This is a genomic window from Campylobacter sp. RM16188 (assembly GCF_012978795.1).
Lineage (GTDB): Bacteria > Campylobacterota > Campylobacteria > Campylobacterales > Campylobacteraceae > Campylobacter_A > Campylobacter_A canis.
In genome coordinates this window covers 114,041-171,711 of record NZ_LIWQ01000002.1, presented here as the reverse complement: position 1 = coordinate 171,711, position 57,671 = coordinate 114,041, and the positions used below count along the sequence as shown (strand labels likewise).

Genomic DNA, 57,671 nt, shown 5'->3' with positions numbered 1-57,671 from the left:
AATACTGCTACATCAGCACCTTCACCGCCTTTTATAAGATCGTTACCGTTACCACCTACTACGGCATCATTGCCTTCGCCGCCTGAGAAATTAACAGCTGAAGCAGCTTTCGTGCTTAGATAAACGTCATTTCCTGCTTTACCGTCAAAAGTTTCTGCATTTGCAGCTTCATTGATAAATAAGTTAGCGTTAGCATCAGTATCTCCTACTGCAGCTAGCTTACTTGCACCATCTAATGTAGCAGAAGCTGTTTTTAGAGTATCGCCTTCCCACTCTAATTGAAGCCCTTTACCGCCTTCACCGACTGCTATCCACTGTTTTACAGCCGCATTAGCCAAAACATCATCACCTGCAGCATGTATAAATACCATACCGGCATCACCTGTCTTTGTTACAGTCGTAGAAGACGTTCCTGCGTCGGTTCCAGAAGCTGCACCTGTGTAGTTGATTGCACCCTCAAAGAAATCGGCACTTGATAAATTAATGTTATCTACATAGATATCATTTCCTTTACCCAAAACGATAGTATCATTTCCTGCTAGTGCATTTACTAAATCATTGCCGTCACCAGTAATAACCTTGTTGTTTCCTTGGTCAGCGAAAATAAGATTTAGTCCGTTACCAACTTTAATATTATCGTCTTTATTGTTACCGGTAATTCTGTTATTACCATTGCCGGCTTCATAATTTACACCTGTACCGTTTGAAGTATAACCACTAAAGATGTTTCCTGTCCAAGCACCTGTTTTATCACTAGTTGCATCGCCAAGATTTACAGTAGCGCCATTGCCTAAGGCTTTAACGTGAGCTATAAAGTTGCCACCGACTTTAGTAGCATCAACCTTAGTAACGTTATCTCTAGTGCCTGCGCCTGAAACCACATTAAGATCAATGTTAGCTTGAGCTTCAACAGTTAATGTGCTCATAGTATCGGCAAAGATATTGTGGATAGTTGTTTTTGTATTTGAATAGTCTTTTACACCCTTACCGTTTTTAACTTCGCCTGGATGAGTTGCAATATCATCGCCTTTTAGTTTATAGTATTCGTCTTTTACAACTATGCTAATCTCTTTAGAACCATGAGCTGTGATTTGACCTATATCATAAGTCTCTGCACCTCTAAATACCTTATCAAGGCTTGAGTTGATGTTGATATCAAGTTTTTCAGCCTTGTTATTTGTAAGAGTAACGCCATTAAATACTTGAGCCTTATCTTCATCATCATAGAAGAACCCAGCATTAGTAGTTGCTCCATTTTTATCATCTTTATCTAAATCACCGAAGAAGTTAAGAGCATTTAGCTTACTTCCGTCAATAGTAATGATGTCTGTTACAGTTACACTGCCTGGAGCAATACCAAATGGCTCAGGAGTAATAGGCGAGTTGTCATTAGCAGCAGGTTGATTTTGATCAACAGCTTTATCTGACATAATAACAAGTTTTTCTACTTCAGCTTTAGCCATATTTAGCTTAACATTTTCTGTAGCAACGATATGAAGCTCTTCAATACCTGAAATGTCTAAAGTGCTATCTTTACTAAATGCCGCTCTAACCACGTCGTGTCCGCCTGCATCAGAAATTTTATCACCACTATCAAAGTCGTTAAGGTTATTAAATGTAAGGATATCATCACCTTTACCTAGCTTAATATCTTGAGCTATTATCTTGTCTGTATGAGTCTTATATGAGCCCTCACCAACTTGAAGTCTTAGATTGCTTGCTTGCGCACTACCGTCTATAACTTTAGATAGCAATTGGTTTTTGACAGTATACTCTTGACCCGCTTTTCCGCCTTTTAGAGTGATTGTCTCTTTGTGATCAGCAAATCTATCAAGCCCCACTATATTTGTTTCGGTATCTTGATCGTCAATAGTTATACTTTCTACTCCAGCTGCTATTACGTCATAGTTAAACACTTTTTGAGTATTGTTTGCATTTCTAACAGTTAAGCTAAGAGTATCTTGATCTCCTTTTGCATCTTTTAAGATAGCAGTAAGCTTTAGATCAACTTGATCTACAACACCTGTACTTTTATTTACAGTGTCGTTTTCGTTAATCATTGCGTCAACAGAGTGCTCTATAACTATATTACCGCTTTCTGCAAGAGCTTTTTTGATGTTTTTAAGTTCAAATTCAGCAGCAGCGTTAGCAGCCATATTTTCATTTCTTACTAAAACACCTGCTAATGCATCATCTTTAAACGCATCTAAATCAGCTTTTGCTGCAGTAGTTGTTTGAGTTCTAAGCTCTAAATTCTCTATATTTGTTATAGAAGGAAGGTCTTTTGTGTCTATATTGGTGCTAACTAAAACAAGTTTGTCATTTCCACCATTTCCGTTAATCTTAGTCTTTTCTGTAGGGGCTGCTTTAGAGTAGAATACATCATCAGCTCCTCCGCCTATAATTTCTATAGGAATCACTGTGCCTGAAGCAAATGGATTTGTAGACGGGTCAATTACAGTTGTAAGATCAAGAGTAAGTTTGCCGTTAAAGCCGCTTGCATCTATTTTGTCAAGACCTGTAGTAGCAACAGCGTTCAAACCACCATCTTCAAGTTTAAGGAATTGATCAAGACCAGTAGCTGCTGTGGCAGGATTCGTAAGCTTAGCTATAGTTAGATTACCACTACCTTTTATAGTAAGCTCTTTTAGTTGGTTTAGAGTAAGTTCGTTTAATTTAACTCCCGCTTTAGAAATTAAAGCAAGCTTCTCATAACCCTCTTTATCGCCTGTTCCTTCATTGCTTGTTTGTACAACTTTATCCGCAAGAACATTATGTAGTTCTAGTAGTCCCGAATCTTCAGCTCCAGCTAAAACACCTTGCTTAAAATCTAGAGTAACATTACTTGTTGCTTTAGATGCATTTGCTACTCTCATGCCGTCAAGTTTTTGACCTATGTTTGTTACTTTTACTTGATCGTCTGTAAGTTTTGTTATCTTATCAATATTTACTTTATTTACAGAGTCAGCATATCTTAGATCCATTTCCTTAGAGTTACCGGTAAATTGGATATTTACGTTTTGTATATTATGAATTTGTGGTGTTCTTACTCCGCCATCGCCCTCATCAGCATTAATCTGACCCATCTCTACATTGAGAGTATTGTCTGTTCTGCCTGCTGTACCGGTTAGAATATCTTCGTCTTGTAGAGATTTAATTCTATCTGTTCCTGCAGGATTGTATGTCATAGGGGCATTAAACACGTTTGCAGTAGCCTTGTCTGTGCCAGCTGTAAGAGTGAAAGTTTCACCCGGATTAACAGGAGTAGAGATCCAATCACTGCTTGTATCCATAGCAGCATCAGGAATAGTATCCACGAAAGCTTTAGCCGCAGGAACGGTAGAAGCATCGTGAGTAACCATATTTAATGCATCAACAAATGGCTTAAGATCAGCTGCTGAAGCCGATGCTACATTTTGTACTTTGCCAGCTGTATAATCAGAGATAGCTACCTTATTATTAAATAGGTCTTGCGCTTGACCGGCATTTTTAGGATCTACAGCAGCCTTAAGAAGCTCAGAAGCTATAAATCCGCGTGAATTTCCAGCATTTAATGCATCAACCCAGAATTTAATACCTGCTGCATCCTCTACAACAGTTTTATTTAGGGTATTTTTATAGATATGCTCTATAAATTTTTGGTTGTCATCCATAGATGTACCAAAATATGTCTTAGCAGCAGCAGTATCTAGCATCATTTGCGCTGCAACCGCCATGTCTGACTGTGCTTGCCAGTATTTGTTTCCCGAACCTTCAGATGCTCTACCAAATAGAGTAACATAAAGTTGAGAAACTTGTGTTTGTGTTAAAGCCATAAGGACTCCTTATAAAATAAAATTTGGTAGTTGTAAAGACCATGTCTAGTAGAACCAACCGAGACAGGGTAATCGCAGATGAGCCTACTAGATTTGCTCTCTGTGCTACCTACTATCGATAGTACTTTTACAAATACTTAAAGCTATTATAACACAAAAACTTATAAAATAGTTTAATTTTGAATTAAAAGTAACGTAAATTCAATATAAAGTATCAAAAATTTAATATATTTTTTAATTACTTTGGCACTTTTTAATTTTATATTCAGAATAAAGTATTAAAATTGCGTCTTTAGATAAATTTTAAATTTTTACAAGAAAGACAAAGGAAATTATGGGAAGAAAACCGAGAGAGATATCATCGGGGGTTGTTCTGATAAAACAGAGCGGTGATTTTTGCCAAAATGATGATGAAGTAAAGATATATAAAACAAAACTTTTAGATATAGCAGATCGTTGCGATACTAAAATTTATGGATACTATATAGGAAAAAACAATGTAATACTATATATAGAAAGTAAAGATATAGTTAAATTTATGCAAATTTTAAATAGCTCTTTTGTAAGAGAGAGAAATAAAAATAGAGAGAATAAAGACGAAAACGGAAAGATAGATAGATACAGTGTAACATTGGTTGGAGATAACGAAAAAGACGATATAGCTAAATTTATAGAGCAAAACGGCGGAACGATTTTTGTAAAAAGTAGCAAAAGTATAAGCATAGATAAAAAACACAATATAAAAAATATCAAAAAAAGGAAGAACGTGAATATAGTAGCTTTAAACTCAGAAGAGCACAAAGACTTAAGATATGTAGGAGGAGATATACCAAATACTCCGGTAGCTAAAATAACAGCAACAGAGATGAAAAAATGCGCTGAAAATTTCTGTATAGTATTTACAAACGAAGTAGTACCTACTATGGTAGTTCTTTTAGGGCAAACCAATAATGTCATGATAGATGAAAATTTCAAAGGATATGTCCCAGCTAGCCTTAAAAACTATCCTTTTTTATTGGGTAATGCTGACGGCAAAAAGGTTCTTTGCGTAGATATGGACTCAAACCAATTAACAAAGAGCGACGAGGGTGAAATTTTATTTGACCAAGAAGAAAATAGAAGCGAATTTTTAAAAAGAGTTATAGCCGCACTTAAAAACTATGATGCGGATTTTGCAAGAACACAAAGCATGATGCAAGAGCTTAAAAAATCGGGTATATTGGTAGAAAAAGAGCTAAATTTAAAAGTAGCAGATGAAGAGTATGTGCTTATAAAAGGATTTTGCATAGTAAGCAAGGCTAAATTAAACGAACTGGATGATAAAACTCTTGCGATGTTTGTAAGAAACGGATATATGGATCTTATCAATATCCATTTAAGCAGCCTTTCAAATTTTCAAACTCTTGCTACAAGGATACTTGAAAAATGAAAGGTAAAAAAGAAAATGAACTAAAAAGCATACTTTTAAAATCAAAAAGGTGCCTTATATATGCGGGCATCTTTAGTATGTTTGTAAATATCTTGATGCTTACGCCGCCTTTGTATATGCTTCAGCTTTACGGGCGCGTAGTTACGTCAAGAAGCCTTGATACGCTTACTATGATTACGCTTATAGTGGTGTTTTTGTTTGTTACGATGGGTGCGTTTGAGATATTAAGATCAAGAGTGCTGATAGTCTTTGCAAATCAGATAGATAGAAATTTGTCGGGCAGAATTTATGACGCTATATTTAAGCTAGCCGCAAAAAATCCGTCAAAGACTACATCGCAGGCAATGAGGGATCTAAACACTATCAAGCAATATCTAAGCGCAAACGGAGTATTTGCATTCCTTGATGCGCCTTGGATGCCTATATATATCGGCATACTTTTTTTGTTCCATCCTATGTATGGCTGGTTTAGTATATTTGCGGCAATTTGTCTTTTTATACTAGCGCTTCTTAACGAAAAGGCTACAAAAGACGGTCTTAAAAACTCAAATGATAGCTACTCTAAAGAGATGAGATTTGTTGATCTAAACCTAAGAAATTCAGAGACCATACAAGCTATGGGTATGAATAAAAATTTAAGAAAAATTTGGGAAGCCAAACACGACGAGTTTTTAAATTCTCACTCGGAAGCCAGTGCAATGGCCGGAATTTATGCAAACATCAGTAAAACAGCACGCGTAACATTCCAGTCCTTGATGCTGGGTCTTGGTGCCTATCTGGTTGTAAAAAATGAACTAACTCCGGGCATGATGATAGCAGGTTCTATCATCATGGGTAGAGCCCTTGCTCCGCTTGATATACTAATAGCCAGCTGGAAAAACTACAAAGGCGCAAAAGAAAGCTATGAAAGGCTAGATAAATTCTTAACCGAATTTCCGGCTGAAAGCAACAAAACAAGACTTCCTGATCCGAGCGGATATATAGAATGTCAAGGTATCTCGGTGCTTCCTCCTAACTCAAAAAATCTCTCTTTGATAGATGTAAGCTTTGGCTTAAATGCAGGAGATATGTGTGCCATCATAGGACCAAGTGCTGCAGGAAAAAGCTCATTAGCGCGCGCCGTGCTTGGTGTATGGCCTTTGTTTAAAGGCACTGTAAGGATAGACGGAGCCGATATAAACCACTACGACAGTGATCATCTTGGAGAATTCGTAGGATACTTGCCTCAAGATATAGAGCTGTTTGAAGGAACAGTTGCTGAAAATATAGCAAGATTCGGCGAGCTTGACTCAGAAGAGATAATCAAAGCAGCAAAAATGGCAAACGTCCATGAGATGATACTAAATTTACCGGACGGATATGATACCAGACTAATAGGCGGAGGCTCGGGATTAAGTGGTGGACAAAGACAGAGAATCGCGCTTGCAAGAGCTTTTTATAAATCACCAAAGATAATAATACTGGATGAACCAAACGCTAGCTTGGATGAAGCTGGAGAAAGAGCGCTTCAGCAATCGCTTCTAAATATGAAAGGAAAGGCTACGATAATACTCATAACTCACAAGCTAAATATACTTGGCATAGTTGACAAGATAGCAGTACTTGCCGGCGGCAAGCTAGCTTATTTTGGCGCAAGAGATGCAGTCTTAAGAGAGCTTACCAAAAATCAAGCCCAAGTTAGACAAGAGGCAAAACCTGAATCCATAGAGGAGAGCAAATGATACTATCTGACGAAAGAGGAACGATTAGAGCTGGTTTAGTCGTTATATTTTTGCTTGTCGTGGTTTTTGGTGGCTGGGCCGCACTTGCTCCGCTTAAAAATGCTGCCGTTGCAGTAGGCAAGGTAAGCGTGGTCAACGATAAAAAGGTAGTACAGCACTTAGAAGGTGGCGTGATAGATAAAATTCACGTTAAAGACGGAGACAAGGTAAAAGCAGGAGATGTGCTAATAGAGATAAAAAACGCAAGACTTCAAGCCGAACTTGAGATAGCCCAGAGTGAATTTTTACAAAATAGCGTGGTAGAAGCTAGGCTAATAGCTCAAAGAGATGATGAAAAGGAGATAAAATTTAGCGATGAAGTAAGAGGCATGAAGGGATTTGAAGAGGCTGCAAAAGGTCAAATAAGCATATTTAAAGAGCAAAAAAAGTTGCTTGAAGACGAAAAAGAAATTTTAAATCAGCGAATAACTCAACTTCGTAAGCAGATCGACAGCTTAAATGCTATTATCGCCTCAAAAAAGCTAAGATCAAATTCTCTTGAAGAGGAGATAAAAGAGTGGGAGAGGCTTTATAAAGAGCAATTAAGCGACAAGATAAGACTAAGGGATTCTAAACGCGAAAAAGTTGCGGTTGATGGCGAAATCGCTTCAAGTGTAGCAGATATCGCAAGGCTAAATGTGCAGATAACCGAGACAAAATCTCAAATCATTTTAAGAGAGAGGACATTCAAGGAAGACGTATTAAAAAAGCTTGAAGACGTTAAAAAAGTTATAACCGATCTTAGATCAAGATATATCGCACTTAACGATCAGCTAGACAGAACTATGATAAAAGCGCCAATCGGCGGTACCGTAGTAGGGATGACAGCTCATACTATAGGCGGAGTTGTCAGATCAGGAGAGGTTATAATGAATATAGTGCCTGATAGCAGCGAATATCTAGTGGATGCAAAGATGAATTTGACGGATATAGATAAGGTTACGATAGGATTAATTGCAGATGTAAGATTTAGCGCATTTGAACTCCAACAAGCTCATGTAATAGAGGGCGAAGTGATATATATCTCTGCTGATAGCTTGCAAGATAACCAAGGGCATCAGTTTTACGAGATAAAGATAAAGCTTACAGAAGATGGCATAAAAGAGCTTGAAAGAAATAAATTCTTTTTAATTCCCGGTATGCCGGCAGAAGTAATGGTAAGAACGGGTGATAGAACCGTCTTAAGCTATATCTTAAACCCATTTATAGATATGTTTCAAAGGGCTTTCAATGAAGATTAAAATTTTAGCCTTTTTAGGTTTGCCTACACTAATTTTAGCAGAGAGCATAAGTCTCTCGCAGGCATACCATATGGCGCTTGAAAACGATCAGGAGTATAGATATTATATATATACGAATTTAGCTACGGCAGAGAGGTATAAACAAAGCGTTTCGCAGCTATTTCCTACCGTATCCGCAGATGCAAGCTACAGAGGAGACAAGTATGATAGATACAAAAAAGAGGTTGATGAAAGCTATAGAAGCTATGGAGTTACACTTAGACAGCAAATTTTTCAACCCTCTTTATACTATCAAAAAGATCAAGAAGTTTTAAGAAAAGAAGAAAGCAGGCTAAATTTAGAATTAAACAGGCAAGAGCTTGCCAAACGTGTTGCAAAAGCTTATTTTGATCTTGTTTATACAAGCGAGAATTTAAAACTAGCTCAAAGCTACAACGAGGCGAATAAAGCAAGACTTGAGCAGATGGAAAAATCTTTATCCTTGGGTCTTACGAACAAAATGGATATGCTTGAATCAAAAGTAAGATATGACGAGTCTATACTTGGGGTAAGCAAGGCTCAAAGAGACATAGATATAGCAAGAATCGCCCTTAATAAACTAATAGGAAAAGATGTAGAAGTAAAAAATCATCTTGCAAATTTGGATATAAATTTCTTTAAAAATATCGCTGTAGCTAAATTTAACGACACAAACAAAAACATACAATATCAGCAAAGCCTAATAGGAACCCAGATAGCTGAAAAAGAGTACTCAAAGAGAAAGAGCGAACATCTTCCGACGGTTGATTTTTCTATAGGATACTCAAAAAACGACTATATAGATAATAAAAATTTTGGAGACAAAGAAAACCGTGTGGAAACAATGATAAGGCTTAGTATCCCTATCTTTTCAAGCGGTCTTACGACATATAGGGCTCAAGAAGCCGAATTGCTACGACAAGCAAGCATCGCAAGGCAAAACGATATCCAAAAGAGCGTTGATATCTCGCAGAGACAAAAGATAAGCGACTTTCAAAACTACATACAAGAGTATGATATAGTCTTGCAATCTCTTGAAAATGCTAAAATTTACGAACATTCCATCGAAAGAGGATATCAAGAAGGCTTGAGAAATATAGTTGATTTGCTTGATGCTAAAGCAAGAGTGCATAAGATCAGAAATGACGCTCTTACAACCGCTTACAATGTAGTATCTTTATATCTTGAGCTTGAAAGTTTAGTAAACAATATCACTTCTGAAAGCATGAATAACCTTGAAAATGCTTTCAAATAGAGTTTTTTAGACTCAAAAATAGATCAGAGTGTGCTTTAGCCGATTTTGCCCAAGTAAAATTCTTGCAAAATTCCAGTCCACACTCTGCAAGTTTTATTTGCTTATCTTTATCAGTAAGTAAATTTAGCATTTTTTCTTTTAGATCTACTTCATTCAATGTATCGAAAAAAACAGCATTAGAACTATAGATTTCTCTAAAAACTTCTATATCAGAAAGCATCACCGGACATCCGCAAGCCATCGCTTCAAGCGGAGGGATACCAAATCCTTCATAAACGGAAGGATAGACAAAAACGGTTGCGGCACTATAAAGAGTGGCTAAACTCTCATCATCTATATAACCTAGAAATTTGATATTTGAATTTTGCTTGATCAGGTTATGAATTTCAGAATTCTCCCATCCTTTTGCGCCTACTATAACCAGATCAAATTTATTCTGCAAATCTTCATCTAAAAGATTGTAAGACTTAATAAGCGTTTTTAAATTCTTTCTTGGCTCGATTGAACCGACAAACAAAATAAACTCTTTTTTTAAATCAAGCTCATCTTTTAAGCTTGTTTGAGCAATTTTATCTCTTTTATAAAATACGTTTTCATCATAGCCGTTATATATAACCTCTACATCCTTGCTATCTATTTCAAGAGTAGCAACTATCTCTTTTTTAATAAAATTTGAAACAGTTATGATTTTATCGGCTTTTGAAATATTTTTCACAAAAAATTTATCAAAAAATTCAATTCTATCTTTTGGATGAAACTCTTTATGCTTGATAAAAGCAAGATCATGTATGGCAACTACTATAAATTTTGCATTTACGTCAAGCGGTATAAAATTTGGCTGAAAATATATATCAAATTCGCACTCTTTTAGTCTATATTCGTTTAATTTTTTTAGCACGACTCTCGCGGCGGTCTTAAACCATGTCGGAAAAAAAATAAAAATAGCTTTTAAGGCTCTTGTAATTTTTTTTCTATATAAATCTTTTACAGACAAAGCATCTTGCTTCTTAGGCAAAATGATCTCTTGCGATATAAAACCGTAATTAAAATAAGCATCAAATTTATCCTTATCAAGACCTCTTAAAACCTCATAAGCATATCTTCCTACACCAGACAAAGAAGAAAGTAGCGACTTTGTATCAACTAAAATTTTAGCTTTCATACATCCACTTTAAAATCTCTTTTATATCGCTTTTACAAATATTTATACCAAGCTCTTTTAGTCTTGAAATATCGGCTAGTAAAATTTCAGCTTCATCGCTTCTCATAAATTTTGGATTTTGCAGGACATTAATGTTATGTCCTGAAATTTCTTGCATAAACCTTACTATGTCACCCACGCCATAACCGACTCCGGAGCCTATGTTAAAAATTTTATGCTCGCTTTTTGTGTGAAGCAGTTTTTCATAAATTTTAACCACATCCAAAACGCTATTATACTCACGCTTTGGAGTTAAATTTCCTAATTCGATAGTAGATTTTTTTTCTTTAAAATGAGATACTATTTTAGGTATCAAAAAGCTTATAGCTTGCCCTACTCCCGTATAGTTAAATGGACGGGTGATAATGATATCAAGGCTACTTTTTAGAGCCGTTTGCTCCATTTTAAATTTGCTCTTTGCATAAGCCGAAAGTGGATTTGGCTCTAAATTTTCAGATAAAATTTCACTACTTTGCGCCCCATAAACAGAAGCCGAACTTGCCAAAATCACTCTTTTTGGTTTTTTTTCAAGCACCTCTAAACACTCAAGCAAATTCTCGCTTCCACCAACATTAACTTTATCTATAAGATCAAGATCGCTTGGAGCAAAGGATATTGCGGCAAGATGTATAACAAATTCGGGATTTATATGTTCAAGAGCTGTCTTTATGCTCTCTTTATTACATATATCACAATACACAAAGCCTTCTTTTTGTTTTTTTATTGAGGCTTTAATGACTTCATATCCTGATTTTTCTATATAGTGTGATAAATAAAAACCTGTAAAACCATCGGCTCCCGTAATAAAAACTTTAGAACTCAAATCCACGCTCAATCTTTTTAATATCCGCTTTTACCATCATTTTACAAAGCTCTTCAAGTGAAGTTTGCGCCTCCCATCCAAGCTCATTTTTAGCCTTTGTTGCATCGCCTATTAGAAGATCAACTTCAGCAGGTCTATAAAATTCAGGGTTTACTTTTACCAGCACGTTGCCGCTCTTGTCAAGCCCAACTTCACTCTCGCCCTCACCTTCAAATTTAAGCTCTATGTCAAGTGCTTTAAATGTAAGCGATACAAAGTCTCTTACAGTAGTAGTCTTACCTGTTGCAAGCACAAAAGTATCAGGCGTATGGTGCTGTAAAATTTTATACATTCCTTGAACATATTCATAAGCATATCCCCAGTCGCGCTTAGCATCAAGATTTCCAAGCTCTAGTACATTAGCCTTTTTTAACGCTATTTTAGCGGCAGTGTTTGTAATCTTTCTTGTTACAAACTCAAGCCCTCTAAGTGGACTTTCGTGGTTAAATAAAATTCCACTACTTCCAAATATACCGTAGCTTTCCCTATAATTTACCGTTATAAAATGGCCGTAAAGCTTTGCAACTCCATAAGGAGAGCGCGGATAAAACGGAGTATTCTCTCTTTGTGGAACCTCTTGAACTAAACCAAACATCTCAGATGTGCTTGCTTGGTAAAATTTAATATCTTTATCTACTATCCTTACGGCTTCAAGCAAATTTAATACTCCAAGAGCGGTTACATTTGCCGTATGAAAAGGCTCTTTAAAGCTTACACCGACAAAGCTTTGAGCGGCTAGGTTATAAATTTCATGAGGACGAATTTCTGAAACTACACTCAAAATATTAAACGCATCAGTTAAATCCATCTCAACAATTTTTAAATTTTTATTTTCAAGCACTCCAAGCTCTTCAAGTCTCCACAAATTTAAACTAGCCGTTCTCCTACATGTACCATAAACCAAGTATCCAAGCTCTAGCAGATACTTTGCAAGATACGCACCGTCTTGCCCGGTTACACCCGTAATCAAAGCTTTTTTCATTAAAAATCTCCTGTTAAAATTTTATATGCCTGCATAGCACTTTCCTGCCACGAAACAAGTTCAACTCTATCTGATCTAATATGCCTTGACTCCTTAAAATCCTCCAACCATTTGGCTATTATGCCAGCCAAATGCTCATCGCTTGAGAAAAATGTAGCAGAGCCATTTGAAACTTCTTTAAAGACATCAAGATCTCTTGCTATTATAGGAATTTTATGGATCGCCGCTTCAACAAGTGGCAAGCCAAAACCCTCGGCTCTACTTGCGGCTATTAGGCAACTTGAGTTTTTATAAATTTCATCAAGCATCTCATCACTTACAAAATTTAGATAAATTAGCTTATTGTCTTTTTCGTGATGATTTAGCACCATGCTTTTCAAAGAATCGACCATCCAACCCATCTTGCCAACAATAACTAAATTTATATCATAACCTTTTTGCCATAGCATATCAAAAGCTTTAATTGCGGCATCATGCCCCTTTCTTGGCTCAAGTGTGCCTACCATCAAAAATGTAGGCTTTGATGATATCTTTCTTAGAATTTCTTTCGATTTAACATCAAGTCCTAGCGCAGGCAAAGATGATTTAATATCACATCCAAGCTTCATGCTTTTGATTATAGGCGGCATATTTAAATTATTTTCTTTTATATACTTTTTAACTTCTCCCACCACACTTTCTGATATGCAAATAAGTCCATCTGCAAAGCTTGTTATCTCTCTTAACCACAAAACATGGTCTTTGTGTATTTCTGGTGGAAAGAAATGAGGATGAGATATAGGAATATTATCATACACAACAAAAAATACTCTTGCCCCCTTGGCTTTAAATTCTTTATAAATGCCATTTTTATGTGCATTAACAGAGTTTGCCGGTATATAATCAAGCCCATAAAATATATCGCCCTCATGAATATCTACGATCTCATTTTTACAATTTAACTCTTTTAAGCCGTAAATTTTCTTCATGAAGTCTCTTGCGTAAAAATAAGAAGAGTGTTTTTCATCATAATAGACAGGCTCAACTCTATAATCTTTAGTGACTTGTAAAAGCATAAGAAGTTGAGCTCTAACCACTCTTTGAATACCTGTTTTTAAATCATGAGTATATACTGCCGTAATATCAATAAAAATTGTTTTTTGTCTAAAAAGAGGTTTTTTAACTGACGATATGGCCTTTGAAAGCATTATCAAATCACTGTTTGAATCTTTAAAGTCTTTAATCATCTCTTTTAAAATAGGCTTTTTTGCATAAATTTGCTCCACAGTCTCATAATACATTTTGGCACAAATTTGAGGATTGTGAACTTTATCAAGATACTCTTTTGAGTTGCTTGCAAGCTCTTCTCTTAAAGCACGGTCGGTATAAATTTTATTAATTGCTTCAGCAAGCTCATCTATACTAAACTTTTCTTCTATAAAATATGCACTACCTCTTGGAAGGTCTCTCATGGAGCCGTGATTATTTATAATTGTAGGTAAAGAGTAGTTAAAACAATCAAGAACCGCAGCAGAGCTCTCCCCTCTAGAGTCACTTCTTAACTGTATAGCCAAATCGGTAGCGTTTAAATAATCTTTGTAGCTCTCATTGTCACTCCAGCCTACAAATTTAACATTTTCTTGTATTGAATTTTCAGCTACACTGTTTTTTATCATATCCATATAATGATCGCTCGTACTTTGACCAACTATAAGCAATAAAGAGTTATCTTTAACTATTGTATCTAATTTTGAAAATGATTTTACGATCTCCAAAGTAAGCTTTGTAGAGCCTATATATCCAAAAGTTGAGATGATAAATTTATGCTGAGGTAAATTTAGCCTTTTTTTGCTCTCGTTTTTTTCAATACATTTAGTAGGTTTTCTTAATAAAGGAATAAACGAAAAAAAATCATCGTTAGGTCCATAAAGCGAATCAAAAATCCTCTTTGGCTCATTAGAGTGAGTTATTATGCCAAGAGAGTTGTCGATAAGCGATAAATTAGCAGGATAATTTAGTATAGTTTGACCCAGCCCACTCTCTTTAAAAAAATCAAAAATTTTAAATCCGTGTGAGTAATAAAGCTCGTCATAAAATAAGTGTGTATACCGTAGATCCCCAGAATAATAAAGCTGAGACATATAAAAATCATGAAAAACAACAACACCTTCAAACTTTTTTATAATCTCATACATATAAAGATGATAGGATGAACCGCCCATTTGATAGATGATACGATCGAATCTATCGGCATTTTTTAAGAAATAGCCAACTTCTTGTACATCATATATTTTTTTTAAATCTTCTCTTATATTCGATAACTTTTCAACAATTATAGTTATTTGATAATAGTTGACAAGCTCTTCTAGCAACTCTTCACTATAAAGACTTACTCCTGTTTTTTCATTTGGGATTGGAGAAAAAAATGCAAGCATAGGCTTAATATTTAATTCTCTTTCAGTGTTTAGTATTATATCTTCTTGGATTTTTTTGTCTATAAATTCATCATATGAAACAATTGAAATCGAATTTGTATTTTTTAAAAAATATCTTTTTAACTTGTTTATTTCATTGATATCGCTTATATGCAATGTTGGTTCAAATATATACAATTTAAATTTTTTTAGTTTTTTTCTCAAATTTGAAGTATCAACATCTTTATTTGAACATATTAAAAACTCTATATTGCTGCTACTAAAATCTTGAAATTTTGACATGTCTATATCATTTTTAAAGCCTAGATCAATCAAGACAGACCGCATACTATTTCCTTTTTAGTCTCTTATAAATTTCAAGCTCTCTACTAGTTAATACATTAGAGTAACCGGAGTCAAAAAAGCTTTTTAAATTCATATTTTTTAGCATAGCATAGCATCTTGCAGAATAGCTTTTGGCTCTTGCTTTAGCGACTCTAGCAATACCGGCTATTGATCTTAGCGGCTTGGTTATGCGCCAAGATCTGCTATTTTTCATATCGTTTATCTCTTGCTGGGCGGAGATAATTTTACTTTCAAATTCATTATATATTTGCCTAGTATAATTTCTTAAAGAATTAGAATAAACATGAGATATTTGATCCAAATTTATACCGTAAGTCTCCAAAAAAGCATTATCAAATAGTTTTATACTATCGCCATCTTTTTGAGCTATAATCGCATAATCAGGGCTTACTTTTTCAAACACATCAAAAATATCCATTGAGTTTTGACTTTGATCTATCTCTTTTTCATTTGATCTTAATATAAAATTTCTTTTAAATCCGTGATATTCGGTAGCAAAAGCAAGAAGTTGGCACGGGATAGGATTTTTATGTGTTGCATCAAGATAAAACCATTGAGTTGAAACCATTATATTTTCAGGGTTTGGCGTCTCAAGAATTAAAATTCCGCACGGAGTTAAGACTCTCATAGCTTCTTTGCAAATATCTAGAACATCATCAAAATCAATATGCTCTACAACTTGAAAAGCGGAAATTATATCAACACTATTATCTTCAAGAGATTTTAATTTCGAAATAGCATCACTCTTTTCTACGTCAAATCCCTTGCTTAAAGATAGCTCGATCATATCATCATCTATATCTATACCTTTTGCTTTAAAGCCATTCTCTAAAAGCAAATCAAGCCATTCGCCTCTTCCACAACCTATATCAAGCGCATTAACTTCATTTTTTATATCCTTTAAAGGAGTAATAAATTTAAGATACTTTTTTTGTCTACTTTTTATAAGATCTTCATCCCCTCTAAATTTATTTTCAAAAGCCAGATAAAATCCCTTGTTCATATATTTTCCCTTATCAACACATTTGAATTTAGCCTGCAAATTCCTACAAAATCACGTTTATTCGCATTGACAACTTCAAATTTATATACATTATCTATCCAGTGATAACACTTGTCCATATGTGTTTCGCCTGCATGCAAAGCTACAGTTACCGTATACAAACCCGCTCCTATATTAAGATCAGTATTAAAATCTACAATGTATCTTTTGCCGGCTTGAGAATCAAAATTTAACCCTAACATCTTTGTATTGGCGCCATAAATATCTTGTCCAAATTTGTCTTTTATCAAAATTCCAAGAGAGATATCATTTAAGGTTTTATTAGCCATTACTTCTATCTGAAATTTAACTTTATCTCCCGATGTTGCCACCGATATCTCTTTATCTTGTTTTTTCATGCTAAATTTAACTATTTCAACCTCTTTACCACCATAATCCTTGTGATAACTCTTTACTTCATTATCGTCTTGCGATGCTTGAGATATAAGATAATTATACTTATCCATAACATCTTGAGGATTACCTTCCTGAACTATTTCTCCCGATTTTAAAAGTATGATGCGATCGCAAAGTAACTTCAACGAATTTAGATCGTGCGAAACAAAAATAATGCTTTTACCAAACTCTTTTACCTCTTTTAGCTTCTTAATGCATTTTTGAGAAAAGTGCGCATCACCTACGGAAAGTGCTTCATCTATTATAAAAGTTTGAGCATTTGAAAAGATTGCAATAGAAAAAGCAAGTCGCACGACCATACCGGATGAATATGTACTAATCGGCAAATCTATAAAATCATTCAATTCACTAAAATCTATAATGTTTTGCAAATTTTCATCTATATACTCTTTACTCATTCCAAGCAAGTAGCCGTTAAAATAGATGTTTTCGACTCCATTTAAATCATAATTAAAGCCTGTACCAAGCTCTAATATCGCAGCAATGGAACCTGATTTTGTAACAGTGCCCGAAGTCTGAGCCAAAACTCCGCTTATAATTTTAAGAAGAGTCGATTTGCCGGCTCCGTTCATACCTATGATACCAAGACTCTCGCCTGCGTGTAAATCAAAGCTAATGTCTAAATTTGCAAAAAATTTCTTATGCAGCTGCTTTTTGTGAAAAATTTCTTTCAGTCTATCTCGCTGGCGCTCATAAATTCTAAATTCTTTAGTCAAATGCTTGACACTTAAAACAACACTCACAGATTATCTCTTACGGAATCAATTAATTTTACATAAAAAAACACCCCTATAAAAAGTGATGCAAAGGCTATAATTACGGGCGCTATAAAATCGCCAAATTTTATACTATTAAATAAAAATATGTCCTGATACGGTTTTATAAAATAATAAAGCGGATTTATATACAGCAAAAATTCGGCTTTTTTCTCAAGCACATACGCAGGATATACTATAGGAGTCGCCCAAAATAGTAGCTGAAGCATTATGGGCGTAATCTCTTTTATATCTCTAAAAAATACCGAAAATACGGAAAATAAAAGCCCGAGCCCAAAAACAAAAATAGTCTGAAGTATCATAAGAGGAATAATCATCAATAAACTAAAATTTACCTCTTTAACAATCAATAAAAAAACAACGCCAATCATCATAGAAAACATAAAAATTATAAATTGTATAATAAGCGGACTTAGCTCAAACACATAAAGAGGAGTATTGATTTTCTTTAAAATTCCAGCCTTTGCAAACGGAACCTCCATCATTATACTTAAAGTATTGGAAAATGCCGAATAGGCAAAAATTCCGGGAATTAAATAGATACTATACGAATAAGCGTGGTTGCTCACACCAAGTCTTGCATTCATGAAATCAGAAAAAATAACCGTATAAATAAACAGCATCACAATAGGTGAAACAATATACCAAATTTGACCCAAACCTGTCTTTGCATAGCGGCTTTTGAAATCAAATTTTACGAGTTGATAGATGCTAATAATATCTTTTTTAAACAATCGTTGCAAACCATAATATAAATTTTTATTATTATATCCAAAAGAGATTAAATAAATATTACCCATTACTTTAAAAACTTAATCAATTTTTAAAAATTATAAAAACAGTTTTAAAGATAATCAAGATATCTTTGACAATTGAAACATTCTCCACATACTCTACATCCATTTCAACTCTCTCTTTAAACGAAATATCATTGCGTCCGCTAACTTGCCAAAGTCCTGTAAGTCCTGGTCTAACACTTGTTATTTTTACAATATTTTTACCTATTTTTTTCTTTTCCGATATCATATAAGGTCTGGGTCCTACCAAGCTCATATCCAGCTTTAAGATATTAAAAAGCTGAGGTAACTCATCAAGAGAAGTTTTTCTTATAAAATGCCCTACTCTTGTTATTCTAGGATCATTTTTGTATTTATGATATTTTTTATAATGCTCTACTTCATCGGGATTTTCTTTAAGATATTTAATTAAAATTTCATTGCCGTGCTTGCACATAGACCTAAATTTATAACAATCAAAAGGCTTACAAAACCTTCCTATGCGCTTCTGTTTAAAAAATACGCTCTCGTTTGGGCGCGAAATTTTTATAGCCATAGCTACTACCACCATAATCACCGACCAAATAGGTAGAGTAATTAAGATAATACAATAATCACAAAAAACCTTAAGAGCTACCCTATCTCTTAGCCTCATTATTTTCGCCAACCCTTACCTTCTATAAATTTCTCATATTCGATTTGCACAAACTCTTTTATCTCTTTTTCAAATCTCTCTTTTGAGAATTTTTGAGCATGCCTATAAATAAAACTAAAATCAAATTTATCAAACTCTTTTTCAAATTTATCAATAGCTTTATTTAGGCTTTGAACGCTTTGATTTTCAAAATAAACTCCACTAAGTCCATTTAAAACACTCTCTTTTGCTCCACCTTGACCATAGCAAATTACCGGAGTGCCGCAAGCTTGAGCCTCAACAGGAGCTATACCGAAGTCTTCAAGAGCGCAAAATATAAAAGCACGCGCCCTGCTAAGCATTTGGGATGTCTTCTTATCGTCTAGAAAGCCTAAAATTTCAACATTTGGTTTTGCGATACTCTTTATCTTTGACATCTGAGGTCCATCGCCTATGATAACCAACTTTTTGCCGTTTATATTAAAAGCCTCTACAATAATATCAATCTTTTTATAAGGAACAAGCCTTGAAACGGTAATATAAAAATCTTCCTTTTGATCTTTGAATTCAAATTTTGAAATATCCACAGGCGGATATATAACGTGAGCTTTTTTACCGTAAATTTTGTCAATTCTTCCTGCAACATAATTAGAATTTGCAATATAGCTATCAACCCTGTTTGCACACGCCAAGTCCCAAATTCGAATTTTATGCAAAAAATATCTAAGAAGAAGCGACTTAAGTCCTCTTTTTGCATTATTTTCTTCAAGATAGCTAAAATACATATCCCACGCATACCTCATCGGAGTATGAATATAGCTTACATGAAACTGATTTTGATGGGTTAAAACTCCCTTTGCTACGGCATGAGAGCTTGAAAGAATAATATCATAATCCCTTAAATCAAACTGCTCTATAGCAAAAGGGAAAAGCGGCAAGTAGTTTCTAAATTTACTCTTTGCGAACGGCAAATTTTGTATAAAGCTAGTTTCTGAATTCTTACCTTTAAGAATTAATTCTCTATCTCTCGGTTCTAAAAAATCAACAAGAGCAAATATATCAAAATCATCCCATATATTCGTAAAGCTCTCTACACAGCGTTCTGCACCCGCATATACACTAAACCAATCATGCACCAAAGCTTTTTTCATGAAAATGCCTAGGACCTTTTATAATCGTCATTAAGCCTTACGATATCATCTTCACCCAAATATTCGCCTGTTTGAACCTCTATAATGATAAGATCTGAATTTTCTTGATTTTCAAGTCTATGAATTTGACCCTTTGTTATATAAGTTGATTCGTTTTGTTCAAGATAAAATTTCTTATCGTTTATCGTCACTAAAGCTCTGCCGCTAACAACTATCCAGTGCTCATTTCGCTTAAAGTGCTTTTGCAAACTTAGTCTTTTATTTGGATGAACTATTATCTTTTTTATCTTGTACCCAAAGCTACTTTCAAGTACTTCATAGCTTCCCCAAGGACGAAAGACTTTAGTATGCGAATCGCAAATTTCGGGCATATATTTTTTAAAGTATCCATGGACCTCTTTTACTTTTTGACTGCTACCTTTCTTGGCTACCATTAAGGCGTCTTTTGTATTTACGACGATCAAATCATTTGCGTCTATTAAAGCTGTAGGCTTATTTGTAATAACAAAATTGTTTTTAGAGTCAATCTCGAATAATTCTTTGGAATTTTCAATCTTCTTGCCAAGCTCGTCAAAACTTCCCACATCGCTCCATCCTGCATCAAGAGAAACCATCTTTATCTTTGTGCTTCTTTGCATAAGAGCATAATCAATACTAATATCTTCTATCTGATCCATTTTGATCGGGTTTATCTTAAGAACATTATCTTCACTCCAAGAGTCTTTAATCGCACTCTCTACGCTATTTACTATATTTGGAGCAATTTTCTTCATCTCCTCAAGAAAAACTCCGGCTTTAAAGCAAAACATACCGCTATTAAAATAATATCCGCCTTCTTTAATAAACTTAACCGCGTTTTCTAAATTCGGCTTTTCTACAAAACGTTCAACATCCCCGTTGCTTTTTGATTTTATATAACCATAACCGGTATTGGGCTCGCTCGGATTGATTCCAAATGTTACCAAAAATCCATCCTGAGCATACTCTTTGGCTTTGCCAAGAGATTTTTTATATTCCGCCTTATCTTGTATCATATGGTCACTCGGAGTAACCAATAAAATTTCTTCTTTGTCACAATTTAAGGCGGCAAAAGTTATAGCAGCGGCGGTATTTTTACCAAATGGTTCAAGTACAAATTTATATATCTCTTTACCGCTACATTCGTCAAGAGCTAAAAAATAATGCTCTTCATTACAAACAATAATACTCTTTTCAAATTCAAAATTTCTCTTAAGAGTAAGACTGAAAAGAGATTCACCGTTAAAAATTTTAACAAACTGCTTTGGCATAAGAGTTCTTGAAAGTGGCCAAAGTCTAGTGCCGGATCCTCCACAAAGTATCACATTTACCATAAATTTACACCCTATTTTTTATATTTTCTACTAAGTTTAAAAAAGCATTTTGAAGTTTTGCAAGCGTTTGCTCATCCTTAGCTTCAAATCTAGTAACGATAACCGGAGTAGTATTTGAAGCTCTTACAAGCGCCCAACCGTCATCAAATCTAACACGAACACCGTCTATATCGATGATCTCTTTTATCTCCGGAAGCTCTTGCAAGTTATCTTGAAGTCTTATTTTTAAATCTTCAATTATCTTAAATTTTTCACTCTCTGTCGTATTAATCTTAATCTCATCCGTGCTGTAAACCTTTGGAAGCTTATCAAGTTCCGCGTCTAAATTTATGCCCTTTTGTATAAGTTCAAGCACCCTAAACATAGCATACAAAGCATCATCAAATCCAAAATATCGCTCTTTAAAAAATATATGACCGCTAACTTCCGCCGCCATGTCGATATTTAGCTCCTTCATAGCCTTTTTGATATTGCTATGACCGGTTTTGCCCATGAAGCTTTTGCCGCCGTTTTTATCAATCTCATCATACATATTTTGCGAACATTTTACCTCGCCCAAAACGCGTGGGTTTTTCATGGCAAGCGAGTATAGATAGGCTAGCTCATCGCCTTTTATGTTGCGATTTTTAGTAAGCACGGCTATACGATCGCCGTCCCCGTCAAAGCCAAATCCTATCTCAAATTCGCCCCTTAAAGCCTCTTTTATATCTTTTAAATTTTTCTCTTCGCTAGGATCGGGGTGGTGATTTGGAAAATTTCCATCAGGGTTAGGGTATAAAATTTCAGCATCTAAATTTAAACTCTTACAAATTTCAGGAAGCACAGCTCCTACGGCTCCGTTTGCACAGTCCATTATGATTTTTAGATTCATATTTTTAAGGTGCGCAAACTGATCTGTGATAAATTTTTTATACTCGCTTGCGATATCGAATTTAGTCGCTCTAAAATCATCTTTTATCTTCGTTTTAGCCTCTATCGTAGAGATAACATCATCTTTTAGCCTTTGAAGATCGGCGCCGAAATAGCTATCCTTAAAAATAGTAATCTTAAATCCGTTATACTCTTTTGGATTATGAGAGCCGGTTATCATGATATTTGCGTCAAATTTGTCGTTAAACACGCTAAAATACCCAACCGGAGTAGGAAGCAGTCCGATATCAAAAACTTCTATGCCAGCACCGTTTAACCCGCTAACAAGCCAACCGAAAATTTCATCCGCGCTAAGTCTGGCATCATATCCCACGCTTACGTTTTTAGCGCCTCTTTTTAGCATTTCGCGACCTAAATTCAGACCTATCGCTTTTACGCTGGTTTCATTTAAATCTCTATCAAAAATACCGCGTATATCATACTCTCTAAAAATTTCTTCCAGCATCAATCACTTCTCTTTAAAATATAATAAATTTAAAAAATTAAAGCCGATTATATCATCTTTTTATTAATTATCATTTAGCTATTAAGGCTATTTTCATACCCACAGCCTCTATCAAGTCGCAAGGATTGAGTCGCAACTGCTTACCTCTAACGCCTGCGCTTATATAAATGAAATTTTGCTTTAAAGCTCTTTCATCGATAAATGCATCAAAGGTCTTTTTCATACCGATCGGAGAGCAACCGCCCCTGATGTAGCCCGTTATTTTCTCAAGATCTTTTAAATTTAAAAGCTCGCAACGTTTACGCCCGCTAGCTCTTGCCAAAGCTTTTAGATCCAGGCTTAAATCACCCTGTATACAAGCCACTACAAAGCCTCTTGGCTCACACTCGCACACTATCGTTTTATAAACTTGAGTTATATCGGCTCCACATTTTAAAGCTACGCTAACGGCGCTTAGATCACCCTCATCAACTTCATACTCAAACAGCTCATACTCTACGCTCTTAATGTCTAAAATTCTTGCCGCATTAGTTTTATGTATCATATTTTCTCATTTTTTAAATTTTGTTATATAATTATACAAAAAAAGGAGTATTGATGGCTGAAGAGATGGAAGAAAAGCAAGCTAAAAAAGGAAATAGCTTCATTCTCATAATAATAATTATAGTTTTGGTATTGCTTTTAGTTATAGGCGGTCTTATCGCGTATCTTGTATTAAGCGGTAACGATCAACCAAACAGTATGCAAGACGGACAAACTCAAGGACAAATGGTTTCTAAAAACGCTTCTATCAAGCGCTCAACCGACTATATAAACATGGGTCCTGTCTATCCAATGGATCAATTTATCGTAAATTTGTTAAGCGACAGCGGGTCAAGATTTCTTAAAACAAAGGTCGAGCTGGAGCTAAACGCCGAGGCATTAACCCCTGAAATAGACAAGAAAAAACCTCTCATAAGAGACATCATAGTAAGGACGCTATCTTCTAAAACTTTTGAAGAGGTAAGCACGATAAAGGGCAAAGACCGCCTAAAAGACGAGATCGTAGATCGCATCAACGAAGTGCTTGCAGACGGTCATCTTAAAAATATCTACTTTACCGACTTTGTGGTTCAATGATAGGGATTGATATCGTCGCTATAGAGAGAATTTCAAGACTTAAAAAGCGTTACGGCGAAGCGTTTGCCAAACGCTTTTTAAATGAAAACGAGATGATTTTAGCAAAAACCGATGCGACTCTAGCGGGGTTTTACGCGCTTAAAGAAGCCGTTAGTAAGGCTCTTGGTTGCGGTATCGGCGATGAATGTTCGTTTTTTGATATAGAAATTTATAAAACCGAAAAAAACGCACCAAAAATCAAACTTTCAGAGAAAATTAAATCTAATTTTAAAATCTCGCAAGTAGACGCAAGTATAAGCCATGACGGCGGCTTTGCTATTGCGGCAGTTATATTAAAATGAACTCACAAAATAGCTCAAAGCTTTTATACAGGCTTGATAGCAGAAATAAAACTACTTTATTTATAGCTTGCACACCTATACTCTTACTTCTTATATTTCCGACATCATTTATGCTCTTTAGCGATGGAGCGAAGCTTGTCATAGGAGTAGTTTTAGCTACGGTTTTGCTTTATAATCTTTTTGATAAGTTAAATTTCAGATATATTGAAATTTACGATGACAAAATTATCATTGCAAAGCTTTTAAAGGAGATAAGCTTAGCAAAAGATGAAGTTGTCTCATGTCACTTCAAAAGCTTTACTTTTATGCCGTATAAAGTTGATATCATAGTCAAACAAGATGGAAATAAACGCAAATTTTACTCAATAGACGGATTAAATTTTAGCCAAAGTAAGCGTATATGCTGGTTTGTTTTATCATCCGGTAGCTAGCATAAATTTAGCTTATAAAATTTTCAAGCACTCCGATACCCTCTATCTCGCAACGAACCACATCGCCGCTTTTTAGAAATTTAGGCGGTTCAAGACCCATACCGACTCCGCTTGGCGTGCCAAGAGATATTATAGTGCCCGCTTTTAGCGTCATAGCGCTACTTAACTCCTCTATCACGTATCTTTCGTTAAATATCATATTACAAGTGTTTGAATTCTGTCTAAGCTCGCCGTTTACATAGCATTTTATGGTCAAATTTGAGCTATCCAGTTCATCAGCCGTAATAACCGCAGGACCCATCGCACAATGCGTATCAAGCGACTTACCGAAATAAAACTGCTTATGGCGAATTTGCAAATCTCGCGCACTAAAATCATTTAATATCGTGTAGCCAAAGATATAATCTTTCGCATCTTTTGCGATTACATTTTTAGCATCTTTTTTGATGATCAAAGCCAACTCAACCTCGTAATCAAGCTTTTGCGTTACGCTTTCGTGAGCTAAAATTTCGCCTCCATGTCCCACCGCCTCATTTACTCTCTTTGAGAAATAAACGGGATATTCGCGCTTACCGTCAAATTTTTCGCCTTTAAATTTTGCAGATTCGGCTGCGTGATCCATGTAATTTATGCCAAGACAGATGATATCTTGACGAGGCGTTATGATAGGCGCAAGAAGCTTTGCCTCGCCAATCTTAAGCCCGCGTGCTTGAGCCTCAAAACCGCTTAAAAGCTCATAGTCTTTATCACTTGCACGCTCTATAAAGTCATTTAAATCTTTAAATTTAAGCCCTATTTCATCAAAACTTACAAGCCTGTTATCACTACTTACTATGCCCGTTTTTACACAGCCGTCAAAAAATGTTACAAATTTCATCTCATCCCTTTATCAAATTCTATCATCTTAAACCTCTCGCCTAAAAATTCAGGGCTAGTTAAAAATTTAAACTGCTTTAAGAAGTTTTTATAAGCACTATCTCCGCCATTTTTTAGCACATATTCAAGCACCTCAGCGCCGCCAAAATCCACTATCGCTGCGGACTGTTTTTTAAACCCTTTGAAATCAAAACCGCAATCTTTAAATTCCTGCCTAACCTGCGCGAAATTCAGATTATAAGTTATGTCGCTTGCTCCAAAAAACTCTTTTAAATTTCCAAGCTCAAACGGACTAAAAACCCTATGCTCTTTATAAATTCTAAGAGTTATATCGCCTTTAGAGCCCATATCTCCGTAATCAAAAGTTATAAACTTAAGTTTGCGCGTCGAATTTGCAAGATCTTTTGCAAATTCGCTTAAGCCGGTTGTGATCTCGCCTTTAGTGATTTCAAATTTCTTGCAAGCTGTCAAAATTTCTTTATCCGCGCTATCCCAAAATAACTCATCATCCTTAACGTAAAGCATCTTATCGCCATCTACTACCTCGCAAGAAAAGCAGTCAAATAGCTCATTTGAGATGAAAAACGCCTCATCAAATTTACACTCCTTTAAATGCAAAAAATGATTTATGGTAACCTCGTCGCCAAATTTTTGCTTTAAATTTTGAGTTTGGATTTTGCGCAAATTTGCGTGAGGCTCTATGATGTTAAATTTCAAAGTTTTTAAAATTTCAGGCTGAAAAGTAAAAATTCCGCTTATAAAATCGCCCATCATAGAGCCGTCATTTGCGCCTATCTCAACGATATTTGCATTTGGTGAGAATTCGCCCTTTTTAAGCAAATTTAAAAAATGATAAGCAAGCGTAACCCCAAAGAGGGCTCCTACGCTAACGGATGTGTAAAAATCGCCCTTTTTGCCTATATTAACACCGTTTTTATAGTAGTTTTTATTTAGCCAATTATCAAAATACGAGCTAAATTTTATACTCACTTATAGCCTTTGTAAGCCTTTTAAATCCCTCTTTGATCTCGCTTTTTTTGATATTTAAAGAGGGTAGAAATCTAAGCGTTTTTACTCCTGATTTTAATATCAAGACACGGTTTTTATTTGCCAAATTTATAAGCTTTGATATATCAATTTCATCTTTTAAGCTAAGCCCTAGCATTAGTCCAAGACCCTCTTTTTTATCAAAAATTTGAGGAAATTTAGAGCATAGCGCATCTAAATTTTCATTAAAAATTTCTATCGTTTCATCTAGCTTACCGCTTTTTTTGATCTTTTTAAGCTCGCTTAAAACGGCAAGTGCCGTGCTAGTAGCAAGAAAATTACCGCCAAAAGTAGATCCGTGATCTCCCGGAGCAAATACACTATGCCTGCAAGCGCAAGCACCGATAGGAACTCCTGCGCCAAGCCCTTTGGCAAAGGTAATGATATCAGGCTTTATACCGTAAAGCTTAGATGTAACAAACTCGCCCGTTCTATACACTCCGCACTGAACCTCATCTGTTATAAAAAGTAGTTTTTTCTCTTTTAAAACTTTTGCAAGGCGCTTTACTTCGCTCTTATCAAGCGCGTTTATACCGCCCTCTCCTTGAACAAGCTCGATCATAACCGCAACGGTTTTTTCGTTTATATTTTTAATTATCTCATCTATGCCGTCATAAAATTTAAAGCCTTCTATGTAAGGAGCGTAAATTTCAGGATGAAATTTATCCTGTCCGGTTAGCTTCAAAGTAGCTAGAGTTCTGCCGTGAAATGAATTTTTAAGAGTTATTATCTCAAATTTTTTCTCTTTAAAATTTGTCGCACCATATTTTCTGGCTAGCTTTATGGCGCACTCATTAGCCTCTGCTCCAGAATTACAAAAGAAGCTAAAAGCCTTAAATCCAAGCTCCTTTGATATCGCTTTAGCGAGCTTTTCTTGAGGCTTTATAGCGTATAAATTTGAGCTGTGAAGTATCTTTTGGCTCTGCTCTTTAATCGCTTTTACTATGCTTTTATTTGCATGTCCAAGAGAATTTACGCCGATACCCGAAGCAAAATCTATATAATCTCGCCCCTTTTTATCAAAAAGCGTGGCGCCGTTTCCTCTTTCAAATCCAAAATCAAATCTCGCATAAGTGTCTAAAAGATACATTTCATCCTCCTTTAATCAAGCCTTGGCAAGTGCCAACCCCTATAATAGGCCAAAAGCCTAAAAACAATACCGAAAGCAAAAAGCCCCATTATCCACCATATATTAGTAAATCCAAAATGATGCATCACAAAATAGACCGCACCGACTACGATGCTAACGGTCGCGTAAAGACCCGTTTTTAAAAACCAAGGAACTTCGTTAAATAAAACATCACGCAAAATTCCGCCGCCGACACCGTTGCAAAGCGCAAGCATAACAACTCCAAAGATATTATATCCATATTGCAAAGCAATTATCGCTCCGACTATAGAAAAGCTTACCAGATCCACGGCGTCTGTCGTTACAAAAAGGAATTTCTTCTCTATATCGCTACGCTTGTGAATCCTAAAAAGAGCGGAGAGAACAAGCATGACTATAACTATAATGCAAGGCATGTAGTGAGTAAACGAGTATAGCGGTCTAGATACTATGGTATCTCTCATAAATCCTCCGCCAAGTGCCGTCAGTAGCGCCGAGACAAATATGCCAAGCCAGTCGCAATTTCTCTTAACCGCAAACAAAAACCCGCTAACCGCCGCAGATGCGATACCGATATATTCGGGTATTAAAAAAATTTGTAAATCGTCCATACAAGCTCTAAAGTTAAAATTTAAAGGCTATTTTACATCTTTAAGCTATAAATTTGGTTGAATTTTAACTTTTAAGCAGTTAGTTTCATCGCCAAAAACGGTCTTTAAATTTAGCCAAAACAGCCAAAAAGACCATATAAATTTCACCCTGATGCCTGCTTAAAAATACTTGAAATTTATCTAGCCGTATCAAAAGGCGACTTTAAATTCCGTCGTGCCGTTACCGCTTTTGCAGCTTATTTTAAATTTCAGCTCGTCGCAAAATTTCTTAACGATATTAAGCCCTATGCCAAATCCTCCGTTTGCCTCGTCAAATCTCGTGTAAAGATCGAATATATGAGGCAAATTCTCTTTTGATATTCCCTGCCCGCTATTTGTAATAATAAGAGCTTTTTTATCTAGCTTTACGCTCACGCTTCCGCCTTCGTTTGAGTATTTCACGGCGTTGCTTAGGAGGTTATCAACTATCTTTCGCACCTTAAATTTTGAAGTTACAAGCGTGACATCCTTGATATCAACAGTTAAATTTATGCCTTTTTGCTTTAAATTTAGCGAGAAAAACTCAAGCCTCTCGCTTACAATATGAGCTAAATTTACCTCTTCATTCTCTTCGTATTTTTTATTTAATCTTAAGATCGTAAGGTCTTCGTATAAATTTGATATCGTATGCGCGGCGGTTTTGATATTGCCAAGATATTTTTCAGGATCTGTTTTAAATAGCTCTATACTCATCAAAATCACGCTTAAAGGAGTGTTTATCTCGTGAGTCGTATCGCGGATAAATCCGTCTAAAAACTCTATCTTTGCGTATAGTGGACGCAGAGATAGCCTGATGATAAGATAAGCTATTAGCAAGATCGCAGCCAAGACTCCAAGCGAAACGAGCAAAATTTGAGCCTTGAGTGCCAAGAGTTTAACCTTAACATCAGCGCGTTTAATGGCTACGAGATACTCGTTTTGACCCTTTTTATCATGAACTCTAAACTGCACGACATTTTCCTCGCCGTCCATGTAGTTACGCGCCATTCCTTGCTTTGGCTTAAAGTCATCTTCTATCACTTCGCCTGTTTTTAAATTTACAACATAAGCTTTCATATCGTCAAAGTCGTCATCATCAAGCTCGCCGTTGTTGTGAAGTTTTATCTGAAGTTCACGCTTAAAATCCCTAAAATCAAATGCATCCTTGTCCATTATGAAGTGTTTTTCTCTATCATAAAAAACTTTGCCGAAAAACACCAAAAACGCAACGCTGGTTAAAAAATACAGCAAAAATATAGGCAAAACATGGCGTTTCTTAAACATATCTATATCCCAGCTTTGATGCGCTTACTATACGCTCCTTGCCAAAAATTTTGCGCAGTTCGGTTATATAAACGCGCAGACTAAGCTCGCTTGGACTCTCGTCATAGTCCCAAATTTGCTCATAAATTTCATCTCTGCTTATGAACCTATCTTTGTTTTTAAGCAGCAGAGTTAAAAGTTTGGCTTGTTTTTTAGGCATGGTTACTATCTCTTCGCCCTTATAGAGCACGCCTTGCTTCATATCAAAGCTGAAATTTTCATCAAGCATTTCAAATTCGCTTACGTTATGCACAAATGTTCTTTTAAGGATGTTATTTACTCGCAAAAGCAGCTCTTTAAGCTCGAAAGGCTTTTTGATATAGTCGTCGCAACCGCTCAAAAAGCCCTTTTGAAGATCGTTTATGGTATTTAAAGATGTGGTAAATATGCAAGGAGTAAGCCTTCTAGCCTCTCTTAGCTCTTTTAGTAGCTCAAAGCCGTTGCCGCCGATGATTTTAACGTCAAATATCCATAGATCAAAGCTGTTTTCATAGGCTAGATCCAAAGCCTCATTGTAGCTTTTGACACCCTCTACTTCAAAATTTTCGCTTCGAAGATACGAACACATCATATCAAGCAGCATCGCCTCATCTTCAACTACTAAAATTTTAGCCACCATTACTCCTTAAGCTAAATTTAGAGATATTACTATTTTTGGTTTTAATAAAGCATAAATTTTAGCTTTAAGCTCTTGAGCCAAAGGACGCAAGAGCCATAAATTTACTGCCACATACAGCCAAAGCCTGCACCATATCCCTGCGCGCCGTTTTTATTCATACCCATTCCTTGTGCTTGATTCATACCGCAATTAAAATTTTGATTGCAGTTTTGATAAGCTTTCATCTTGTGTCCTTTGCCTGATTGATGATGCCAGCCGTGACCGTTACCTTGACCTACACTATAAGCGTAAAATCCCATTTCACGAGCCTCTTTTACGCTTAAAGCGTCTACTTTATCTCTCATCATTGCTCTATACTCTTGCATAAATTTTACTCTCTCATCAGGACTCATCGCAGACATCTTCTTTCTCATCTGCTCTCTAAAGTCGCCTCTTATATCCGCTATCTGCGAATCAAGCTTGCCTGTGCGCTTATGAATTTCAAACGAAATTTCACTTAGCGTCTTTGCGTCCGCACCCGCTATCATGCTGTTTAACTGCTCGTTTGAGCTATCGCTAATCGAGCCTGCAAACAAACTTCCTGCGATTAATATCGCGATTAAACCTAACTTTTTCATCTTCTCTCCTTGTGTTGAAATGTAAGTGAAGTATAAAGAAAAGTTGTGAAGAAAAAGTTAAGCAAAATTTATAAAATAATCTATAGTGTGAATTTAAATTTATCTTTTTAGTTAAATTTGGTATGTAAATTTAAGATTATAAGAAAGTCAAATTTGACCGAGTAGTTTCGGTCAAATTCCGTGTTGTTTGGATTAAATTTCTATAGGCTTAAGTGCCAGTTCGTTTGCCTCTTTAACGCTTAAATTTAAGACTTTTTCATTGTAGCTGGCGATAAATTTTTCTTTAAATTTCGCTTGCTCGTCTTGGCTTATAGAGGCTATCTTTTTATCAAACTCAGCCTTAAAGTCTTGCTTTGAAGCCTCGGCTTCAACTCTTAGCTTAGCCGCTCTTTTATCTATCTCAAATGAAATTTCACCCAAAGTCTTAGCATCGGCGTTTTTTATCATTTTGGCAAATCCGCACGACTGAGCCTTGTCAAATTTCGCCGATAAATAGGCTTTAAAAGCAACTAATATACTCATGATTTTTAATCTTTTCATATTTTCTCCTTAAAAGTTATGAAAAGATTTTAAAAAGAAGTTGTGAAGAAAAAGTTAAGTCGTCAAACTAAAAAAGAGCGTTTATCTTTTTGATGAAATTTATCGGATTTACCTGCACGCCGTTTACGATAACGCCAAAATGAAGATGAGGACCGCTAACCCTACCGCTAGCTCCGCTTAGTCCGATTATCTCGCCCTTTTTTATCTTCGTGCCAAGCTTTACGTCAATCCTACTTAAATGATAATACTGCGTATAAATTCCCTCTCCGTGATCTATCACGACAGATCCTCCAGCGTAGTATCTATCCTTGGCGATTACGACTATACCGTCATTGCTAGACACTACAGGAGTACCGATAGCCGCACGAAAATCGGTTCCTGAATGATAGCTCTTAACCAGATCGTTAAAAACTCTAGCGGTTCCAAATTCACTTGTGATAACAGAGCTCATGGGACTAATAAACTCGGAGTTAAATTTAAGCCTTTTTGAAGAGGTTGCATAAATTTTACTAGCCTCTTTGCGCTCATTTTCGATTCTTTCTAAGACATCTTTTGGCGGAGTTACTTTTGAAGGCTCTACGCTTATCTTTTCTTTTTTATAATCTCCTTGCTCCACTTTAAAAATAACGCTCGTAATTTCGCCGTTTAGCTCGTTTTTTAAAACCACTTTGCCCTTTTTATGATAGCTTGCCGAAACTATGGCAAATTTTAAATTTTTATCTTTTGGATGAGGATGCCAACTTCTTTTTTTACCGTCGATACTCAAATTTCCTGCAAAATTTGAACCAATCTGAACTATTTCAACATCGCCGTTTATAATGCTCTGAGCTACCAAATTTAGGCATATTGCCACTATTAAAAAAATCTTTTTCATGTAAACACTTTATATAAATTTAGCAAATAATTTTTAAATTTAATAAAAAAATACTATAATAATGCAATTAGTTTATCAGAAAAAGGAAAACGATATGAATAGATTGTTCAAAGTTACGCTTGGACTGCTTGTAATGTTTCAATTCGGGCTTGCCGATCTTACTCAAAATCAAAAAGTAAGAACAGCGCTTAATATACTTGATAGCTTTGGAAGAGGAAACAAAAGCTACAACTTAAAAGATATTAAAGCAATCGCGATCATTCCAAACATGACAAAAGGTGGAGTTATCATAACCGGTCATAGCGGAAGCGGAATTTTTGTCGCAAGAAACGATGATAACGAGTGGAGCAGCCCTGTATTTATCGATTACAGAGGTGCAGGTGTTGGCGTGCAGGCAGGCTATCAGTCAAGCGATTTAATTTTGCTTTTTAAATCAAGTAGATCATATGACGGATTGGTAAACGGTAAAGGCTCAATTGATGTAAGTGCAGATGCTTCATTTTTTAAATCGGGTGTTAAAACAGGCGTTATGACGGATTTGCCTGAAATTTCGGCTTGGGCTACTACTCCTGCCGATAATTCGGGGCTTTTTGTAGGCGTTAGCATGAACGTTTCAAACATCGTAGTAAATAATCAAGATACAAATGACTACTACGAGAGAATCTACAATATCGAAGACATATACAACAACTCTCCAAAAGAGAGCAGATACACTCAAAAGCTAAAAGAAGTTATACTAAAATATTTTGATTAAAATTTAGAAGATATGGTTTAGTCTTTGGCTAAACCATATAAAGAGAAACGAATCTTTTTTTATTGATCGGAGAAAATTGAGTCATATATTCAAAGGCCTCTTCGTAATCGCCGTCGGTATATTTTGCAACCTCTTCGATTAGTTCAAAAAGCTCTTCATCATCCATTGACTCAAAACTGCCTCTATTTTCCAAAACTTCCAGCAACACGGCGTCTAGCTCAAGCTCATCGTACGTCATAATCCACCTTTTAAAAGTTTTTGCGGAATTATGCCAAAAGAAACTTTAAATTCGCTTATTTTAATAATTCTTAAAATTCGCAAAATATTTCCCGGTCGCTCTTAATTTTATAACCAAATCAGCTTATCTTAACTATAATATAAATTATGATAGCGATTATAAATTCTGCAAATAAAATTCAAAATTTCAAACCTAGAAAGTAATGCAATGCAAAATTTTGATAAATTCTATTCAAAATTTTCAGCTTTCTTAAAAGACTTTAACTATAAAAATTCTATCCAAAAAGAAAGAATCCTAAAGATACTTTATGTAAGTGATGAGCACTTAAGCGCAGCCGATATACAGGCTATTTTTAAACATGAATTTGAAGAGAGTATAAGCCTTACGGCAATTTATCAATTTTTAAATTTTCTTAAGGAGATAGCTCTTGCCATCAGCTTTGAAGAAGGCGGAGTTAAGAAATTTGAGCTAAATTTAAAATCGCATCACGATCATATAATATGCATAAAATGCGGTAAAGTGGCTAGCTTTTACGATGAAACGATAGAGCGAAGACAAGATGAAATTTGCAAAGAGAGAGAATTTAAAAACGAAGGACACACAATGATACTTTATGGAGTTTGCGCACAATGTCAAATTTAGTTATAAAGTCCAAAATAAACGGACGCGTGAGGCTAAAATCAAAAGAATTTAGCCCGGCCAATATAGACAAGATAGAAAAAATATTACAAAATAAAGTCAAAAATTTAAGGCTCAATCCTTACTGCCACTCGCTTATAGTGCATTTTGACGAGAGCAAGATAAATTTAGATGAAATTTTTAAAAATTTAAAAAGAGCCATTCCGAATTTAGTCCCGGATCAAAATTTAGCAGACAAACCAAGCTTAAAAGATAAAAGCAAAAAGATTTCAAAAATCGCTTCAAAAGCCTGCTTACCTTGCAGCGTGGATACTAAACCCAACTGGAAAATCAAACTTCTAAATTTTTCAGCCCTTACTCTGATAGCAGGAGCTATTTTCGTTAAAGAGCATATCATGCTAACTCCGATCGGCGTTATCTCTAAACTTGCTCTTGGCGCATTTAGTCTCTATCTTTCCGTCCCGCTTTTAAAAGAGGGCTTAAGTGAGCTAAAAGAGAAGAAAATCAGCCTTCAAAGCTTCATCGCATTTGCGCTTATTATCGCGATTTTAGGCGGAGAAGTAACGGCTGCATTTGAGATCATCTACATACTTAGAGGAAGTATGCTCTTTGAAGAATACACGGCGAACAAATCTCGCAGAGAGATTGAAAATTTAATAAGCTTAGATGCCAAAAAAGCGTATGTGCTGCAAGGGGATTTGGAAGTGGAAATTCCGCTTGAAGAGGTAAAAGAAACAGACATCATAGTATGTAGAAGCGGAGAGAAGATCGTAGCCGACGGAGTTATCGTAAACGGAAGTGCAGAGATAAACGAAGCCATCATAAACGGTCGAAGCGAGAGCGTTTATAAACAAAAACACGATAGCGTCTTTGCAAATACGCTCGTTGAAAAGGGCAGAATATACATCAAAGTAAGCGCAACGGGCAGTGAAACGTATATTTCAAGAGTGATTAGCGAAGTGCAAAAAAGCCTTGCAAACAAAAGCCAGAGCGAACTAAGCGCCGATAAGCTGGCTAGCCGCGTTCTAAAGCTGGGCTCGGCTTTAAGCGTTGGGACGTTTTTTGCGACGGGTTCGTTTTTAAGAGCTTTTAGCGTGATGATCGTGATGAGCTGTCCTTGCTCTACGGTGCTTGCAGCAAGCTCGGCAATAAGCGCCGGCATCGCAAGAGCCGCAAAAGACGGAATCCTCATAAAAGGCGGAGAATTTTTAGAAAATATCAGCCAAAGCGATGTGTTTTGCTTTGATAAAACGGGTACTTTAACTACAAGCAAGCCGGTATTGGTGCATTTTGAGCTTAAAAAAGGCATTAGCAAGGAGGAGTTTTTCAAAATCGCGGCAAGCTGCGAATACCACAACACCCACCCGCTTGCAGTCTCAATCCTTGAATATACAAAATCACTTGGCATAAACGTAAATTCAAAATTTAAAAGCGAAATTTTACCCGGTCTCGGCGTAAAAGCGACATTTAAAAACAGCGAGTATCTGCTTGGAAATTTAAATCTGCTAAAACATCACGGAATAAAAAGAGTAAATTTTAAAGTTGATGAATTTAAAAACAATGCAAATACTATCGTATATCTCGCAAAAGACGGCGTTGTGCTAGGATTTATGGCGTATGAACACGAGATAAGAGAAGGAAGCGTAGAAGCGGTGCAGGCTTTAAAAAACAGAGGCGTAAAAAAGGTCGTTTTACTAACGGGAGATGACGAGAAAGTAGCGACCGCATTTGCAAAGAAATTTAAATTTGACGAGGTATATCACTCGCTAATGCCTGATGATAAGGCTAAGATCGTGGAGGATTTAAAAGCCCACGGCAAAGTCGTGATGATAGGAGACGGCGTAAACGATACGCTTGCTATGAGCAAAGCGGATGTGGGCGTATCCTTTGCCAGCGGAGGAAGTGAAGCCGCGATAGAAATTTCAAATATAGCCATAACAAACTCAAGACCTATGGATATAATCAGGCTTTATGATCTAAGCAAATTCGCACTTAAAGTAGTAAATCAAAACTACCAAATCGGCACAAGTACAAATATGCTAGGAGCCGCTCTTGGAGCTCTTGGAGTGCTAAACCCTGCCGGAGCGGGTCTGGTGCATATCGCTCATACAGCAGGGATCATAGCAAATTCAAGCAGAATAGGCATAAAAAGTTGATAACGATATGCAAAAAACTTTAAGTTAAGCTTAAGTTAAGAAGTGGATAATAACGACAAATAAAGTAAATTTCAAAGGAAAACATTGACCGCAACGCCAAATTTAGTAGCCACGGATATGATTTTAAAGATAGCTTCGTATTTTACGCCGATTCACCACACTGCAGGACGCTTAAGAGTGCGTGTTAGCAGCAAGATAAAAGACGAAGCGCAAAATTTAGATATAAGCAAAATAGACGAGATGATAAACAGTATAGACGGCATAAAAAGCGTCAAATTTAATAAACTTATAGGCTCGGTAACCATAGAATACGATAAAGAAGTATTTGAAAAAGAAATTTGGGACGATCTGCTTGCGGGTAGAAACATGGATCAAATTTCAATCAGGATAAACGAACTTGCAAGGAATATATATGCAAAATGAGAATTTTGATGAAATTTTAGTTACGGCGTGCGCGCTTGAGTCAAGAGGCGTAAAGCTGTATGAGAATTTGCAAAAGCAAGATGATGTCTTTGCTCAAATTTTAGCGGTTAGAAAAAGCGGTCTAACGCTTTTAGAGCAAAGCTGCGGAAGCGTTAGTTATAAGGAGCAGGAATGCTTTTTTGCGCCGTCAAACAACATTCAAAGTTCGCTTATAAAAACACTTAATTACGAGATAGAATTAAATGCCGCATATGAAAATTTAACTCAAAATTGCAATGATGAGGGCTTAAGAGATATATTGTTTAGACTTTGGGCCACTTCTCATAACGAATACATACCTGCTCTTAAAGCAAAGCTATGTACCGAGCTAAATACCCAAAATGGCTACGCATCAAATTTTAACAAGCAAGAGTATAAAGAGTATAAAAAAGATGATTGCGATGATGATAAAGATGAGTATAAAAAGCATGAATACAGCGATAAATTCGGCTTTGGCGGATTTAACGAGAACTCATTTAAAGAGATGAGTAAAATTTTAGAAAAAGTAGCCTCAGGCAGAGGATCGCAAGAGGATATTGCGGCACTTTTAAACAGTCCTCATATATCATTTTTCGGTGGGCTTGCGCTTGGTGGGCTTGCGGGGGTATTTTTAAACAACATGATAAAACAAGAAGGCAAAGAAGATGATAAACAAAACCAACAATAAAGGATTCAACATGGCACTACCATTTATAGCAGGAGTTGTGGCAGGCGGACTTGTCGTAGCGGCATTTAACAACAGAAAAAAAGTAAAATCGGCACTTGAGTGCGGACTTGAAAAAGGTAAAAACGTAGCAAACGAAGTAAAGGAATTTACTACAGAGAAATTTGAAAAAATTTCAAAAGACATCAAAAAAGAGGTCAAAAAAGGCAGAAAAAAAGCTGAAGCCAAAGTAGAAAAAACCCAAGAAAAAGCTCCGGCAGCAAAGAAAAAAAGAGCGCCAAGAGCTAAAAAACCGGCTGCTCCTAAAGTAGATACAACACCGGTGGCAGGCGCTGAATAATGAACCCGCTAACTTCAACAACAAGGCTTCCTATCGATCATATGATAAGCGGAGCCTTAATCGCAGGCATAACGGTGGGCGGACTAAGCTACAACGAATACAAAAAAGGCAACATAAGCTGCAAAGAAGCGACTAAAAAAACTCTAAAGCTAGGCTTGCAAGGAGGCATAGCCGCAGCTTGTGCGATCAGCGCTTCAAATAAACTCGTAAGAAGAAACTATATAGGTGCGGCGCTTACTACGGCAATCGGCGTAGGGACTATAGTATTAACAGAAAAATTAATAAATCCAGAGGAACAAATATGAACAACCCTTATATAAATTCAACTCAAACCGTAAATAAGCTAAACGATGACGGAAGCACTACTACCACGACAACAACCGTAAGAACTACGGGCATGCCAAGTGCTTTTGACAAGAGCGTAAATGGCGCATTAAAAGATTTCGTTCCTGAGAATTTTAACGCCGCTCACTTCATCAAAGGCGCTTTAATAGGCGGTGCGGTAGCTTACGTATTATCAAATGAAAAAGCTCAACAAGCGATATTCTCGGCTATCGTAAAGGGATCAAATTTGCTTCAAGCCGGATTTGAGGAGCTAAAAGAACGATTTGAAGACGTAAAGGCTGAAATTGAGTCACAAAAATAAAATTCGCATAGCTCATCAAAGCAAAAACCGAGTTAGGTTTATCTGTGATGAGATCACTTCAAACTGCGATGAAAGTTTTTTAGAAGCTCAAATTTCGGAATTTAAATACGTAAAAAGCGTAAGGCTCAATAAAAAAGCAAAGAGCATAATCGTAGAATTTTACTCAAATTTAGATGATATAACTAAATTTTTAGAAAATTTAAAGATCAAAAACCTAACCAAAACAAAAGAAGAGCCAAGCAAGGCAGAGATCTATAAAGCGGCTTTATCTATGGCGCTTAATCCGCTTTTGCCCGATCATAAATTTAAAGGATTAGCTACGCTTTACGCATCGGCTCCGCTTTTTAGCGAAGGTATTAAGGAGCTTTTTAGCGAAGGTGTCACATCAAAAGTACTTGAATCAATGGCTGTTGGAGTAAGTCTTGCAAGGCGTGATTTCTTGGCGGCAAACAGTACAAATTTGATGCTTGCGCTTGGTGAATACATGGAAGAAAGCGCGGTTCACAGAAGCGATGATCTGGTAAAAGAGCTTGCAAAGCCAAATATCGAAGAAGTCTGGGTAGAGAAGATAGAAAAAGGCAAAAAAACCCTTACAAAAGTAGCCACCGAAAGCGTAAAGATAGGTGATATCGTAGTAGTGGGTGCAGGCGAAAGTATCGGCATAGACGGATATATAGTAGAAGGCTCGGCAAGCGTAAATCAAGTATCCATGACAGGTGAAGCCGAACCTGTAAAAAAAGAGCGCGGCGATCGTGTGATGAGCGGAACGGTAGTTGAGGATGGACGCATAAAAATTTGGGCGGAGGGAGTCGGTGAGGAGACTGCAACCGCTCGCATAAAGCAATACATCCAAAGCTCGCTTAATGAAAAATCAAGCGTCGGGCTAAAGGCTACTAAGCTTGCCGATAAGTTAGTGCCGGTAACCTTATCGCTTGCCGGTCTTTCTTATATCATGAGTAGCGACATGACTCGCGTCGCTTCGGTGCTTCAGGCTGATTACTCATGCGCTCTTAAGCTTGCAACTCCGGTTGCCTTTAAGTCAAGCATATCAAAGGCGGGTCGCAACGGAGTTCTCATAAAAGGAGCAAAGGCCATAGAGGCGCTTGCGGCTGCGGATACATTTGTATTTGACAAGACCGGTACGCTCACTTACGGAAGCTTGCAGGTAGTAGAAATTCACTCATTTAAAGAAAACGTAAGTAAAAGCGAGCTTTTAAATTTAACGGCAAGCGCAGAGGAGCACTACTTCCATCCCGTAGCAGAAGCCATCGTAAAAGCGGCTCGCGAGATAGGATTTCACCATATCCACCACGATGAGGTTGAATTTATCGTAGCTCACGGCGTTAAGACTTATGTAGGCGGCAAGGAAGTCGTGATAGGTAGTAGGCATTTTCTTGAAGATGATGAGAAAATTTGCTTTAAAGAGCATGAAAGCATCATAAGCAACGCCATTACCAACGGACTAACCCTTCTTTACGTAGGATACGATAAAGAGCTATTGGGTGTAATAGCCATGAAAGATACGATGAGAGAAAACGCCAAAGAAGCGCTTGAGGAGCTTAAAAAAATGGGCGTAAAAGAGCTCATAATGCTAACAGGCGATATCGAAAGTAAGGCTCATCAGGTAGCAAGCGAGCTTGGTATCGATAGGGTATTTGCCAACTGCTTGCCTACGGATAAGGCAAAGATCATAGAGCACCTTAAAAAAGAGGGCAAAAACGTAGCTTTCATAGGAGACGGCATAAACGATGCGCCGAGCCTTATGCGTGCAAATGTCGGTATAAGCATGCAAAAGGGTGCCGATATAGCAAAAGCCACGGCTGACATAAGCCTGCTAAAAGACGATATATACGCAGTTGTTACCGCAAAAGATATGGCAAATAAAACCATGCGACTTATAAATACGAATTTTAACGCCACGGTCGGCATCAATTCGCTTATATTAGCAGGCGCTACATTTGGGCTTTTAAACCCTATCGCAACTGCATTTTTACATAACGGCACCACGATAGGACTACTTGCAAATTCCATGAAAGGCGTAAAGCTTAAAAAGGGTGATTTATAAAATTTTAATCTTGGGACAGTTAATGGATAAATTTTTAAACGACATAAACGATAAATTGGATTTTTTAAACGGGTTTTTATATAGCTATTTTTTAGTTATTATTCTTATTTTTGCGGGAATTTACTTTAGCTACATCACTAGATTTGTTCAGTTTAGGATGTTTGTTGAGGCTCTTAAGGTGCTAGTTGAAAAGAAAGATAAATACAACAAATACCAAATTTCGCCGTTTCAAGCACTGATGATCTCAACCGCCTCAAGAGTAGGCATAGGCAACATCGCTGGAATTTCCGCAGCCATAGTCGCAGGCGGTCCGGGAGCGCTATTTTGGATGTTTATCATGGCGTTTTTAGGCTCGGCTTCTGCGTTTGCCGAAAGCACCCTAGCGCAAGTTTATAAGACTAAAGACAGGCTTGGGTTCAAGGGAGGTCCTGCGTATTACATCAAAAACGGACTTGGCATAAAGTGGCTTGGAAGCTTGTTTGCAGTTATCCTGATTATTACTTATGCTTACGGTTTTAACGGACTTCAGTCATACACGATGACTTCGGCTTTTGAAATTTATTATGATCAAAGCGGAAGCGGAGTTTCATTTCAGGACAGCCTTCTTCCGTTTGCCATCGGGATAATTTTAATGGCGTTTAGCTTCTTGCTGTTTTTCTCAAAAAGCCACGTCATAGGCAAGGTAAGCTCTTATGTAGTTCCTTTCATGGCTCTTACTTATGTAACGCTTGCTTTTATAGCCATCATCATGAATTTAGACGAAATTCCGCAAGTTATGAGGCTTATATTAGATAGCGCATTTGACTTTAAGGCGATTTTTGGCGGATTTGCAGGCAGCGTAATAGTTATCGGCATTAAGCGCGGTCTGTTTTCAAATGAAGCCGGTATGGGCTCAGCTCCAAATGCAGCCGCAGCGGCACACACAAGCCATCCGGTAAAGCAAGGGCTAGTGCAAGCTCTTTCGGTTTTTATCGATATGACTATCTGTATAGCTTCAGGGCTTATAGTATTATTTTCCAAGGCCTATCTTACAAAGCAACTAGCCGCAAACGGCGAGCCACTAACGGCGCTTCCGCTCATTCAAGCGGCTATGAGAGAGTATTACGGCGATATAGGGCTTCACTTTACCACGGTTGCGGTGGTGCTATTTGCGATCACTTCGCTTATAGGCAACTTCTACTACGCACAAGCGAATATGAAATTTTTAACCAAAGACAATAAACCCATGCTACTATTTAAAGCTACAGCGGTTATTATGGTATTTGTAGGCTCGCAGATGAATTTAAAAATAGCTTGGAATATAGCAGACGTTACCATGGCATTTATGGCCACCATAAACATCATAGCGATACTTCTGCTTTCAAAGGTCGTCATGAAGGTATTAAAAGACTATGAAAATCAACGCAAAGCAGGTGTAAATCCTGAATTTCACCCTGAAAGCCTCGGTATAGAAGGCACAACTTGCTGGAAAGGAAGATAATGATAAGCGGAGAGCTTTTAAATTTAAACACGCATAGAAAGGTTGCTAAAGTCGGCATGAGCGTAACTTTAGCGACAGTCTGTCTTACTTCATTTAACCTAAAAAGCAAAGCCGCTAAAAGACTTCATGTCGTTTCAGGATGGGCTTTTGTAGGCTTTTCTTTATATCATGCGGGACTTTATGATAACGGAATTTTTAAAAATATGATAATAAACGCGCAAAAGAAGCAAGCCGTAGAGAAAAGACTTGCCAAAACCGCAAAGACGAAAAAGATCAAAGATGATGATAAGCGAAGCTGAAATTTTAGACTACATCAACGAGGACTTGCCCTACTTTGATCTTACGACAAGCCTTCAAAATATATATAAAAACGCTGTTTTGGAGATAAAAACAAGAGAGGATATCATCGTAAGTTGCGTTGATATCTCGGCTAAGATCGCAAATTTACTAGGATGTGAGGCTAAAATTTGCGTGCCAAATTCCAAGCAGGCAAGAGAAGGTGAAACGATAATTAAAATTTCAGGAAGCTACAATGACGTGCATAAGGTTTGGAAACTAGCTCAAATTACGCTTGAATACGCTTGCAAAATTTCAACTTATACGAATTTGATGGTTAAAGAAGCAAGAAAAGTAAGCGACAAATGCCAAATTTTAACCACAAGAAAGACATTTCCATTTGCTAAAAAGCTCTGTTTAAAGGCGGTTTTAGAAGGAGGCGGAGGAGTTCATAGACTAAATTTAAGCGATAGTGTGCTGTTTTTTGATAATCACATCAAAGCATACGGTAGTTTTGATGATTTTTTAGCACACATTCCAAATTTTAAAGCCAAAACTCCCGAAAAAAAGGTCGCCGTGGAGTGTGAAAATCTTGAGAATTTCGCTAAGCTTTTAAAGGCCGGTGCAGACGTGATTCAGTGTGACAAAATGAATATAGATGAACTCAAAGAGGCTGTAAATTTAAAAAACAGAGCTAACCCAAATACTATCGTTATCGCAAGCGGCGGTATAAACGCTAAAAACATAGCTCTTTATGCGGCTACCGGGATTAATGCGGTTACAACCTCAGCCTTATATACACAAGGGATGGCTGATCTTACGGCTGTTTTAAGCGTGTTAGATTGATATTTTTGAAATTACTAAAAATAAACAGGTGCGATTTTATAAATTATAAAAGCATTTTAAATTGAGCCATTATCGCTTCTTGCACGCGGATCAGAGTAAAAACGGCGGTACGGCCAAGCGACAATACCGCCAAATTTCATCAAAGACTTATCTCTTTTATGTCTGCGATTTTTAAAAATTCCTTGTAAATTTGTCCGATTATCGCAATGCGATTCTTACGAATTTGCTCGCTATCAACGTTTATCATAACCTTATCAAAGAAGCCGTCAATCGCGCACTTTAATCCAAACAGACTTTGCAAGCGCTCTTTATAAGACTCGTCTTTGCTTATAGCCTCTTTAAATTTCGCTTGAAGCTCGCTTTCGGCATTGTTTTCAAACAAAGCTTCATTAACTAAGCCTATCTCTTCGTCTTTAATGATATTTGCAAGGCGTTTAAAGGTGCTGAAATTCTCTCTAAAATCACTCGCCGCACTAATTTCACTAAGCGCATTTATGGCTTCACACTGAGCTAATATATCCTTTTTCTCGCTTGCTAGACAAGCTTTGATGATTGAAGGATTAACGTCAAAAAATGTATAAAGCCTATCAAATATAAAATTTTCAAGCGTTTTTAGATCAAATTTAGCATAATTTGGCGCAAGCGAGCTAAGAATTTCGCTCACGTTAAATTTAAGTCCTTCATTTAGCACAATCCTTATAATGCCGTTTGCGGCGCGGCGCAAAGCGTATGGGTCTTTATTCCCGCTTGGAATTTTGCCTACGCTAAATAGCCCCATGAGCGTATCGATCTTTGCGCTTATCGCAACAACCGAACCAAATACACCGCTTGGACACCGGCTATTTTCACCACTTGGCAGATACTGCTCGGATATCGCCAAACTTACCGCCTCACTCTCACCCTTGGCCCTTGCGTAGTATCCGCCCATCACGCCTTGAAGCTCAGGGAATTCATAAACCATCTGCGTTGTCAAATCAGCCTTGCTAAGCATTACCGCTCTTTCAAGCAAAGCTTCATAATTCTCGCCCACCTCTTTCTTGAGTCTATCTGCATAAATTTTAGCTAGTTCATGAGCCGCCTTAAGCTCTCTTAATTCTTTATCGTAAGTGCTTCCAAGCTCTTTTAGATATGTTATGTTTTTAAGCTTTTCAGGGCTAAATTCAGCCGCCAAATCGCTTTGCCAAAAGAACATAGCATCGCTTAGTCTTGCGCGAAGCACTTTTTCGTTACCCTTTATAATAAGCGCATAATCATCACATATAGCGTTACTTACCACTACGAAATGATTGCTTAGTTTGCCATTTTTAAATACCGGGAAATAGCGTTGGTTTTCTTTCATGGAAGTAATGATAACCTCGCTTGGCACTTCTAAAAATTTTGCGTCAAACCCGCCAAGCAAAGAGGTCGGAAATTCCGTAATCGCCACAACCTCATCAAGCAAAGCCTCATCTATCTCTATGCTAAAGCCGCTTTCTTGCTCTATACTCTTAAACTGAGCGAGAATTTTCTGCCTGCGAGCTTCTTGATCTAAAATAACGCCTATCTTATCCATGCTATCAAAGTATTCGCGAGCGTTTTTTACACTAAATTTCTCATAGCTAACGCTCCTGTGCTGATAGATGCTATTTGATGACGCCACGTCAAATTTATTAAACTCAACAACTTCACCGTCAAGCAGACAAAGAAACGATCTAATCGGACGGATAAACTCGAATTTGCCCTCTCCCCAGCGCATTGATTTGCCAAAATTTAGGCTTAGCAAAAATTTCTCTATCATATCGCCAAGTAGCTCTTTACTAGGTCTTCCTTCAACCGGCTTTTTATGATACAAAACTTCTTTACCGTTTATCATCTCAAATTTCAGCTCACCAATACCTATACCGCACTTTTTAGCAAAGCTAAGCGCAGCAGGCGTAAATTCGCCATCTTTCATCGCAACTTGCTTTGGAGCGCCTATAAATTCGGCAAATCCGTCAGGCTGCTTAATCGCAAATTCAGGATGATAAAAGACAATCCTTCTAGGTGTGTAATAAAACTCGCACTCGCTTTTTAGGCTATTTTCAGCCAGCACCTCTTGCCATTTGGTCTTGATATTTCCCGCCTCTTTCAAAAACGGAATCGCCGGCAACTCTTCAACGCCGATTTCAATTAAAAGCTCTTTTTTCATAACTCACTCTCTTTAAATTTCATCTTTTTTATTAAGTTTTCTTTTTTCATTTTTATCTCTCATCTGCACGACAAATCCGCGCACCAAAAACACCATAAAAAGCACAAAAGCAACCAGTATCAAGCTATCAAGCAACGCCATCACTCGACCACCAACTGAATTTCGCCTTTATAAACCCCCACGCGCACGGCTTTAAATTCCGCATTTTTTGTATCAGCCAATTTGCCTTTAGGATTATAAACCCTAACGCTTCCGTAAGGCGTGATGAGTCTGCCTTTTTTTATCTCGCCCGAAATACTTGCTATCACATCTCCGGCTCTGGCCTCATTTAGCCTGCTAGCGCTTAGCATTTGCGTTTTGACATCGGCAAGCTTATCGTGTATTTTAACCACTCTCATGGAATTTACTTCAAGAGCGCCTTTAAATTCGCCGATACTATTTACGACCACGTCCATTACGCTTCCGAGCAAATAGCTATTATCAGGGTCATATACGTAAATTCCGCGTCCGTTTTGCGATATGATAAAGCCTTTTTTATCCTTGTATATGACGCAAACTTTTTCAAGCTCATAAGGTGCTTTGCTTGGGTTGTTAAAAAGAGTGTCGATACTTGCTTTAGTAAATTCATTTGCCTTTTTGCCAATGCTAATTTTAAATCTAAGCGGAAAATGATCGGAATTTAGTCCTGCAATCTTTTCGCCGAATTTTGGCTTTGAATTGGCGAAATTTAGAGGTTTTACGACTTCAAAACTGCCATAAACATACTCTATGCCTCTTTTATCAAACATACTTTTTGACATCACGACGTGATCAATCGGGCTTAAATTTATATGCGAATATCTTTCATCTTTTGGCAAAAACTCCCACAAATCGCTCATCTGCCTGCTAATCAGTATATCGTTTAGCAAAGATTTTTCTCCGTATGGAGTGTTAAAATCACCCAGCAAAATAGCGTTTTTATCCTCTTGTATAGCGTTTTTGAGCGTTCTAAAGGCTGCTTGTCTGCTTTTAAGCGAGTTTTTTTGCGCAGGCATATGATTTACATATACGCTAAAAACCTCGCCGTCAAGCTCAAAATCAACCATTACGATATCTCTTGTTTTTACGTTTGGCACTTTGAAAATTTGAGTTTTAAGCGGCTTTATTTTTGACAAAAGCCCAAGCCCTATAGGCGCTCTTTTATCCTTTGAAAAGGCAAAATACTTATACCCCGTATGCCTCATAAGCTCTTTTAAAATTTCTTCATTTTCTATCTCTTGAAGCGCTATTATATCGGCATCAAGTCTTTTTATATCCTCTTTGATACGGTCAAATTTGGCGTTTGCCTCTTTTAAATTCCATGCCGATTTACCGATTACGAAGTCTTTATACTCGCTTCCGTCGTTTTTAGCGTCAAAGAGATTTTCAACGTTATAAGTCGCTATGCTAAGCTCACTAGCCAAAGCAAAAGCGGCGGCGACTAAAAAAAGTAAGAATTGTTTCAAATAGTGTTCCTTAAATCAAATTTATCGATATTTTGGCGTATTGCTTCGTATGTTATAATTCCTGCGCTCGTAGCCAAATTTAAACTTCTTCCGAGCTTCCCCATAGGAATAGTTATAGCGTTAGCGAAATTTCTTTGCATAAGCTGCATAGGAAGCCCCGTGCTCTCACCTCCAAAAAAGATAAAATCCCCTTCTTTAAATTTAACGTCAAAATAAAATCTATCCGTCTTTGTCGTAGCGTAAAAAAACCTATCTTCAAATTTTGCATTTGCGTGCAAAAACTCATCCAAGCTCTCCCAAACGCTAAGCTTTAAATCCTTCCAGTAATCAAGTCCCGCGCGTCTAACTGCTTTTTCGCTTAGATCAAACACGGTTGGCTTAATGATGTGCAAATTCAAATTCGCATTGACGCACATTCTGCCTATAGAGCCGGTGTTTTGAGGAATTTGCGGACTTACAAGAACGATGTTAAACATTAAAAGACTATGACCTTATTTTTATGCACGAAAAGTCTATCTTCCAAAGCAAGATCAAGTGCAGCCGAAAGCACGTTTTTCTCGCAGCTTCTGCCTGCTTTTTGCATCTGCTGCCAGCTCATTTCGTGATTTACGCTAATAACGTCTTGAGCGATTATCGGACCCTCATCAAGATCGTCATTTACAAAATGCGCCGTAGCGCCGATGATCTTAACTCCTCTTTCATAAGCTTGCTTATAAGGATTTGCGCCGATAAATGCGGGCAGGAACGAATGATGTATGTTGATAATTTGCTTTGGATAGCGCTTAACGAAATTCGGCGATAAAATTCTCATATATTTTGCTAAAACCGCATAATCAAATTTATACTTACCCATAGCCTCAAGCACCAATTTTTCGTGCTTATCGCGCTCTATACCGTCTGCGTTGATATAGTGAAACGGGATATCAAATCTCCCTACAAGCTCTTTTAAATTCTCGCGATTTGCGATTACAGCAAGGATGTTTGCATTTAGCTCGCCGCTATCGAATTTTATAAGCAAATCGCCGATACAATGCGCTTCCTTAGTCGCTAAGATAATGATATTTTTCTTAGTAGCCTCGATGCACTCTATGATAGCACCCTTTGGCAAAAACGCCTCAAGCGTGCCGACAAATTCGGCAGTCTTAACCTCGCCTGCAAGCGAAGCCCGCATGAAAAATCTATTGCTGTCATAATCGACAAATTCATTGTTCGTTTCGATATTAAGGTGGTATTTAAAGACCACATCGCAAATTCTATAAATCAAGCCCTTTTCGTCTTGACACTCAATTTTAAGTATGTATTTTTTCATCTAACCTCTTTTAAATAAGCTCTGATTTTAGCCAAATTGCGCTTTTATATCTATTAAATGGAGGTTTATTTTAAAAATTTAGCGAGCGAAATCTTTTAAAAATTTATCTATGGCTAGCCTTTGGCGCCTTAAAATTTCAGCCGCGATCCGCTCATTTTTAAAGCCCTCTTTTATAACTGCTGCAGAGTCTATTTTGGCATCAAATTTCTTATCATATACGCCAAATTTCTTAGCTCTTTTTACAAGACTGTCCGAATTTAGCCCTAACCACTCTTTAAGCGGCATTTTAAGAGAAATTTCCAAAAGCTCCTTATCGCTTACTCTGCGGCTAAAAAACAGCTGAGTAAAGCAAGCCTTAAAGCTATTTGGCAAATTTAGCTCCTTTAAAATTTGCTCTTTTAAACCAAACATACCTGCAAGCAGATACAAAAACTCTCGCTCATCTTTTTGAAATTTGATAGCGCTTGCTAGCTTTTTGATAAAATTATCAGCCTGATTGCGGCTTAAATTCAATCCAAAAAGAGCTTTAAAAAGCCCAAGCTTATATAGATATCTAGCTCCCACATCTTGAAATTTGGCTCTAAAAAGCTTCATTAGCTCGGCTGATATCCTATCCTTGCTAAGATCGTCTATGCTAAGCGTTTTCATTAGTTTTAACGTCTTTGGCACAACCATAAAATTTAGCCTAGCGCTAAACTGCACAGCCCTTAAAACCCTAAGACTATCTTCGCAAAATTTCTCATCATCGATATGCCTTAAAACACCCTTTTTAAGATCGCTCATCCCGCCGTTAAAGTCTAAAATTTCGCCGCTAAAGATGTTTATCATCATGGAGTTTATAGTAAAATCCCTGCGCTTTGAAGCCTGCTTTTCGTCATTACAGTAACTTACTTCAAACGCCTTATGACCATCGCCTACTTTACTTTCGGTGCGAGGCAAGGATAGATCAAAATTTTCAAATTTATAGACAAAGTAGCTTTTCCCAACTCCGCTTGCACCGTTTTCATTCATCAAAGCATCAAATTTGGCAGGTTCAATGTCATAAATTTCTATATCAAAGTCTGTTTTTTCGGGTTTAAATTTCGCTTTTAAACCGGTAGCTCTAAGCTCGCTAAGAAGTATATCGCGCACAACTCCGCCTACCAGATATGCGCGACTCGTGTGAGGCGAGAGTATATCTCGCACTCTATTTAGTTCATTTAGTTTGGAGATTTTCGAGCCTATTTTCGACATTTGCAAGCACAAATTCCAAAAATTTTAGCGTAAGTTCAAGTCTGTCTTCTAAATTTTCCCTACCGGTTGCGTTTAATCCTTCAAAAAGCACTAAAATTCGCTCTTTGAGATTGCGCAAAAATATCTCTTCGCCGTTTATCTCGCCGTTAATTTTACTCTCTTCTATGATTATAGGTTGCCTTGCAGGCTCTTTTGGCTCATGTTCTTTAGCGTTTTCAAGCTCTGCGGCAACCTCGTCGATAGCCATTTTTGCAATATCTTCAAGTTTCATATCTTAATCAGCCACCTTTTAAATTCATTTAACTCTTCGCTTGTCTTCATGTTTATAAAAAAATCCCGCATCTGCTCATTAACGCTCTTATCGCGCTTTCTAAGACCGCTAAGACGCTTGATGGCGTTTAGGGCGTCCTTATTATCAGGGCTTGCTTTAAGAATGTTTCTATAAACCAAAAGCGCGTCATCTTTAAGCCCCTGAGCCTCATATATCAAAGCTTCGGTTATCGTATTTTTCATCATGCGTCTATAAAATCAACTATGATTCCGCCCATTTCGCTTGTAGAGCAGACCTCTTTAGCGCCAAATTCGGCTATGTCTTTTGTCCTATAGCCCTCTGCAAGTGCTTTTTGCACGGCATTTTCTATATCTTTTGCCGCCTCTTCTTCGCCAAATGAATATCTAAGCAGCATTGCAGCGCTTAATATCGTAGCGATAGGATTTGCTATGCCCTGCCCCGCGATATCGGGAGCCGATCCGTGGATAGGCTCGTAAATGCCTACCTTGCCGCCTATGCTCGCACTTGGAAGCAACCCTATCGAGCCTACTACCATGCTTGCCTCATCGCTTAATATATCGCCGAATAAATTTTCAGTAAGTATCACGTCAAATTGGCGCGGGTTTCTTACCATCTGCATAGCCGCGTTATCCACATACATAAAATCAAGCTTCACCTCAGGATAGCTCTTAGCCACTTCGGCAACCGTTTCGCGCCAAAGCTGGCTGGTCTCAAGTACATTTGCCTTATCAACCATACAGACGTGTTTCTTGCGACTCATCGCCGCTTCAAAGGCAACCTTTGCTATGCGCTCAATTTCAGGCTTTGTATATATCATAGTGTTAAAAGCGCTATCATCTTTTTTCTCACGAGGCTGTCCGAAATAAATTCCTCCCGTTAGCTCGCGAACTACTATAAAATCCACATTTTGAAGCACGCTTGGCTTCAGGGTGCTGGCATCAACAAGCTCGTCAAATACAAATGCAGGACGCAAATTTGCGTAAGCACCAAGCTCTTTTCTAAGCTTTAAAAGTCCGCTTTCAGGGCGCAAATGGCGAGGCATATTATCCCATTTATCTCCGCCTATCGCTCCAAAAAGTACCGCATCGCTATTTAGCGCACCTTGCAGTGTAACATCGGGAAGCGGCTCTTTAAAAACATCAATCGCGGCTCCGCCCATTAAAAAAAACTCATAATTAAGCTCAAATCCGTGCTTTGCACTAACCACATCAAGAACCCTTACGGCCTCATCTACTATCTCAGGACCGATCCCGTCGCCTTTAATTACCGCAATATTATATCTCTTCATTATTTTCCTTGTAAATTTTTCTTCGCATATTCGATAAGTCCGCCGCTTTTTAAAAGCTCTTGCATAAATTCAGGTATCGGGCTGAATTTATACTCTTTTTTAGTACTTAAATTTACTATCACACCGCTATCAACGTCGATTTTAAGTTCATCTCCCTCGTTTATCTCGTCAGTCTCGCTTATCTCTAGTATCAAAAGACCCGTATTAAAGCTATTTCTATAAAAAATTCTCGCATAAGATTTTGCTACTATAGCTCCTATGCCTGCTGCCTTAAGAGCCAAAGGAGCATGCTCTCTACTGCTTCCGCAACCGAAATTTTCGCCCGCCACTATAATGTCGCCGCTTGAAATTTTAGAGCTAAATTTAGGATCGGCATCTTCCATTATGTGCTTTGCAAGTTCATTTTCGTCAGAGGTGTTTAGATAGCGTGCGGCGATGATGATATCGGTATCTATATTGTCGCCAAATTTCCAAACTTTACCTTGTTTCATATCAAACCTTATCGTTAAATTTTGTCTGATTTTAACAAAATAAAGCTAAATAATTCATCAAATATAATTAAGAATACCGAATAAAAGGGCTTTAAAAGCAATCTAAAAATCGCCTTTAAAGCCCTAAATAAGAAAGGATAAGCAAATTTATCTTTTTATGGAGCACTTGCCCATAAAATAGCATGCCGGACAAAATCCCGTAAGCCCTACGATGATAGGCACAAGCCCTATCAAAGCCCAATAGCTTTTAAAAAAATACCATATCAAAGCCATCAACAAAATTCCAAAAATCACTCTTATAGCTCTGCTTTTCGTGCTTAGCATTTTATGTCCTTTGTTTTAGTTTATTGGAATGATAGCTAAAAACAAATTTTTTATCTGTAACATTATCACTTAATTTTAATCCATAAAAAACATAAAGCGTATAAAGATAAATTTGCTTTAAAAACAAATTTAAAGAGTGCTATCAAGCAGATAAATTTTGCCTCTTTTTTGAGATATCGCTTTGCTTTTTTCCATCTCTTTTAATATCCTTGAAACGGCTTCACGCGCGCTTCCAAGGTGATTTGCAAGCTCTTCGTGAGTGATGGCTATTTCGCCGTTTTTAGAATTTTCCATTAAAAAATTTTTAACCCTACTTACAAGAGGCGCAAAGAGAGCTTGCTCCATAACGCTTATGGCAGCGGCAAACCTAGCAGAAATCAGACTAAGAGCATGATTTAGTACGCTTGCATAGCTGCTTTTAATATCCTTAAAAATTTGAATCGGTATAAGTATCGCCTCGACGTCTTCTTGTATACTAAGCGTTATCTCGGTATCAAAAGAACTCATGGTGCAAGATGAACAAATAACGCAATTATCGCCGCTTTCAAGCTTAAATATCGTTATCTCTTTGAGATTTTGAGAGGTTATAAACGCCCTTAAAACACCGCTTTTTACTATGATATATCCGCAGTTTTCATCTTTGCTATATATCAAAGTTCCCTTTTTCAGCCTCTTTGCAACTGCGCTTTCATAAATTTTCTTAGCGTCTGTGGGAGAAATTTCAAACCTGTTTATAAATTCATCATCTAAAATTTTCTTATCTTCTTTGCTTAGCATAATAATCCTTTGTGACAACGTCACTGAGAAATAGAGCCATTATAGGTAATATTGCATAAAAATAAATTAAAAGGATTTTTATGAGCGAATTTCAAAACAAAAGCGACGCAATGAGTAAGATAAAAAACTTTCCGATTATGTTTTTTGCCGTTATTATGGGGCTTGGAGGGTTAGGCCTTGCTTATGAGAAGTTAAATTTGGTCTTTAGTCTATCAAATTTCGTATTTGAAATTTTAAGATCTATAACGAGTTTTGTTTTTATACTTATCGCTACTATTTATCTCGTTAAATTTATAAAATTTAACGAGCAGGTTAGAGAGGAATTTGCCCATCCTATCAAGATAAATTTCTTTGCGGCATTTAGTATTTCACTATTTTTGTTATCTGCGATGTGGCGTGAATTTGATCTTTTGCATCAAATTTTATTTTATTTTGCACTTGCGATTCAAAGCTTTTTGACGCTTTACGTAGTTTCGTTTTGGATAAATAAAAACATGCTCATAACCCACTCAAATCCCGCTTGGTTCATCCCGATAGTCGGCAACCTCGTAGTAGTTATCGCAAGCAAAGAGTCTAGCTTGTTTTTGTGGTATTACTTTAGCGTGGGTATGTTTTTTTGGGTGGTTTTATTTACTATCGTTTTTTATCGCATTATATTTCACGATCAGCTCGCACAGAAATTTATCCCTACTCTTTTTATACTCATAGCTCCGCCTGCGGTGGGATTTTTAGGCTACTTGAAACTTACGGGCAATTTCGATACAACGACTCAAATTTTGTTAAATTTAACGCTGTTTTTCGTATTTCTGATACTTTTTATGTTTCGTAATTTCACAAAGCTAAAATTTTTCCTGTCATGGTGGGCATTTACCTTCCCTACCGCAGCTTCTAGTATGGCGTTTTTAAGAGCATACGAGCTAAGCGGCGAGCTGTTTTTTGCGATTTTAAGCGTGATTTTATTTATCTTGCTTGTCTTTTTCATATGCCTAGTAAGCTATTTTACGATAAGAGCGATTATCAAAAATGAAATTTGCGTGATCGAACAGCCCTAGATGCTAAGCATCCAAACGCCCACTATACACATCAAAGAAGCGGTTGCTATCTCAAGTGCGCGCAAGTGGTTTATAAGTAATTTTTTAAGCATGCTTCCGCCAAGAGCGTAGATGTTTAGGCAGATAAACTCGATGAAAACCAGCAGAAACAAAAGCAAATAAGCCTCTATACCAAAAGGATCGTTCGGGTTTAAAAACGGCGGTAAAATCGCAGCTAAAAATATCCATGCTTTCGGGTTTGATATGCTTACTATAAGTCCTTTAATAAATAGCTCTTTGTGGTTTTTATCGTTTTTCACGCTTTTAACGCTTAATTTACCGCGACTAAAAAAGAGCATAACGCCAAGATAGATGATATAAAGCGCACTGCAAAATTTTAAAATTCTAAACGCCGCTTCAAATTTAAGAAGCAAAGCTCCCGCGCCAAATATACAAATGGAGGCTATAAATCCGACCGAAAAGAGCTGTCCAAGCAACATAGCAAAAGAGCGCTTATATCCTATGCTCATGCTAAGCCCCAAGATAAAGGTCATATTTATGCCCGGCATTAAGCTTATAGGAAAAAATGTGGCGATAAAAAGAAGATAGTTCAAGCAAAATGCCTTAATTTAAAAAATTAATTTTGAATTTTAAAAGAAAAAGGATAAATTTAAGATAAAAATTTAATAGGCGACACCGAATTTGCCGCCTATTAAAACTTAATGAGTAAGGAAAAATTCTTGAATTTTCGCTTTATCGTTAGTTGTCGCAAGACCCAGCATAAGTAGAACGCGAGCCTTTTGAACGTTTAGATTATCGCTTGTTACGAATCCGTATTTAGTGTCATCAACTTCGCCGTTCATAGTAGTCTCGCCTGTGCCTACACGAGAGTCTCTAACCACGACTAAGCCGCCTTTTACCGCTTCACCTAGAGCCTCAAGAGCACTTGGGAATGGATTTCCGTTGCCCATACCGGCATTAATTATACCTTTTGCACCCATTTTAACTGCAGTATTTACAAAATCAGGATTGTCGTTTGAGTGGCTATAAATGATATCTACGCGCGGAAGTTCTTTTATCTTAGCGATATCAAAAGCGCTATTTACGGTATGCTTTCTAGCAGGGGTCATGTAGTATTTTACGTTTCCGTAAAAGACGGTTCCGATTCTACCCGTATTTGGCGACTTAAAGGTATCAACGCTTGTCGTATTCATCTTAGTAACCTCTCTGGCAGCGTGAATTTCGTCATTCATCACCACAACCACGCCTTTGCCTACGCTATCTTTGCTCATAGCTACATTTACGGCGTTAAACAAATTCAAAGGTCCGTCTGCGCTTAGCGATGTCGAGTTTCTCATAGCGCCAACCATAACTATAGGCTTATCGCTCTTAACGACTAAATTTAAAAAGTACGCAGTCTCTTCCATGGTATCGGTTCCGTGTGTGATAACCACGCCGTCTGCTTTACCGCTTGATAGCAGCTCGTTTACTCTGTTTGCAAGTTTTAGCCAAACTTCATTATTCATCTCTTGAGAGCCGATATTTGAAATTTGCTCTCCTTTGATCGTTGCGATCTTGTTGATATCAGGCACGGCAGCTATTAGTTTATCAACCGTTACGGTTCCTGAAGTATAGCTTGTATCAAGAGCTCCCGATCCGCTTCCCGCGATCGTTCCGCCTGTTGCTAAAATATAAATTGTAGGCTTTGCTAAAGCCATCGTAGCACTAAAAATCATCACGATAAACACCTTTAACGAAAAACGCATATTAAATCTCCTTTTAAGTTTAAGTTTCAAACCGACAAGATCTTGTATTTTGAAATTTCAGCTTGAATTATACACTTTAAACTATATAAAGTCAATTAATATTATTTTTTTATTATTTTTTAATTTTTCTACCAAATTCTCAAAAGAAACATATAAAGAGCCGTTGAAAAAACTATGCTCAAAAGCGCATTTTTAAATTTAAGATGAATTAATATAGCGCAAACAGTAGAAACTATCTCGCGTCCGCCAAAAGGAAATTCCTTAAAATTGGTATCCTTAAGGGCATAAAAAACCAAAATAACCATTATAAAAAGCCCCATATGTCGTTCAACGCTTAAAAGCCACTTGCTTGGCTTATCCTTTTTAAATATCCAAAACGGCGCAACTCTGGTTAAAAACGTCGCAACCGTAGCGGTTAGCACAACTAAAGACATAACAAGCGGGCTTGAGTTTAAATTTATGCCTGAAGTTAAGATATCGCTCATTTGACCCTATCTCCTATGACAATAACCGTAAATCCAATAAAAAGCGATAGTAAAAGCATATATGACGGAGGGAAAAATGCAGTTGCAAACACGCCCAGTCCAAGCGAAAAGAAAAGAAGCTTGTAGTTTTTATCATCCTTAAACATCTCGATAGCAAGGACTATAAAAAGCGCCGTTAGACAAAATTCAATCCCGCTATAATCAATCCTAATGCCCTTGCCGACTAAAATTCCAAGCAGAGTGCCGACCACCCAATAAGTTTGAGTAAGCAAATTTATAAGCGTATATGCCTTATCCTTTTCTTCTTGCGAATTTGTCTTAAGCGTCTTAAATATCGCAAAACTTTCATCGGTTAAGGCAAAGATGTTGTAGTATTTAAACTTAAGCCCCTTAAAGTCCTTCAAAAGGGCGAGCGAATAAAAAGTATGGCGCAAATTTATAACATAACTTGCGAGAAAAATTTCAACCAAACCCGTGCCAGCACTAAGCATCGAAAGCAAGGCAAATTGCCCTGCTCCGGCATATACTATCAAGCTTAAAGCCATAGTCATAAGAGGAGCTACGCCTATATTTTCCGCAAGCAATCCAAATGCTATACCAATCGGAATAAAACCGAGCATAACGGGAATTGTGATCTTAAAAATAGTATAAAAGCTCAATATTAGCCTTGCGATTTAAAATTTAAGGCGAATATTACTCAAATTTTATTAAATTTTATAGTCCTTTTGAACTCTCGCCAAAATATATTGCATCAAACACCCAAATTCCAAGGATAAGCGCGATTATCAAGATAAGATATATCATGGCTTATCTCTTAAGATTATTTACGATTTGAAGCATATCATCGCTTGTCGTTATCGCCTTTGAATTGGCTTCATACGCACGCTGACCGGTGATAAGATCGGTCATCTCTTCAACCAGCTGGACATTACTCATCTCGACAAATCCTTGCTTGATCTGACCAAATCCGTCAAGTCCTGCCGTTCCTACGACCACATCGCCGCTTGAGCCTGTAGGAAGATAGTTGTTATCGCCCATCGCGTGAAGCCCGCTTGGGTTTATAAAATTTGCAAGCTCTATCTGACCGATCTGCGTCATCTCGACATTACCCGGTTGCAAAACCGAAACCGTGCCGTCCGTGCCTACCGAGATATGCGTAGCATCGGCAGGTATGCTCATCTGCGGGATCAAAGGATATCCGTCTGAATTTACTATCGTGCCTTCGCTATCAAGCTTAAACGCACCGTTTCTGGTATAAGCCGTGGTGCCGTCAGGAAGTTGCACTTGAAAAAATCCATGCCCGGCGATAACCATATCAAGGTTGTTACTTGTCTCTTTAAAATGTCCTTGCGAGAAAATTTTAGTTATCGCCGTAGGGCGCACGCCAAGACCCACCTCTATACCTGTAGGGCTTTTTGTCGTAGAGCTGGTCGAAGTGCCCGCATACTCCATAACCTGATACATAAGATCGGCAAATTCGGCTCTGTTTTTCTTATATCCCATCGTATTTACGTTTGAGATATTGTGCGAAGTTACGTCTATTTGGGTCTGCTGCGCTATCATGCCGGTTGCGGCTGAGTAAATAGATCTCATCATGACTTATCCTTTTAAATTTTTTAAACTTATATTTAGCAAGTTGTGTTCCAAATTCTGTTTTTTATATTAAATTCTCCAAATACTTGCAAATTTTTACAGCAATGTTTTAAACTGCAAAAGCGAAGTATTTTAATATAGATTTAAATGTTGTGCAGTAAAATTTTGGCGCAGATAGGACAAGTACTCCATCAAGCCAAATTTTGCAAACTCATTTAAATACGCTTAAAAAACGAGCTTTTACACCTTAGTTGAAGCCAGCTTGCTGATAGCGTCTTGATTAAGATCGTCCATATGGCTTCTCATCACTTTTTGATACATATCAACTAATCGGTTTGTCTCAATAAGCCCCACCATCTCGGTTACGGCATTTACGTTTGAAATTTGAGTATAACCCTGAGCAACGGCATCAACATCATCGCCAAGATCTCTTAACTCCTTTAAATTCGGCACAACATATAGATTATCACCCTCTTTTGTAAGATTTCTTATCTCT

61 protein-coding genes (2 of these 61 running past the window's edge) are annotated in these 57,671 nt (G+C 37.1%); 20 read left to right on the top strand and 41 right to left on the bottom strand.

Annotation, left to right across the window (positions count from 1 at the left end; genetic code table 11):
• Positions 1-3,698: the 5' portion of a calcium-binding protein gene (locus CDOM16188_RS01930; protein ID WP_172197894.1), read on the bottom strand. The gene continues 685 nt to the left of window position 1, outside the view; only the first 3,698 of its 4,383 coding nucleotides appear in the window; the start codon lies at positions 3,696-3,698; its stop codon lies off the left edge, out of view.
• 451 nt (positions 3,699-4,149) lie between these two features.
• Here CDOM16188_RS01930 and CDOM16188_RS01925 point away from each other — a divergent pair, with 451 nt between their 5' ends.
• From CDOM16188_RS01925 to CDOM16188_RS01910, 4 genes are read left to right on the top strand one after another with little or no spacing between them, the layout of a single operon-like run.
• Positions 4,150-5,244 carry a SapC family protein gene (locus tag CDOM16188_RS01925; protein ID WP_172197891.1) on the top strand — a complete coding sequence of 365 codons (1,095 nt, stop codon included), beginning with the start codon at positions 4,150-4,152 and terminating at the stop codon, positions 5,242-5,244.
• Complete coding sequence (locus CDOM16188_RS01920) at positions 5,241-6,965, top strand: type I secretion system permease/ATPase (RefSeq protein WP_172197888.1); 1,725 nt, start codon at positions 5,241-5,243, stop codon at positions 6,963-6,965. The genes CDOM16188_RS01925 and CDOM16188_RS01920 overlap by 4 nt, the downstream gene beginning before the upstream one ends.
• Complete coding sequence (locus tag CDOM16188_RS01915) at positions 6,962-8,245, top strand: HlyD family type I secretion periplasmic adaptor subunit (RefSeq protein WP_172197885.1); 1,284 nt, start codon at positions 6,962-6,964, stop codon at positions 8,243-8,245. Before CDOM16188_RS01920 ends, CDOM16188_RS01915 begins: the two co-directional genes overlap by 4 nt.
• Entirely contained in the window at positions 8,235-9,518 is a 1,284-nt protein-coding gene (locus CDOM16188_RS01910; RefSeq protein ID WP_172197883.1) for a TolC family protein, read from the top strand. The genes CDOM16188_RS01915 and CDOM16188_RS01910 overlap by 11 nt, the downstream gene beginning before the upstream one ends.
• Here CDOM16188_RS01910 and CDOM16188_RS01905 read toward each other — a convergent pair.
• The 12 genes from CDOM16188_RS01905 to ybaK all read right to left on the bottom strand — a co-directional run bounded on the left by CDOM16188_RS01905 (position 9,511) and on the right by ybaK (position 23,389).
• Positions 9,511-10,680: a glycosyltransferase family 1 protein gene (locus CDOM16188_RS01905; protein WP_172197880.1), complete on the bottom strand. Its 1,170-nt coding sequence runs from the start codon at positions 10,678-10,680 to the stop codon at positions 9,511-9,513. The two genes, CDOM16188_RS01910 and CDOM16188_RS01905, sit on opposite strands and share 8 nt — an antisense overlap.
• Positions 10,670-11,542 (bottom strand): NAD-dependent epimerase/dehydratase family protein, encoded by an 873-nt coding sequence (locus CDOM16188_RS01900; protein ID WP_172197877.1) that lies wholly within the window; start codon positions 11,540-11,542, stop codon positions 10,670-10,672. Before CDOM16188_RS01900 ends, CDOM16188_RS01905 begins: the two co-directional genes overlap by 11 nt.
• Positions 11,532-12,563, bottom strand: coding sequence for a GDP-mannose 4,6-dehydratase (gmd, locus tag CDOM16188_RS01895; protein WP_172197875.1), 1,032 nt, complete (start codon positions 12,561-12,563; stop codon positions 11,532-11,534). Before gmd ends, CDOM16188_RS01900 begins: the two co-directional genes overlap by 11 nt.
• A complete protein-coding gene (locus CDOM16188_RS01890; protein WP_172197872.1) occupies positions 12,563-15,304 on the bottom strand; it encodes a glycosyltransferase in 2,742 nt (913 codons plus the stop codon). Before CDOM16188_RS01890 ends, gmd begins: the two co-directional genes overlap by 1 nt.
• A 1-nt stretch (position 15,305) precedes the next feature.
• Positions 15,306-16,325: a bifunctional 2-polyprenyl-6-hydroxyphenol methylase/3-demethylubiquinol 3-O-methyltransferase UbiG gene (locus CDOM16188_RS01885; RefSeq protein WP_172197869.1), complete on the bottom strand. Its 1,020-nt coding sequence runs from the start codon at positions 16,323-16,325 to the stop codon at positions 15,306-15,308.
• Positions 16,322-17,524, bottom strand: coding sequence for an ABC transporter ATP-binding protein (locus tag CDOM16188_RS01880; RefSeq protein WP_172197866.1), 1,203 nt, complete (start codon positions 17,522-17,524; stop codon positions 16,322-16,324). The genes CDOM16188_RS01885 and CDOM16188_RS01880 overlap by 4 nt, the downstream gene beginning before the upstream one ends.
• Positions 17,521-18,291: an ABC transporter permease gene (locus CDOM16188_RS01875; protein WP_172197864.1), complete on the bottom strand. Its 771-nt coding sequence runs from the start codon at positions 18,289-18,291 to the stop codon at positions 17,521-17,523. Before CDOM16188_RS01875 ends, CDOM16188_RS01880 begins: the two co-directional genes overlap by 4 nt.
• An 82-nt stretch (positions 18,292-18,373) precedes the next feature.
• A complete protein-coding gene (locus CDOM16188_RS01870; RefSeq protein ID WP_172197861.1) occupies positions 18,374-19,000 on the bottom strand; it encodes a sugar transferase in 627 nt (208 codons plus the stop codon).
• Positions 18,988-20,118, bottom strand: a complete 1,131-nt coding sequence (locus CDOM16188_RS01865) for a glycosyltransferase family 4 protein (protein WP_172197858.1) — start codon at positions 20,116-20,118, stop codon at positions 18,988-18,990. Before CDOM16188_RS01865 ends, CDOM16188_RS01870 begins: the two co-directional genes overlap by 13 nt.
• 8 nt (positions 20,119-20,126) lie before the next feature.
• On the bottom strand, positions 20,127-21,470 hold the full coding sequence (locus CDOM16188_RS01860; RefSeq protein WP_172197855.1) for a mannose-1-phosphate guanylyltransferase/mannose-6-phosphate isomerase: 1,344 nt from the start codon (positions 21,468-21,470) through the stop codon (positions 20,127-20,129).
• Positions 21,471-21,474: 4 nt separating this feature from the next.
• Positions 21,475-22,845: a phosphomannomutase/phosphoglucomutase gene (locus CDOM16188_RS01855; RefSeq protein WP_172197852.1), complete on the bottom strand. Its 1,371-nt coding sequence runs from the start codon at positions 22,843-22,845 to the stop codon at positions 21,475-21,477.
• 70 nt (positions 22,846-22,915) lie between these two features.
• On the bottom strand, positions 22,916-23,389 hold the full coding sequence (ybaK, locus tag CDOM16188_RS01850) for a Cys-tRNA(Pro) deacylase (protein WP_172197849.1): 474 nt from the start codon (positions 23,387-23,389) through the stop codon (positions 22,916-22,918).
• Between the two features lie 53 nt (positions 23,390-23,442).
• Between ybaK and fliL the strand changes: the two genes are divergently transcribed.
• The 3 genes from fliL to CDOM16188_RS01835 are packed head-to-tail and all read left to right on the top strand — an operon-like array spanning position 23,443 to position 24,736.
• On the top strand, positions 23,443-23,964 hold the full coding sequence (fliL, locus tag CDOM16188_RS01845; protein ID WP_169942949.1) for a flagellar basal body-associated protein FliL: 522 nt from the start codon (positions 23,443-23,445) through the stop codon (positions 23,962-23,964).
• Positions 23,961-24,305, top strand: coding sequence for a holo-ACP synthase (acpS, locus tag CDOM16188_RS01840; protein ID WP_172197846.1), 345 nt, complete (start codon positions 23,961-23,963; stop codon positions 24,303-24,305). The genes fliL and acpS overlap by 4 nt, the downstream gene beginning before the upstream one ends.
• Positions 24,302-24,736 (top strand): hypothetical protein, encoded by a 435-nt coding sequence (locus CDOM16188_RS01835; RefSeq protein ID WP_172197843.1) that lies wholly within the window; start codon positions 24,302-24,304, stop codon positions 24,734-24,736. Before acpS ends, CDOM16188_RS01835 begins: the two co-directional genes overlap by 4 nt.
• Positions 24,737-24,743: 7 nt before the next feature.
• Here the strand turns inward: CDOM16188_RS01835 and CDOM16188_RS01830 are convergent, their stop codons facing one another.
• The 9 genes from CDOM16188_RS01830 to CDOM16188_RS01790 all read right to left on the bottom strand — a co-directional run bounded on the left by CDOM16188_RS01830 (position 24,744) and on the right by CDOM16188_RS01790 (position 32,369).
• Positions 24,744-25,613, bottom strand: coding sequence for a fumarylacetoacetate hydrolase family protein (locus CDOM16188_RS01830; RefSeq protein ID WP_172197840.1), 870 nt, complete (start codon positions 25,611-25,613; stop codon positions 24,744-24,746).
• A complete protein-coding gene (locus CDOM16188_RS01825) occupies positions 25,610-26,602 on the bottom strand; it encodes an SAM-dependent methyltransferase (protein ID WP_367649328.1) in 993 nt (330 codons plus the stop codon). The genes CDOM16188_RS01830 and CDOM16188_RS01825 overlap by 4 nt, the downstream gene beginning before the upstream one ends.
• The gene (locus tag CDOM16188_RS01820; RefSeq protein ID WP_172197837.1) at positions 26,586-27,749 is read right to left on the bottom strand and encodes an acetylornithine transaminase; all 1,164 of its coding nucleotides are present in this window, start codon (positions 27,747-27,749) and stop codon (positions 26,586-26,588) included. Before CDOM16188_RS01820 ends, CDOM16188_RS01825 begins: the two co-directional genes overlap by 17 nt.
• An 11-nt stretch (positions 27,750-27,760) precedes the next feature.
• Positions 27,761-28,378, bottom strand: coding sequence for a trimeric intracellular cation channel family protein (locus tag CDOM16188_RS01815; protein WP_172197834.1), 618 nt, complete (start codon positions 28,376-28,378; stop codon positions 27,761-27,763).
• A 189-nt stretch (positions 28,379-28,567) separates the two neighbouring features.
• Positions 28,568-29,680 (bottom strand): HAMP domain-containing sensor histidine kinase, encoded by a 1,113-nt coding sequence (locus CDOM16188_RS01810; protein ID WP_172197831.1) that lies wholly within the window; start codon positions 29,678-29,680, stop codon positions 28,568-28,570.
• A complete protein-coding gene (locus tag CDOM16188_RS01805) occupies positions 29,673-30,335 on the bottom strand; it encodes a response regulator transcription factor (protein WP_172197828.1) in 663 nt (220 codons plus the stop codon). The genes CDOM16188_RS01810 and CDOM16188_RS01805 overlap by 8 nt, the downstream gene beginning before the upstream one ends.
• Positions 30,336-30,439: 104 nt before the next feature.
• Positions 30,440-30,955, bottom strand: coding sequence for a DUF1104 domain-containing protein (locus tag CDOM16188_RS01800; RefSeq protein ID WP_172197825.1), 516 nt, complete (start codon positions 30,953-30,955; stop codon positions 30,440-30,442).
• A gap of 192 nt (positions 30,956-31,147) precedes the next feature.
• Positions 31,148-31,495 carry a DUF1104 domain-containing protein gene (locus CDOM16188_RS01795; RefSeq protein WP_169943093.1) on the bottom strand — a complete coding sequence of 116 codons (348 nt, stop codon included), beginning with the start codon at positions 31,493-31,495 and terminating at the stop codon, positions 31,148-31,150.
• A 67-nt stretch (positions 31,496-31,562) separates the two neighbouring features.
• Positions 31,563-32,369, bottom strand: a complete 807-nt coding sequence (locus CDOM16188_RS01790) for a M23 family metallopeptidase (protein WP_172197822.1) — start codon at positions 32,367-32,369, stop codon at positions 31,563-31,565.
• A gap of 94 nt (positions 32,370-32,463) precedes the next feature.
• Between CDOM16188_RS01790 and CDOM16188_RS01785 the strand changes: the two genes are divergently transcribed.
• On the top strand, positions 32,464-33,123 hold the full coding sequence (locus tag CDOM16188_RS01785; protein WP_169943091.1) for a lipid-binding SYLF domain-containing protein: 660 nt from the start codon (positions 32,464-32,466) through the stop codon (positions 33,121-33,123).
• Positions 33,124-33,151: 28 nt separating this feature from the next.
• On the opposite strand, the gene CDOM16188_RS01780 is transcribed toward CDOM16188_RS01785, so the two are convergent.
• On the bottom strand, positions 33,152-33,361 hold the full coding sequence (locus CDOM16188_RS01780; RefSeq protein WP_169943090.1) for a hypothetical protein: 210 nt from the start codon (positions 33,359-33,361) through the stop codon (positions 33,152-33,154).
• A 207-nt stretch (positions 33,362-33,568) separates the two neighbouring features.
• Here CDOM16188_RS01780 and CDOM16188_RS01775 point away from each other — a divergent pair, with 207 nt between their 5' ends.
• The 11 genes from CDOM16188_RS01775 (at position 33,569) to modD (ending at position 42,935) form a co-directional block, all read left to right on the top strand.
• Positions 33,569-34,003, top strand: a complete 435-nt coding sequence (locus tag CDOM16188_RS01775; RefSeq protein ID WP_172197819.1) for a Fur family transcriptional regulator — start codon at positions 33,569-33,571, stop codon at positions 34,001-34,003.
• Complete coding sequence (locus CDOM16188_RS01770; protein WP_172197816.1) at positions 33,991-36,156, top strand: cation-translocating P-type ATPase; 2,166 nt, start codon at positions 33,991-33,993, stop codon at positions 36,154-36,156. Before CDOM16188_RS01775 ends, CDOM16188_RS01770 begins: the two co-directional genes overlap by 13 nt.
• Before the next feature lie 84 nt (positions 36,157-36,240).
• Entirely contained in the window at positions 36,241-36,579 is a 339-nt protein-coding gene (locus CDOM16188_RS01765) for an HMA2 domain-containing protein (RefSeq protein WP_172197813.1), read from the top strand.
• A complete protein-coding gene (locus CDOM16188_RS01760) occupies positions 36,569-37,285 on the top strand; it encodes an aminotransferase (RefSeq protein ID WP_172197810.1) in 717 nt (238 codons plus the stop codon). The genes CDOM16188_RS01765 and CDOM16188_RS01760 overlap by 11 nt, the downstream gene beginning before the upstream one ends.
• A 10-nt stretch (positions 37,286-37,295) precedes the next feature.
• Entirely contained in the window at positions 37,296-37,622 is a 327-nt protein-coding gene (locus CDOM16188_RS01755; protein WP_172197807.1) for a hypothetical protein, read from the top strand.
• Positions 37,622-37,927: a Cys/Met metabolism pyridoxal-phosphate-dependent enzyme gene (locus CDOM16188_RS01750; protein ID WP_249934728.1), complete on the top strand. Its 306-nt coding sequence runs from the start codon at positions 37,622-37,624 to the stop codon at positions 37,925-37,927. The genes CDOM16188_RS01755 and CDOM16188_RS01750 overlap by 1 nt, the downstream gene beginning before the upstream one ends.
• Positions 37,924-38,268 carry a YtxH domain-containing protein gene (locus tag CDOM16188_RS01745; protein WP_172197804.1) on the top strand — a complete coding sequence of 115 codons (345 nt, stop codon included), beginning with the start codon at positions 37,924-37,926 and terminating at the stop codon, positions 38,266-38,268. The genes CDOM16188_RS01750 and CDOM16188_RS01745 overlap by 4 nt, the downstream gene beginning before the upstream one ends.
• Positions 38,252-40,333 (top strand): heavy metal translocating P-type ATPase, encoded by a 2,082-nt coding sequence (locus CDOM16188_RS01740; protein ID WP_172197801.1) that lies wholly within the window; start codon positions 38,252-38,254, stop codon positions 40,331-40,333. Before CDOM16188_RS01745 ends, CDOM16188_RS01740 begins: the two co-directional genes overlap by 17 nt.
• Before the next feature lie 22 nt (positions 40,334-40,355).
• Entirely contained in the window at positions 40,356-41,813 is a 1,458-nt protein-coding gene (locus CDOM16188_RS01735) for a sodium:alanine symporter family protein (RefSeq protein ID WP_172197798.1), read from the top strand.
• On the top strand, positions 41,813-42,112 hold the full coding sequence (locus CDOM16188_RS01730) for a helicase (RefSeq protein WP_172197795.1): 300 nt from the start codon (positions 41,813-41,815) through the stop codon (positions 42,110-42,112). The genes CDOM16188_RS01735 and CDOM16188_RS01730 overlap by 1 nt, the downstream gene beginning before the upstream one ends.
• Positions 42,093-42,935, top strand: a complete 843-nt coding sequence (gene modD / locus CDOM16188_RS01725; protein ID WP_172197792.1) for a ModD protein — start codon at positions 42,093-42,095, stop codon at positions 42,933-42,935. Before CDOM16188_RS01730 ends, modD begins: the two co-directional genes overlap by 20 nt.
• Before the next feature lie 139 nt (positions 42,936-43,074).
• On the opposite strand, the gene glyS is transcribed toward modD, so the two are convergent.
• The 12 genes from glyS to CDOM16188_RS01670 form a co-directional block, all read right to left on the bottom strand.
• Positions 43,075-45,102: a glycine--tRNA ligase subunit beta gene (gene glyS, locus CDOM16188_RS01720; RefSeq protein ID WP_172197789.1), complete on the bottom strand. Its 2,028-nt coding sequence runs from the start codon at positions 45,100-45,102 to the stop codon at positions 43,075-43,077.
• A gap of 12 nt (positions 45,103-45,114) precedes the next feature.
• A complete protein-coding gene (locus tag CDOM16188_RS11405) occupies positions 45,115-45,246 on the bottom strand; it encodes a hypothetical protein (protein WP_301538597.1) in 132 nt (43 codons plus the stop codon).
• Positions 45,243-46,586, bottom strand: coding sequence for an endonuclease/exonuclease/phosphatase family protein (locus CDOM16188_RS01715; RefSeq protein ID WP_172197786.1), 1,344 nt, complete (start codon positions 46,584-46,586; stop codon positions 45,243-45,245). Before CDOM16188_RS01715 ends, CDOM16188_RS11405 begins: the two co-directional genes overlap by 4 nt.
• Positions 46,583-47,062 (bottom strand): tRNA (cytidine(34)-2'-O)-methyltransferase, encoded by a 480-nt coding sequence (locus CDOM16188_RS01710; RefSeq protein ID WP_172197783.1) that lies wholly within the window; start codon positions 47,060-47,062, stop codon positions 46,583-46,585. Before CDOM16188_RS01710 ends, CDOM16188_RS01715 begins: the two co-directional genes overlap by 4 nt.
• A complete protein-coding gene (gene purU, locus CDOM16188_RS01705; protein ID WP_172197780.1) occupies positions 47,062-47,895 on the bottom strand; it encodes a formyltetrahydrofolate deformylase in 834 nt (277 codons plus the stop codon). The genes CDOM16188_RS01710 and purU overlap by 1 nt, the downstream gene beginning before the upstream one ends.
• Positions 47,896-47,973: 78 nt before the next feature.
• Positions 47,974-49,128 (bottom strand): CCA tRNA nucleotidyltransferase, encoded by a 1,155-nt coding sequence (locus CDOM16188_RS01700; RefSeq protein ID WP_172197777.1) that lies wholly within the window; start codon positions 49,126-49,128, stop codon positions 47,974-47,976.
• Entirely contained in the window at positions 49,091-49,399 is a 309-nt protein-coding gene (locus CDOM16188_RS01695) for a hypothetical protein (RefSeq protein WP_172197774.1), read from the bottom strand. Before CDOM16188_RS01695 ends, CDOM16188_RS01700 begins: the two co-directional genes overlap by 38 nt.
• Positions 49,396-49,641: a hypothetical protein gene (locus CDOM16188_RS01690; RefSeq protein WP_172197772.1), complete on the bottom strand. Its 246-nt coding sequence runs from the start codon at positions 49,639-49,641 to the stop codon at positions 49,396-49,398. Before CDOM16188_RS01690 ends, CDOM16188_RS01695 begins: the two co-directional genes overlap by 4 nt.
• Complete coding sequence (leuB, locus tag CDOM16188_RS01685) at positions 49,641-50,708, bottom strand: 3-isopropylmalate dehydrogenase (RefSeq protein ID WP_172197769.1); 1,068 nt, start codon at positions 50,706-50,708, stop codon at positions 49,641-49,643. The genes CDOM16188_RS01690 and leuB overlap by 1 nt, the downstream gene beginning before the upstream one ends.
• Positions 50,708-51,199, bottom strand: coding sequence for a 3-isopropylmalate dehydratase small subunit (locus CDOM16188_RS01680; protein WP_169943072.1), 492 nt, complete (start codon positions 51,197-51,199; stop codon positions 50,708-50,710). Before CDOM16188_RS01680 ends, leuB begins: the two co-directional genes overlap by 1 nt.
• Positions 51,200-51,346: 147 nt before the next feature.
• The gene (locus CDOM16188_RS01675) at positions 51,347-51,523 is read right to left on the bottom strand and encodes a DUF2892 domain-containing protein (protein WP_169943071.1); all 177 of its coding nucleotides are present in this window, start codon (positions 51,521-51,523) and stop codon (positions 51,347-51,349) included.
• 129 nt (positions 51,524-51,652) lie between these two features.
• Positions 51,653-52,300: a Crp/Fnr family transcriptional regulator gene (locus tag CDOM16188_RS01670; RefSeq protein ID WP_172197766.1), complete on the bottom strand. Its 648-nt coding sequence runs from the start codon at positions 52,298-52,300 to the stop codon at positions 51,653-51,655.
• 80 nt (positions 52,301-52,380) lie between these two features.
• Here CDOM16188_RS01670 and CDOM16188_RS01665 point away from each other — a divergent pair, with 80 nt between their 5' ends.
• Positions 52,381-53,352 carry an SLAC1 anion channel family protein gene (locus tag CDOM16188_RS01665; RefSeq protein ID WP_172197763.1) on the top strand — a complete coding sequence of 324 codons (972 nt, stop codon included), beginning with the start codon at positions 52,381-52,383 and terminating at the stop codon, positions 53,350-53,352.
• Here CDOM16188_RS01665 and CDOM16188_RS01660 read toward each other — a convergent pair.
• The 6 genes from CDOM16188_RS01660 to CDOM16188_RS01635 form a co-directional block, all read right to left on the bottom strand.
• Positions 53,349-53,945 (bottom strand): LysE family translocator, encoded by a 597-nt coding sequence (locus CDOM16188_RS01660; protein WP_172197760.1) that lies wholly within the window; start codon positions 53,943-53,945, stop codon positions 53,349-53,351. The two genes, CDOM16188_RS01665 and CDOM16188_RS01660, sit on opposite strands and share 4 nt — an antisense overlap.
• Before the next feature lie 105 nt (positions 53,946-54,050).
• Positions 54,051-55,097, bottom strand: a complete 1,047-nt coding sequence (locus CDOM16188_RS01655; RefSeq protein ID WP_172197757.1) for a type II asparaginase — start codon at positions 55,095-55,097, stop codon at positions 54,051-54,053.
• Positions 55,098-55,225: 128 nt separating this feature from the next.
• Positions 55,226-55,582 (bottom strand): branched-chain amino acid transporter permease, encoded by a 357-nt coding sequence (locus tag CDOM16188_RS01650; protein ID WP_172197754.1) that lies wholly within the window; start codon positions 55,580-55,582, stop codon positions 55,226-55,228.
• On the bottom strand, positions 55,579-56,241 hold the full coding sequence (locus tag CDOM16188_RS01645; protein ID WP_172197751.1) for an AzlC family ABC transporter permease: 663 nt from the start codon (positions 56,239-56,241) through the stop codon (positions 55,579-55,581). Before CDOM16188_RS01645 ends, CDOM16188_RS01650 begins: the two co-directional genes overlap by 4 nt.
• Positions 56,242-56,389: 148 nt before the next feature.
• Entirely contained in the window at positions 56,390-57,178 is a 789-nt protein-coding gene (gene flgG, locus CDOM16188_RS01640; RefSeq protein ID WP_172197748.1) for a flagellar basal-body rod protein FlgG, read from the bottom strand.
• A 237-nt stretch (positions 57,179-57,415) separates the two neighbouring features.
• Positions 57,416-57,671, bottom strand: the end of a protein-coding gene (locus CDOM16188_RS01635; protein ID WP_172197746.1) for a flagellar hook-basal body protein. The gene runs 557 nt beyond the window's last position; the window shows 256 of its 813 coding nt (coding positions 558-813); its start codon lies beyond the right edge, outside the window — the gene reads right to left on this strand; it ends in the stop codon at positions 57,416-57,418.

Bases quoted from the DNA above. Each gene is read 5' to 3' on its own strand.
- CDOM16188_RS01925 (WP_172197891.1), top strand. From the start codon at position 4,150: ATGGGAAGAAAACCGAGAGAGATATCATCGGGGGTTGTTCTGATAAAA.
- CDOM16188_RS01920 (WP_172197888.1), top strand. From the start codon at position 5,241: ATGAAAGGTAAAAAAGAAAATGAACTAAAAAGCATACTTTTAAAATCA.
- CDOM16188_RS01915 (WP_172197885.1), top strand. From the start codon at position 6,962: ATGATACTATCTGACGAAAGAGGAACGATTAGAGCTGGTTTAGTCGTT.
- CDOM16188_RS01910 (WP_172197883.1), top strand. From the start codon at position 8,235: ATGAAGATTAAAATTTTAGCCTTTTTAGGTTTGCCTACACTAATTTTA.
- CDOM16188_RS01905 (WP_172197880.1), bottom strand. From the start codon at position 10,680: ATGAAAGCTAAAATTTTAGTTGATACAAAGTCGCTACTTTCTTCTTTG.
- gmd (WP_172197875.1), bottom strand. From the start codon at position 12,563: ATGAAAAAAGCTTTGATTACGGGTGTAACCGGGCAAGACGGTGCGTAT.
- CDOM16188_RS01890 (WP_172197872.1), bottom strand. From the start codon at position 15,304: ATGCGGTCTGTCTTGATTGATCTAGGCTTTAAAAATGATATAGACATG.
- CDOM16188_RS01885 (WP_172197869.1), bottom strand. From the start codon at position 16,325: ATGAACAAGGGATTTTATCTGGCTTTTGAAAATAAATTTAGAGGGGAT.
- CDOM16188_RS01865 (WP_172197858.1), bottom strand. From the start codon at position 20,118: ATGAAAAAAGCTTTGGTGCATGATTGGTTTAGTGTATATGCGGGTGCA.
- CDOM16188_RS01860 (WP_172197855.1), bottom strand. From the start codon at position 21,470: ATGGTAAATGTGATACTTTGTGGAGGATCCGGCACTAGACTTTGGCCA.
- CDOM16188_RS01855 (WP_172197852.1), bottom strand. From the start codon at position 22,845: ATGCTGGAAGAAATTTTTAGAGAGTATGATATACGCGGTATTTTTGAT.
- ybaK (WP_172197849.1), bottom strand. From the start codon at position 23,389: ATGATACATAAAACTAATGCGGCAAGAATTTTAGACATTAAGAGCGTA.
- fliL (WP_169942949.1), top strand. From the start codon at position 23,443: ATGGCTGAAGAGATGGAAGAAAAGCAAGCTAAAAAAGGAAATAGCTTC.
- acpS (WP_172197846.1), top strand. From the start codon at position 23,961: ATGATAGGGATTGATATCGTCGCTATAGAGAGAATTTCAAGACTTAAA.
- CDOM16188_RS01835 (WP_172197843.1), top strand. From the start codon at position 24,302: ATGAACTCACAAAATAGCTCAAAGCTTTTATACAGGCTTGATAGCAGA.
- CDOM16188_RS01830 (WP_172197840.1), bottom strand. From the start codon at position 25,613: ATGAAATTTGTAACATTTTTTGACGGCTGTGTAAAAACGGGCATAGTA.
- CDOM16188_RS01820 (WP_172197837.1), bottom strand. From the start codon at position 27,749: ATGTATCTTTTAGACACTTATGCGAGATTTGATTTTGGATTTGAAAGA.
- CDOM16188_RS01815 (WP_172197834.1), bottom strand. From the start codon at position 28,378: ATGGACGATTTACAAATTTTTTTAATACCCGAATATATCGGTATCGCA.
- CDOM16188_RS01810 (WP_172197831.1), bottom strand. From the start codon at position 29,680: ATGTTTAAGAAACGCCATGTTTTGCCTATATTTTTGCTGTATTTTTTA.
- CDOM16188_RS01800 (WP_172197825.1), bottom strand. From the start codon at position 30,955: ATGAAAAAGTTAGGTTTAATCGCGATATTAATCGCAGGAAGTTTGTTT.
- CDOM16188_RS01795 (WP_169943093.1), bottom strand. From the start codon at position 31,495: ATGAAAAGATTAAAAATCATGAGTATATTAGTTGCTTTTAAAGCCTAT.
- CDOM16188_RS01790 (WP_172197822.1), bottom strand. From the start codon at position 32,369: ATGAAAAAGATTTTTTTAATAGTGGCAATATGCCTAAATTTGGTAGCT.
- CDOM16188_RS01785 (WP_169943091.1), top strand. From the start codon at position 32,464: ATGAATAGATTGTTCAAAGTTACGCTTGGACTGCTTGTAATGTTTCAA.
- CDOM16188_RS01780 (WP_169943090.1), bottom strand. From the start codon at position 33,361: ATGACGTACGATGAGCTTGAGCTAGACGCCGTGTTGCTGGAAGTTTTG.
- CDOM16188_RS01775 (WP_172197819.1), top strand. From the start codon at position 33,569: ATGCAAAATTTTGATAAATTCTATTCAAAATTTTCAGCTTTCTTAAAA.
- CDOM16188_RS01770 (WP_172197816.1), top strand. From the start codon at position 33,991: ATGTCAAATTTAGTTATAAAGTCCAAAATAAACGGACGCGTGAGGCTA.
- CDOM16188_RS01760 (WP_172197810.1), top strand. From the start codon at position 36,569: ATGCAAAATGAGAATTTTGATGAAATTTTAGTTACGGCGTGCGCGCTT.
- CDOM16188_RS01755 (WP_172197807.1), top strand. From the start codon at position 37,296: ATGGCACTACCATTTATAGCAGGAGTTGTGGCAGGCGGACTTGTCGTA.
- CDOM16188_RS01750 (WP_249934728.1), top strand. From the start codon at position 37,622: ATGAACCCGCTAACTTCAACAACAAGGCTTCCTATCGATCATATGATA.
- CDOM16188_RS01745 (WP_172197804.1), top strand. From the start codon at position 37,924: ATGAACAACCCTTATATAAATTCAACTCAAACCGTAAATAAGCTAAAC.
- CDOM16188_RS01735 (WP_172197798.1), top strand. From the start codon at position 40,356: ATGGATAAATTTTTAAACGACATAAACGATAAATTGGATTTTTTAAAC.
- CDOM16188_RS01730 (WP_172197795.1), top strand. From the start codon at position 41,813: ATGATAAGCGGAGAGCTTTTAAATTTAAACACGCATAGAAAGGTTGCT.
- modD (WP_172197792.1), top strand. From the start codon at position 42,093: ATGATGATAAGCGAAGCTGAAATTTTAGACTACATCAACGAGGACTTG.
- glyS (WP_172197789.1), bottom strand. From the start codon at position 45,102: ATGAAAAAAGAGCTTTTAATTGAAATCGGCGTTGAAGAGTTGCCGGCG.
- CDOM16188_RS01710 (WP_172197783.1), bottom strand. From the start codon at position 47,062: ATGTTTAACATCGTTCTTGTAAGTCCGCAAATTCCTCAAAACACCGGC.
- purU (WP_172197780.1), bottom strand. From the start codon at position 47,895: ATGAAAAAATACATACTTAAAATTGAGTGTCAAGACGAAAAGGGCTTG.
- CDOM16188_RS01700 (WP_172197777.1), bottom strand. From the start codon at position 49,128: ATGTCGAAAATAGGCTCGAAAATCTCCAAACTAAATGAACTAAATAGA.
- CDOM16188_RS01695 (WP_172197774.1), bottom strand. From the start codon at position 49,399: ATGAAACTTGAAGATATTGCAAAAATGGCTATCGACGAGGTTGCCGCA.
- CDOM16188_RS01690 (WP_172197772.1), bottom strand. From the start codon at position 49,641: ATGAAAAATACGATAACCGAAGCTTTGATATATGAGGCTCAGGGGCTT.
- leuB (WP_172197769.1), bottom strand. From the start codon at position 50,708: ATGAAGAGATATAATATTGCGGTAATTAAAGGCGACGGGATCGGTCCT.
- CDOM16188_RS01680 (WP_169943072.1), bottom strand. From the start codon at position 51,199: ATGAAACAAGGTAAAGTTTGGAAATTTGGCGACAATATAGATACCGAT.
- CDOM16188_RS01675 (WP_169943071.1), bottom strand. From the start codon at position 51,523: ATGCTAAGCACGAAAAGCAGAGCTATAAGAGTGATTTTTGGAATTTTG.
- CDOM16188_RS01670 (WP_172197766.1), bottom strand. From the start codon at position 52,300: ATGCTAAGCAAAGAAGATAAGAAAATTTTAGATGATGAATTTATAAAC.
- CDOM16188_RS01665 (WP_172197763.1), top strand. From the start codon at position 52,381: ATGAGCGAATTTCAAAACAAAAGCGACGCAATGAGTAAGATAAAAAAC.
- CDOM16188_RS01655 (WP_172197757.1), bottom strand. From the start codon at position 55,097: ATGCGTTTTTCGTTAAAGGTGTTTATCGTGATGATTTTTAGTGCTACG.
- CDOM16188_RS01650 (WP_172197754.1), bottom strand. From the start codon at position 55,582: ATGAGCGATATCTTAACTTCAGGCATAAATTTAAACTCAAGCCCGCTT.
- flgG (WP_172197748.1), bottom strand. From the start codon at position 57,178: ATGATGAGATCTATTTACTCAGCCGCAACCGGCATGATAGCGCAGCAG.